This is a genomic window from Streptomyces sp. NPDC039480 (assembly GCF_055597165.1).
Genome location: NZ_JBVITX010000004.1, coordinates 368,026 through 425,696, shown reverse-complemented (window position 1 = coordinate 425,696; position 57,671 = coordinate 368,026). Strand labels below are relative to the sequence as shown.

44 protein-coding genes and 1 pseudogene (2 of these 45 only partly in view) are annotated in these 57,671 nt (G+C 73.3%); 24 read left to right on the top strand and 21 right to left on the bottom strand.

Going from position 1 to position 57,671, the window contains the following annotated elements:
• A protein-coding gene (cyc2, locus tag ACZ56E_RS15800) for a germacradienol/geosmin synthase Cyc2 (RefSeq protein ID WP_471214513.1) crosses the window boundary here: on the bottom strand, window positions 1-1,718 show its 5' portion. 517 nt of this gene lie to the left of the window's left edge; 1,718 of the gene's 2,235 nt are visible here — the first part of the coding sequence; the start codon lies at window positions 1,716-1,718; its stop codon lies off the left edge, out of view.
• Between the two features lie 271 nt (window positions 1,719-1,989).
• Between cyc2 and ACZ56E_RS15795 the strand changes: the two genes are divergently transcribed.
• Entirely contained in the window at window positions 1,990-2,550 is a 561-nt protein-coding gene (locus ACZ56E_RS15795) for a hypothetical protein (RefSeq protein WP_471214511.1), read from the top strand.
• A 796-nt stretch (window positions 2,551-3,346) separates the two neighbouring features.
• Here the strand turns inward: ACZ56E_RS15795 and ACZ56E_RS15790 are convergent.
• Window positions 3,347-4,900, bottom strand: a complete 1,554-nt coding sequence (locus tag ACZ56E_RS15790; protein WP_471214509.1) for a hypothetical protein — start codon at window positions 4,898-4,900, stop codon at window positions 3,347-3,349.
• Between the two features lie 819 nt (window positions 4,901-5,719).
• On the opposite strand from ACZ56E_RS15790, the gene ACZ56E_RS15785 reads away from it, so the two are divergent.
• The 9 genes from ACZ56E_RS15785 (at window position 5,720) to ACZ56E_RS15745 (ending at window position 21,702) form a co-directional block, all read left to right on the top strand.
• Window positions 5,720-6,421 carry a hypothetical protein gene (locus ACZ56E_RS15785; RefSeq protein ID WP_471214508.1) on the top strand — a complete coding sequence of 234 codons (702 nt, stop codon included), beginning with the start codon at window positions 5,720-5,722 and terminating at the stop codon, window positions 6,419-6,421.
• Complete coding sequence (locus ACZ56E_RS15780; RefSeq protein ID WP_471214506.1) at window positions 6,418-12,186, top strand: CHAT domain-containing protein; 5,769 nt, start codon at window positions 6,418-6,420, stop codon at window positions 12,184-12,186. The genes ACZ56E_RS15785 and ACZ56E_RS15780 overlap by 4 nt, the downstream gene beginning before the upstream one ends.
• The gene (locus ACZ56E_RS15775) at window positions 12,183-12,530 is read left to right on the top strand and encodes a hypothetical protein (RefSeq protein WP_471214504.1); all 348 of its coding nucleotides are present in this window, start codon (window positions 12,183-12,185) and stop codon (window positions 12,528-12,530) included. Before ACZ56E_RS15780 ends, ACZ56E_RS15775 begins: the two co-directional genes overlap by 4 nt.
• Window positions 12,523-12,954, top strand: a complete 432-nt coding sequence (locus tag ACZ56E_RS15770) for a nucleotide exchange factor GrpE (RefSeq protein WP_471214502.1) — start codon at window positions 12,523-12,525, stop codon at window positions 12,952-12,954. Before ACZ56E_RS15775 ends, ACZ56E_RS15770 begins: the two co-directional genes overlap by 8 nt.
• The gene (locus tag ACZ56E_RS15765; RefSeq protein ID WP_471214500.1) at window positions 12,951-15,092 is read left to right on the top strand and encodes an Hsp70 family protein; all 2,142 of its coding nucleotides are present in this window, start codon (window positions 12,951-12,953) and stop codon (window positions 15,090-15,092) included. Before ACZ56E_RS15770 ends, ACZ56E_RS15765 begins: the two co-directional genes overlap by 4 nt.
• The gene (locus tag ACZ56E_RS15760) at window positions 15,089-17,578 is read left to right on the top strand and encodes an Hsp70 family protein (protein ID WP_471214499.1); all 2,490 of its coding nucleotides are present in this window, start codon (window positions 15,089-15,091) and stop codon (window positions 17,576-17,578) included. Before ACZ56E_RS15765 ends, ACZ56E_RS15760 begins: the two co-directional genes overlap by 4 nt.
• 75 nt (window positions 17,579-17,653) lie before the next feature.
• A complete protein-coding gene (locus ACZ56E_RS15755) occupies window positions 17,654-19,090 on the top strand; it encodes a hypothetical protein (RefSeq protein ID WP_471214498.1) in 1,437 nt (478 codons plus the stop codon).
• Entirely contained in the window at window positions 19,087-19,581 is a 495-nt protein-coding gene (locus ACZ56E_RS15750) for a hypothetical protein (protein WP_471214496.1), read from the top strand. Before ACZ56E_RS15755 ends, ACZ56E_RS15750 begins: the two co-directional genes overlap by 4 nt.
• Window positions 19,582-19,584: 3 nt before the next feature.
• Window positions 19,585-21,702, top strand: coding sequence for a hypothetical protein (locus ACZ56E_RS15745; RefSeq protein WP_471214495.1), 2,118 nt, complete (start codon window positions 19,585-19,587; stop codon window positions 21,700-21,702).
• Window positions 21,703-21,740: 38 nt separating this feature from the next.
• Here the strand turns inward: ACZ56E_RS15745 and ACZ56E_RS15740 are convergent, their stop codons facing one another.
• The 4 genes from ACZ56E_RS15740 to ACZ56E_RS15725 form a co-directional block, all read right to left on the bottom strand.
• A complete protein-coding gene (locus ACZ56E_RS15740; RefSeq protein ID WP_471214494.1) occupies window positions 21,741-23,090 on the bottom strand; it encodes a protein kinase domain-containing protein in 1,350 nt (449 codons plus the stop codon).
• 23 nt (window positions 23,091-23,113) lie between these two features.
• Entirely contained in the window at window positions 23,114-24,025 is a 912-nt protein-coding gene (locus ACZ56E_RS15735; protein WP_471214493.1) for a protein phosphatase 2C domain-containing protein, read from the bottom strand.
• Complete coding sequence (locus ACZ56E_RS15730; RefSeq protein WP_398306065.1) at window positions 24,022-24,681, bottom strand: tellurium resistance protein; 660 nt, start codon at window positions 24,679-24,681, stop codon at window positions 24,022-24,024. The genes ACZ56E_RS15735 and ACZ56E_RS15730 overlap by 4 nt, the downstream gene beginning before the upstream one ends.
• Before the next feature lie 131 nt (window positions 24,682-24,812).
• Entirely contained in the window at window positions 24,813-27,224 is a 2,412-nt protein-coding gene (locus ACZ56E_RS15725) for a GTPase-associated protein 1-related protein (protein ID WP_471214492.1), read from the bottom strand.
• A gap of 203 nt (window positions 27,225-27,427) precedes the next feature.
• Between ACZ56E_RS15725 and ACZ56E_RS15720 the strand changes: the two are divergent.
• From ACZ56E_RS15720 to ACZ56E_RS15710, 3 genes and pseudogenes are all read left to right on the top strand, one after another.
• Window positions 27,428-28,195: pseudogene (locus ACZ56E_RS15720) on the top strand (alpha/beta fold hydrolase); the annotation flags it as partial.
• Window positions 28,196-28,971: 776 nt separating this feature from the next.
• The gene (locus tag ACZ56E_RS15715) at window positions 28,972-30,237 is read left to right on the top strand and encodes a cytochrome P450 (protein WP_471214491.1); all 1,266 of its coding nucleotides are present in this window, start codon (window positions 28,972-28,974) and stop codon (window positions 30,235-30,237) included.
• A gap of 49 nt (window positions 30,238-30,286) precedes the next feature.
• The gene (locus tag ACZ56E_RS15710) at window positions 30,287-31,564 is read left to right on the top strand and encodes a DUF1266 domain-containing protein (protein ID WP_471214490.1); all 1,278 of its coding nucleotides are present in this window, start codon (window positions 30,287-30,289) and stop codon (window positions 31,562-31,564) included.
• A gap of 35 nt (window positions 31,565-31,599) precedes the next feature.
• Here ACZ56E_RS15710 and ACZ56E_RS15705 read toward each other — a convergent pair whose 3' ends face one another.
• Window positions 31,600-31,986 carry an SH3 domain-containing protein gene (locus tag ACZ56E_RS15705; RefSeq protein WP_471214489.1) on the bottom strand — a complete coding sequence of 129 codons (387 nt, stop codon included), beginning with the start codon at window positions 31,984-31,986 and terminating at the stop codon, window positions 31,600-31,602.
• A gap of 342 nt (window positions 31,987-32,328) precedes the next feature.
• On the opposite strand from ACZ56E_RS15705, the gene ACZ56E_RS15700 reads away from it, so the two are divergent.
• The 6 genes from ACZ56E_RS15700 (at window position 32,329) to ACZ56E_RS15675 (ending at window position 39,745) form a co-directional block, all read left to right on the top strand.
• On the top strand, window positions 32,329-33,399 hold the full coding sequence (locus ACZ56E_RS15700; RefSeq protein ID WP_471214487.1) for a LacI family DNA-binding transcriptional regulator: 1,071 nt from the start codon (window positions 32,329-32,331) through the stop codon (window positions 33,397-33,399).
• Window positions 33,396-34,928, top strand: a complete 1,533-nt coding sequence (locus tag ACZ56E_RS15695; protein WP_471214486.1) for a sugar ABC transporter ATP-binding protein — start codon at window positions 33,396-33,398, stop codon at window positions 34,926-34,928. Before ACZ56E_RS15700 ends, ACZ56E_RS15695 begins: the two co-directional genes overlap by 4 nt.
• Window positions 34,918-36,864 (top strand): ABC transporter permease/substrate-binding protein, encoded by a 1,947-nt coding sequence (locus ACZ56E_RS15690; protein ID WP_471214484.1) that lies wholly within the window; start codon window positions 34,918-34,920, stop codon window positions 36,862-36,864. Before ACZ56E_RS15695 ends, ACZ56E_RS15690 begins: the two co-directional genes overlap by 11 nt.
• Window positions 36,865-36,919: 55 nt before the next feature.
• Window positions 36,920-37,861 carry a ribokinase gene (locus ACZ56E_RS15685; RefSeq protein ID WP_471214483.1) on the top strand — a complete coding sequence of 314 codons (942 nt, stop codon included), beginning with the start codon at window positions 36,920-36,922 and terminating at the stop codon, window positions 37,859-37,861.
• On the top strand, window positions 37,858-38,247 hold the full coding sequence (gene rbsD / locus ACZ56E_RS15680; RefSeq protein ID WP_471214482.1) for a D-ribose pyranase: 390 nt from the start codon (window positions 37,858-37,860) through the stop codon (window positions 38,245-38,247). Before ACZ56E_RS15685 ends, rbsD begins: the two co-directional genes overlap by 4 nt.
• Before the next feature lie 196 nt (window positions 38,248-38,443).
• Window positions 38,444-39,745 (top strand): M28 family metallopeptidase, encoded by a 1,302-nt coding sequence (locus ACZ56E_RS15675; protein WP_471214481.1) that lies wholly within the window; start codon window positions 38,444-38,446, stop codon window positions 39,743-39,745.
• An 18-nt stretch (window positions 39,746-39,763) separates the two neighbouring features.
• Here ACZ56E_RS15675 and msrB read toward each other — a convergent pair whose 3' ends face one another.
• The 4 genes from msrB to ACZ56E_RS15655 all read right to left on the bottom strand — a co-directional run bounded on the left by msrB (window position 39,764) and on the right by ACZ56E_RS15655 (window position 43,191).
• Window positions 39,764-40,171, bottom strand: a complete 408-nt coding sequence (gene msrB, locus ACZ56E_RS15670) for a peptide-methionine (R)-S-oxide reductase MsrB (RefSeq protein ID WP_471214480.1) — start codon at window positions 40,169-40,171, stop codon at window positions 39,764-39,766.
• 13 nt (window positions 40,172-40,184) lie between these two features.
• Window positions 40,185-41,597: a UDP-N-acetylmuramate--L-alanine ligase gene (gene murC / locus ACZ56E_RS15665; RefSeq protein WP_471214479.1), complete on the bottom strand. Its 1,413-nt coding sequence runs from the start codon at window positions 41,595-41,597 to the stop codon at window positions 40,185-40,187.
• Window positions 41,598-41,687: 90 nt separating this feature from the next.
• Window positions 41,688-42,170: an indole-3-glycerol phosphate synthase gene (locus ACZ56E_RS15660; protein WP_468085305.1), complete on the bottom strand. Its 483-nt coding sequence runs from the start codon at window positions 42,168-42,170 to the stop codon at window positions 41,688-41,690.
• Window positions 42,171-42,306: 136 nt separating this feature from the next.
• Entirely contained in the window at window positions 42,307-43,191 is an 885-nt protein-coding gene (locus ACZ56E_RS15655) for a pyrimidine reductase family protein (RefSeq protein WP_471214478.1), read from the bottom strand.
• Between the two features lie 36 nt (window positions 43,192-43,227).
• On the opposite strand from ACZ56E_RS15655, the gene zapE reads away from it, so the two are divergent.
• The 3 genes from zapE to ACZ56E_RS15640 all read left to right on the top strand — a co-directional run bounded on the left by zapE (window position 43,228) and on the right by ACZ56E_RS15640 (window position 46,551).
• Window positions 43,228-44,319 (top strand): cell division protein ZapE, encoded by a 1,092-nt coding sequence (zapE, locus tag ACZ56E_RS15650; RefSeq protein ID WP_471214476.1) that lies wholly within the window; start codon window positions 43,228-43,230, stop codon window positions 44,317-44,319.
• A 170-nt stretch (window positions 44,320-44,489) separates the two neighbouring features.
• Window positions 44,490-45,851 (top strand): PhoX family protein, encoded by a 1,362-nt coding sequence (locus ACZ56E_RS15645; RefSeq protein ID WP_471214474.1) that lies wholly within the window; start codon window positions 44,490-44,492, stop codon window positions 45,849-45,851.
• Between the two features lie 94 nt (window positions 45,852-45,945).
• Complete coding sequence (locus tag ACZ56E_RS15640; RefSeq protein ID WP_471214473.1) at window positions 45,946-46,551, top strand: DinB family protein; 606 nt, start codon at window positions 45,946-45,948, stop codon at window positions 46,549-46,551.
• A gap of 25 nt (window positions 46,552-46,576) precedes the next feature.
• Here ACZ56E_RS15640 and ACZ56E_RS15635 read toward each other — a convergent pair whose 3' ends face one another.
• The 3 genes from ACZ56E_RS15635 to sph are packed head-to-tail and all read right to left on the bottom strand — an operon-like array spanning window position 46,577 to window position 50,418.
• Window positions 46,577-48,196, bottom strand: a complete 1,620-nt coding sequence (locus ACZ56E_RS15635) for a vWA domain-containing protein (protein ID WP_471214472.1) — start codon at window positions 48,194-48,196, stop codon at window positions 46,577-46,579.
• Window positions 48,189-49,406 carry an AAA family ATPase gene (locus ACZ56E_RS15630; protein ID WP_471214470.1) on the bottom strand — a complete coding sequence of 406 codons (1,218 nt, stop codon included), beginning with the start codon at window positions 49,404-49,406 and terminating at the stop codon, window positions 48,189-48,191. The genes ACZ56E_RS15635 and ACZ56E_RS15630 overlap by 8 nt, the downstream gene beginning before the upstream one ends.
• Window positions 49,407-49,431: 25 nt before the next feature.
• Window positions 49,432-50,418 carry a sphingomyelin phosphodiesterase gene (sph, locus tag ACZ56E_RS15625; RefSeq protein WP_471214469.1) on the bottom strand — a complete coding sequence of 329 codons (987 nt, stop codon included), beginning with the start codon at window positions 50,416-50,418 and terminating at the stop codon, window positions 49,432-49,434.
• A gap of 342 nt (window positions 50,419-50,760) precedes the next feature.
• On the opposite strand from sph, the gene ACZ56E_RS15620 reads away from it, so the two are divergent.
• Window positions 50,761-51,504: a class I SAM-dependent methyltransferase gene (locus ACZ56E_RS15620; protein WP_471214468.1), complete on the top strand. Its 744-nt coding sequence runs from the start codon at window positions 50,761-50,763 to the stop codon at window positions 51,502-51,504.
• A gap of 34 nt (window positions 51,505-51,538) precedes the next feature.
• On the opposite strand, the gene ACZ56E_RS15615 is transcribed toward ACZ56E_RS15620, so the two are convergent.
• The 7 genes from ACZ56E_RS15615 to ACZ56E_RS15585 form a co-directional block, all read right to left on the bottom strand.
• On the bottom strand, window positions 51,539-52,591 hold the full coding sequence (locus ACZ56E_RS15615) for a cytochrome P450 (RefSeq protein WP_471214466.1): 1,053 nt from the start codon (window positions 52,589-52,591) through the stop codon (window positions 51,539-51,541).
• A 137-nt stretch (window positions 52,592-52,728) separates the two neighbouring features.
• Entirely contained in the window at window positions 52,729-52,842 is a 114-nt protein-coding gene (locus ACZ56E_RS15610; RefSeq protein ID WP_398305779.1) for a tryptorubin family RiPP precursor, read from the bottom strand.
• A gap of 135 nt (window positions 52,843-52,977) precedes the next feature.
• The gene (locus ACZ56E_RS15605) at window positions 52,978-53,568 is read right to left on the bottom strand and encodes a TetR/AcrR family transcriptional regulator (RefSeq protein WP_471214464.1); all 591 of its coding nucleotides are present in this window, start codon (window positions 53,566-53,568) and stop codon (window positions 52,978-52,980) included.
• 45 nt (window positions 53,569-53,613) lie between these two features.
• The gene (locus ACZ56E_RS15600; protein WP_471214463.1) at window positions 53,614-54,039 is read right to left on the bottom strand and encodes a RidA family protein; all 426 of its coding nucleotides are present in this window, start codon (window positions 54,037-54,039) and stop codon (window positions 53,614-53,616) included.
• A complete protein-coding gene (locus tag ACZ56E_RS15595; protein ID WP_471214460.1) occupies window positions 54,036-55,262 on the bottom strand; it encodes a Cmx/CmrA family chloramphenicol efflux MFS transporter in 1,227 nt (408 codons plus the stop codon). Before ACZ56E_RS15595 ends, ACZ56E_RS15600 begins: the two co-directional genes overlap by 4 nt.
• Before the next feature lie 113 nt (window positions 55,263-55,375).
• Complete coding sequence (locus tag ACZ56E_RS15590) at window positions 55,376-56,620, bottom strand: methyltransferase (protein ID WP_471214458.1); 1,245 nt, start codon at window positions 56,618-56,620, stop codon at window positions 55,376-55,378.
• Window positions 56,621-56,772: 152 nt separating this feature from the next.
• Entirely contained in the window at window positions 56,773-57,291 is a 519-nt protein-coding gene (locus ACZ56E_RS15585; RefSeq protein ID WP_471214457.1) for a hypothetical protein, read from the bottom strand.
• A gap of 231 nt (window positions 57,292-57,522) precedes the next feature.
• On the opposite strand from ACZ56E_RS15585, the gene ACZ56E_RS15580 reads away from it, so the two are divergent.
• Window positions 57,523-57,671, top strand: partial view of an alpha/beta fold hydrolase gene (locus tag ACZ56E_RS15580; protein ID WP_471214456.1) — the start only. It continues 544 nt past the right edge of the window; only the first 149 of its 693 coding nucleotides appear in the window; the start codon lies at window positions 57,523-57,525; its stop codon lies beyond the right edge, outside the window.

Here is a 57,671-nt window from a genome sequence, read left to right as displayed (position 1 = left end):
GGCACGGACGGGCCGTGGCCCATGCGGCACAGGCTCATGGTGAGCTCGGAGCCGAAGGTGGCGCGGCGCATCTCCAGGTAGTCGACCGGGTCGGGGATACGGCCGTACAGCTGGTTGAAAACCTCCCACACCCAGCTCTCCGTCATCACTCCCACGGCGTCCCGCAGCCCTCGGCGCTGCCCGTCGGTCATGTCGCGGGTCGTGCGCCGCCACAGGTCGAGCAGGCCGCGCTCCATGGCGTTCGCGAGCGTCGGCACGGGGTCGCCCGCGAGGGGCATGCAGGCGGTGAGGCGCTCCGTGCAGAGCTTCGCGGCGGCGAGGTCGCGGCGGTGGCCGAAGACGAGGGGGTAGTAGTCGTCTCCGTAGGTGCCCCAGGCCAGCCACTGCGAGCTGAGGTCGAGGGCCTCCTGGGTGCCGTCGGGGTCGAGTCCCGCGGCGCACAGCGGCAGGTCGTACGCGTCGAGCTTGTCCTCGTCCCAGACGCCCTCCGCCAGGATGCCCGTCTCGTGCGCCCATCCGGTGAGCCGCTGCCGCGCGGCGTCCAGGCCCGCGTTGAGCCGCAGGGGGAACGGCATGTAGAGGTCGGGCACTTGGGAGGGGCCCACCTTCTGGAAGGGCACGTGGGTGAAGGACCGCAGCCGGTCCGCCCCGGCGGCCGCGAGCAGTGCGCCCACGTCGGCCGCCGAGGTCCCGAGGCCGGTGGGCCCGGCGAGCGGCGAGCCATCGAGGGCGCCCTCGTTCATGTACCTGCTGGAGCGCAGGTGCCACTCGTGCCCGCCCGACTGCCAGTCCTGAAGTCCGCGCGTGTAAGCGGCCACCGCGGCGAGTTCGGGCGGGGTGAGGCCCTTCTCCAGGGCGAGGGCGGGCACTTCGGTGGCGGCCGTGTGCTCGAACTGGTGCAGCCGTGAGGTCAGGATGTCGTTGACGATGTCGGCGGCTTCCTGGGTGGAGCAGTCGAAGAAGGTCTCCAGGACGAGCACTCCATTGCTGAGCTCGCCCTCGTCCTGGACCTCCCGCTGGTACGAGAAGAGGTCGTTCCGCAGGTGGACGCCGTCGCTGAAGGTCTCCATGAGCACCCGCAGCGGCCTCGACCGGGCGACCGCCGCGGGCACTTCGGCGGTCGCGTACTCGATCAGACCCGCCGACCAGGGGGCGCCGCCCACCTTGCGGCGCATCTCGATGTACTCGACGGGGTTGGCGATCCGCCCTTCGTTGATGTTGGAGAGCTCCCACATCGACTCGTTCAGGAGGTGTTCCGTCGCTTCGGCGAAGCGGCGGCGCCAGTCCTTGGACATCGAGGGCACCGTGCGGGCCCACAGGTCGGCCAGGCCCGCCTCGACGGGGTTCCGCGGCTCGGGCACCGGGATCGACAGGTCCATGGGCATGAAGAGGGGCAGCCGGTCCAGGTGGGCCTTGCCGGCCGCGCGGTCCTGGGTGCGTTTGTACATGTCCAGGAAGTGGTCGTCGAAGAAGAACACCCACACGTACCAGTCGGTGATCAGCGACAGCGCGGGCCCGTCGCAGTCCGGGTGGGTGTAGGCGCACAACAGGCCGTAGTCGTGCGCGTCGAGGTCGCTCTGCTCCCAGATGCCGGAACCTTCCAGCATGCCCATCTCGCGCGCCCACTTCGCGGAGTGCGCGCGCGCCTCTTCCAGGTGGGGGTTGAGGCGTGCGGTGTACGGCATGTAGAAGTGCGGCAGTTCGAACGGCTGCGTCATGAGCCCCGCCCTACCCGAGCCCTCCGGTCGGCATCCGCGCGGGGACAGATGATCGCACCATCGCGTGAATCGGGGGCGTGGTGGGGCGTTTTGGGGGCGCGGGGCGGTATGGGGGGGGGTGGGGTGCGGGTCGGTGGGGGTGAGGGTGGCGGTGGGGCGGTTCTGGGGTGGGGCCGGGTCGGGGCCGGGCCCACCGAATCACCGGTTTCGCCGCGTGCGCACGGTTCACGCCTCTAGGCTGCCGTCCACGTCCCCGGAAGGAATCACGTCCATGACCGATGCGCCGGACGCACCGGATGCGCCGGATATGCCCGATAGATCTGCTACATCTGCCACATCCGATACGCCGGAGGCCCCGCTGCGAGCGGAGCTGCTCCTGGACCGGGAAGTCCCCGAAGAGCTGCGCCAGGAACTGGTCGCAGCGTTCGACCGGCTCGGCGCCCCGCCTGCCCGGGTCCGGCGCACCCTCGACCACCGCGGAGCGGCCGACATCCCGTGGATCGTCCTGGCGTCGCTGCCCCTCCAGGCGTTCCTCAGCGGCCTCGGCGCGGAGGCGGTCAGGGACGCGTACGACGCGTTCAAGGGGGTCGTACGACGGGCTGCGCGCGCCGAGTCGCCCGCCCCGGGCACGCTGGGCGAGGCCCGTGAGGCGCGGCCGATGGTGCTGCGGGACGCGGTCACCGGCCTCGACGTCGTCCTGGAGCCCGATCTTCCCTCCGAGGCGTACGAGACGCTCACCACGCTGGACCTGACGGAGTTTGCGGTGGGGCCGCTGCACTATGACCGCGCCCAGGGGCGCTGGCGTTCCGTCCTTGACGAGGCCGCCGGCTGACCCGCCGGCCGGAGAACGCGGCGGTTCCGCTGCCGCGGATCGGGGGCTGACTGTGACTGCGCGGATCGCGCCTACGGACTTGACCCGGGCCGAACAGGCTTGCGTCGACGGGGAGTCGGCGCTGACGCGGGGCGCCACCACGGCTGCGGAACGCCACTTTTGGCATGCGCTGGCGCTGGTTGGGGTGGAGGGCTTGGGGGGCGGCGACGACGCGGATGGGGGCGGCGCCGCAGCCGGGGGCGGCGGGGGTCGGGGTGGTGAGGGCGGTGTCATCGGGGGTGGCGCCAGTGGGGATGGCGTCTTCGGAGACGGTCCGCCCGGGGGTGGCACCTCCGGGGGCGGTGCCTGCGGGAGCGGTGCCTGCGGAGAAGGTGATTTCAGGGGTGGGCCCTCCGGGGACAGGACCTCCGGGGACGGCGTCTCCGGAGAAGGCGCCTTCCGAGAAGGTCCCCCCTGGGACGGTGGCTTGGGGGGCGGTGCCTCCGAGGGCGATGCCTCCGGAAAAGGTGACTTCGGGGGCAGGCCCCACGGGCGCAGTGCCTCCGGGGAGGGCGCTTCTGGAAAAGGTGTCCTTCGAGGCGGTCCCCCCAGGGACGGTGGCTTCGGGGGTGAGCCCTCCGCGGACAGTGCCTCCGGGGAGGGTGCCTCCGGAGAAGGCGCCGTACTAGACGGTCCCCTCAGGGACGGTGGCTTCGGGGGCGAGCCCTCCGCGGACAGTGCCTCCGGAGAAGGCGCCGTACGAGACGGTCCCCCCAGGGACGGTGGCTCCGGAGTCGCCCCCTCCAGGGGTGATGCCTCAGAGAGCGGTGCCTCCAGAGAAGGCGACTTCGGGGGCGGGCCCCCCGGGAGCCGTGCCTCCGGGAACGGTGCCCTCCGGGACGGTCTCCCCGGGGACGGTGCCTTCGAGGGCAGTGCCTCGGAGGAGGGTGCCTTCGGGGACGACGCCTCCAGGGGTGGCGCCGCCCGGGGTGACGCCGTCGGGGATGGCGCCGCCCCGGATGACGTCGTCGGGCGTGCGCGGCTCGCTGCGCGGGCGTGGACGGGGGTGGGGCGGGTGCGGCTCGCCCGTGGGGAGGTCGAGGCCGCAGAGGCGGAGTTCGAACGGGCGCACCGACTGCGTCCTGCGGCCGCCGGGCCGCTGCACTGGCTGGGCTGCGCGGCCGCGCACCGCGGGGACCTCGCCGCGGCGGAGCGCCACCTCACCGCGTCCCTCGCCTGCGCCGTTCCCCACAGCCGCAGCCTCGTCCAGCGTGCCTACGTCCACGCCCGCGCGGGCCGCCCGGACGCCGCACTGAGCGACCTGCGCGCCGCCGCCCTGGCCGGGCCGCTCGACGACGAGGCCCGCTGGGTCGAGGCAGCCCTGTCGGGCCGCTCGGCGCGCGAGGTGGCGCTGCGGCTGCGCAGGGCGGCCCTTACCTCCCTGACGGGCCTCACTTCGCGGACGGGTGTCGGTGACGGGCCCCGAGGGCAGGAAGGAACACCCGTCGACGAACGTCACGGAGAACGGGACAGAGACCGAGGCCGGGCGCAGGACGGGGCACGTGCCGAGGAACGTCGCGGAGGCCGGGACAGCGGGCGGGGTGAGGGGGCAGGCAGGGGGCTGGGCGAAGGTCCCGTGGGTAGCGAGCGGGAGCCCGTACCGGGAGGGGTGTGGGGGCGGGGCGGGGAGTTGATCGAGGCCGCGTGGGGGATCGATCGCACGCCCTGGTCCTTCGCCCCGCTGTACGCCGTGGCGCTGGTACGGAGTGGGCGCCGCGCGTCCGCCCTCGCGCTGCTCGGCGACGCCGTCCAGCACGACCCCGCCGACCATCGGGTCACCCACACCCTTGCCGTCGCTCTCCTCAACTCCCCCGCCCCGGCGCGTGACTCCGCGTGGGAGCGGTGCGTCGCCGCCTGGGCCGCCCTGCTGCACGACGCCGGGTTCTGGGAACACGTCCTGAGCACAGCCGGCCGCCGGTACGGCGTCCCCGTCGAGCCCTCCCTCGTACCCGTCCTGCGCGCCGGGTTGCGCGAGGTGCTCGAACGGCGCATGCCCGACGACACCGCCGCCACCCGCGTCGCGCCCGGCCCGCTTCTCCAGCGCGAGGCCGACGCCGCGAAGCTCCTTGCGGCCGTCGGCGGCTTTCCGTCCGCCCTGGGCGGCGGGGCACCGCTGTTCTGCGGGCCGCTGCGCATCGCGGAGCTCGGCAGGACAGCGGAGTTCGGCGCCTTCGCCGTGGCGCAGGGCGCGGCGGTCGTGGCGCAGCACGCGGGAGCCGCGGCGCAGCCTCCGACAGCTGCGGTGCAGGGTGCGCGGGCAGAGGCGTACGGCACGGGAGCAGGGACGCAGGACGCCGGGGCCGCGACCCAACACCCGACAGCTGCGGCGCAGAGCACGGGAACCAAGGCGTACGGCACGGCGGCTGAGACACAAGGCACAGGGGCCGTACCGCAGGACGTGACAGCTGCGGCGCAGAGTGCGGGGGTTGAGGCGTACGGCGCGGGGGCTGGGGCGCAAGACACCGGGGCTGGAGCGCAAGGCGCCCGGGTCGCCGCGCAAGACACCACAGCCGTAGCCCCCGGCGCAGGCGTCCCAGCGCAACACGCCGGAACCGCAGCCCACGGTGCAGGAGCCGGAGCACAAGGCACCGAGCCCACAGCCCACAGTGTAGGCACCCCAGCGCAACACACCGGAGCCACAGCCCACAGTGCACACGGCGCAGCGCAAGACACCGAGCCCACAGCCCACAACCCAGGCGCCCCAGCCCGACACACCGGAACCGCAGCCCCCACCGCAGGCACCCCAGCCCAACACACCGGAGCCACAGCCCCCACCGCAGGCGCCCCAGCCCAACACACCGAACCCGCAGCCCCCGGTGCACGCAGCGCAGCGCCAAGCTCCCAGCCCCTGCCCTCGAGCGCCAAGGCCCCCGCCTCACCGTCACCAGCGCCGACGCCTACGCCTACGCCTACGCCTACGCCTACGCCTACGCCTACGCCAGCATCAACATCGACGCCAGCGTCGCCCCACCCCAGCCCCCTCACCTACGCCTTCTCCGAACTCGGCTTCGCCCAGCTCCTGCTGGGGCAGGACAAAGCTGCCGACGCCCTCGCCGCGCTCAGCGAGCTGCGGTGTCCCGACTGTCGGGCCGCGCGGAGCGGACCCGGAGCCGGGCCCGGAGCCGGGGCCGTGTGTGAGCCGGAGTGTGTGCGCTTCGACGAGTTGAACCCGGGGTACGCCGGGTTTCCGGACAAGCACCGCAGGCTTGCCCTCGACGCGCGCGGGCTGGCCCTGGAGGCGCGGCTCAGCATGGGGCGCGCCGAACTGCGGGCGCCCCGGCCCGACTTCGGGGCGGCCGCCGCGTGCTGGCAGCGAGCCCTCGTGCACAGCCGGGAGCTGGACCGGTACCGCGAGACGCAGACCGCCATCGTCGACATGGCGCTCGGCGCGGCGCGCGACGCACACCGCGCGGGGCGGCTGACCCTCGCCGTGGACACGTTGGACATGACCCGGTCGGTCATCGGGGCCAATGAACGGGGGCGGTTGGAGGGGCAGTTGGCGCGGGTGCTTGCCGACCGGGGGATCTCCGTCGCCAACGACGACGAGGCGTTGCTCGACCAGCCCGCAGCCGACCTGCGCCGCTCCGTCGCCTTCAATCCGCATCTGCTGCGCGCGCAGGTCAGCCTCGGTGTCGTGCTGCGCGGGCTCGCCCTGGCCCGCTGGAGTTCGGGCAGTCTGTCGGGGGCGCGGGCGACCCTGCGGGAGGCCATCGACCAGCTCACCGCCGCGCTCACGCACTTTCCGGACGATCCCTATCTCGAAGAGCAGCGGGAAGCCGCGGTCGCCGACCTCGACCACGTCATGTGGCAGCCCGACGAGAGTGAGCAGTGACGGCCGTGCTCACCTACGAGGAACTCCGCATCCGGGTCCGCCGCGTCGGCGCGGCCCGCTACCTCGTGACCGCCAACGGACCGGCGTGCGCGGCCGAGGTCATCGCGGTCGGCGGGGAGCCCGCGGCGTTCCGCGAGCAGTGGGACCGGCTGATCTCGGCCGAGCTCGGCCTCGCGCCGATGGGCGAGCAGCACACCGTGGCGCAGCTGCGGGCGCTCGGCCGGGGCGTCTTCCGGTTGCTGTTCGGCGACGCGGTCCCGGCCCCCGAGGAGGACGGCGCGGACGAGGCCTGTGAGGAGATCGGGGCGCACGTCGGGGCGTGCGTCGACGCGGCGCTCGACCGCGCCCAGCGGATGCGTCCGGCACGCGGGCTGCGGCTCCGCTTCGATCTGCCGCCCGAACTGCGCGACCTGCCCCTGGAGTCGCTCTGCGCACCGCCCGGCAGCCCCCAGCAGTCGCTCGCCCTCAGCCACGGCTACTCCCTGGTGCGTTCGCTGGCGGGCGGGCCGCTGGGGCAGCGGCTGCCGGAACCCGCGGACGAGCCGAGCCTGATCCGGCTCCTCGTCGCCTGCGCCTCGCCCCGCGGGCTCGCCCCGCTGCGGGCCGCCGCGGAGGTGGCCGCGCTCCGCCAGGACCTGCCCGAAGTCGCCGTACAAACCACGGTGTTGGAGCGGGCGACGCGCGCGGGCCTGGAGTCTGCGCTCGGCGCGCACTCCGAACTCCCCACGGCCGTGCTGCTGATCGCGCACGGTTCGTACGACCAGGAGATCGGCCAGGGTGTGGTGGCCCTGGAGACGGAGACCGGCGGCGTCGATCGGGTGCCCGCTGATCTGCTCAGTGCGATGCTGCTCAAGGCGCGACGGCTGAGGCTCGTCGCCCTCAACCTCTGCTCGGGAGCGGACAGTTCGCACCTCGAACCCTTCTCCGGGCTCGCCCAGGCTTTGATCGGCGGCGGTGTGCCCGCCGTGGTGGCGATGCGGGGGCGGGTCAGCGACGTGTCGGCGGGCGTGTTCGGCCCCGAGTTGCTGAAGGGCATCGCGGCCAACAAGACCGTCGACGAGGCCGTGACCGCCGCGCGGCTGCGCATCTCGCACCAGCCGGAGCACACGGCGGTGGAGTGGGCGACGCCCGCGCTGTTCCTGCACGAGGGGTGCCGGCAGGGCTGGCTCTTCAAGGCGCGTGAGGTGCGGGACGACGAGTTCGGCGCCGGGGCGGTCGCGGACCCGCTGCGCGAGGGCGAGGACGCGCTGCGGACCTTCCAGAGCCCGGTCGGCCATGTCGGCTCGACGGTCCTGATCGGTGCCGCCCGCTTCCAGCGCGACCTCGGGCACTGGGGGCAGGTGCTGCGGATCCTGCGGACGGCGACGCGGAGTTACGCCGACGAGCAGCGCCGGATGCGGGCGGAGGCCGCCTTCGAACTGGCCTGGCCCGAGCTGGAGAAGCTGTGCGCGCTGCTCGCCGGGGAGCGGGACGCGGCGGGCGCGGAGGCGCAGCTCGACGTGGTGCGTGAGCTGCTGCCGGGGCCGGTGCCCGGCGCGCTCGCCACGGAGGTCGCCGGGTTGCGGCGGCTCGCCTCCCTCATCGACGAGGCGCGCGCCGCGGAGGCGGCCGGCGACTGGACGACGGCCATCGGCCGGTACGAGGAGGTGCTCGCCGCCCGGCCGGGCGGGCTGCGCGATGTGCCGGAGCGGCTCGCTGCGGCGCGGGACGAACTGCACGTGGCCCGCACCTGCGAGGCCGCCGAGCAGGCGCGGCTGGCGGGCGACTGGGGCGCCGCGGCCCACGGCTACGCCGCCGTCCTCGCGCTCCGCCCGGCCCACGGCACCGCCACGGCGTGGTCCTCCTATGTGGCGGGCCGGGCCGCCGAGGCGCGCGCCGACTGGCGTACGGCCGAAGCCGCGTACGCGGCGTGCGCGGGGCTCGACGACGCGGCGCCTCGGGCGGCGTACGTGCGGGGGCGGGCGGCGGCGGAGTCCGGGGACTGGCCCGCGGCGCGGGAGGCCTTCGCGCAGGCGGGGCCCGAGTGCGGCGCGTGGGAGGCGTACGCCGCGGGCAGAGCGGCGGAGTTGACCGGCTCGTGGGCCGCGGCAGCCGAGCGCTTCGCGGCCGCGGACGGCTTCCTGGACGGTGGCGTGCGGCTGCTGTACGCGCGCGGCTGCGATGCGGCGGAACAGGGTCACTTCGGTGCGGCCCTGGCGGACCTGGAGGCGGCGGCCGCGCAGGGGTGGCCTGCCGCGGAACCGTTCCTCGGCGACCTGCGCGCGCACGTGTACGAGGCGGCGCTTGCCTGCGTGGACGCCGCGGACTGGCCGACCGTGCTCTCCCACCTCGCCGCCCTGCCGGACGACTTCCGCGCCACCCGCCCCCTGCGGCACTACGCGCGGGGCCGGTCGGCGGCGGCCGAGGGTGACTGGCCGACCGCCGCAGAGGCCTTCGCGGGGTGCGGGGGCCCGGGGGCGACGGAGCACGTCCCCGCCGACGCGCAGAACCTCTATGCCTACGCCCAGGGACGCCTCCGGCAGGCGGAGGGGCGGTGGGACGAGGCGCTCGCGCTGTTCGGGGGGCTGCCGTCCGAGATGGGGGACGTACCCGACCGGGTGTTGTACGCGCGTGGGCGGGCCGCCGACGCGCGGGGAGAGTGGAACGGCGTCATCGACGGGTTCGGGCGACTGCCCGACGGTTACGCGGACGGTGAGGTGGGCGTCCGCCGTCTCTACGCACGCGCACGCGTGGCCGCCGATCTGCGCGGCGACTGGGCGGCGGTGCTCAGCCTCCTCACCGGCGTACCGGACGCGGCACGGGAGGGCGCGGTGGGCGCCCTGCGACGGAAGGCGGAGGGCCGCCGCGCAGAGGAGAACGACGACTGGGCAACGGCATGCACAATTCACGCCAGAGCCTTCCCGGACGGCGTCCCGAAGCCCTCCGGGGCCACCGCTCCCGAAGCTGCCCCAGAGTCTCCGAAGGCCACCGGTCACGAAGCCGCCCCGGGGTCTGCCGGAGCCGCCGGTCACGAAGCCGCCCCGGAATCCCCCGAGGTCGCCACCTCCAATCCCCCCGAACCCCCCACCCACGAAGCCCTCCACCTCTACCTCTACGCCCTCGCCCGTACCCACGAGCTCGGGGAGCGGTGGCAGGACGCCTACGACGTCTATCGGGAGATGGACGACGCCTGGGCCGATGTCGTCGTGCGGCGGCGGTATGTGCGGGTGCGTGTCGAGGAGGCGGGGGCCGTCGGGGGTGAGGACTGGCGGGGGGTCGTCGAGGCGTATGCGGGGTTGGAGCGGGACGGCGTCCAAGGCGTGGATGTCGCCGCGCGCAGCCGGTACGCGCGTGTGCGGGCCGCCGAGGCCGAGGGGGACTGGGCCGGTGTGGCCGCCGAGGCCGACGCGCTGGGGACCCATCGGGACGCGCCCGCCGTCGCCGCCTACGCCCGCGGCCGCCTCGCCGACGCGCACCAGGAGTGGCAGCGGGCCGCCGACGCCTTCCGGGAGTGCCCGGGGCACCGGGACGCCGACGCCCATCTTGCTTACGCGGAGGGGCGGTTGCTGGAGGCGGCGGGGCGGTGGAGCGCCGCCGTCGCCGCGTACGAGCGGGCGGGCGGCGCCCTCGACCGGGCGGACGTGCGGTGCCGCAGGCTGCGGCGGCTCGTCGGGCTGCTGCCCTGGGCGGACGGGCTGACCGGCGCTCCCCTGGTCGCCGACCCGTTCGCGGTGCGGGACCAGGCCTTCCCGTATCTGGCGCTGCGGGACGCGGGCGTCGACCCCGGCGCCTCCATGGACGTCGTGAAGAACGCCTCGTACGCCCTCCTGGAGCGTGGCTCCATGTCGTGGCACGAGCGGGTCGCCCTGGAGCGGCTGCGGCTGCCGGGGCGGCGCCTTCAGCTCGACGCGCTGCTCTACCGGTGGCACTCCCCCGCCGCGCTGCGGGACGCGCTGGCCGGGCTCTCGCCGGACGACGGGCCCGGCCTCCTCGACGCCCTGTGCGAGCGGTCCCCGCAGGACGCCCCGCTGCTGCTCCTGCTGGCCAGGGACCGGGAGGCGGCCGTCGCCGAGTGGGAGCGGCGGCTGACGGCGGCGCCCGGCGACATGGCCGTTCTGCACGGGCTCGCCGCGGCCCGGCTGTGGCAGGCGCAGGAGCTGGAGCAGAGCGGGGCGTGGGAGCACGCGGTGCGGACCTGGGAGTCGGCGCTCGCGTACTGGGCGACGCTGCTCAGCGACGACGAGTACTGGGACGGCTGGCGTGCCGAGCGCGCCGCCGCCTACGAACGCGACGTGACGCACGACGACATGGCGTCGCTGCGCTGGGAGCTCAGCCAGCACCTCTTCGGGCAGCTGTCGGCGTACGAACAGCGGCACACCGAGCAGGATCGCCCCCAACAGGCCGAGTCCTATCAGGCTTTGGCAGCGCTTTTGGAGTCCGAGCTGGGCGGCGCGCGGGTCCTCAAGGACGTGGGCGGGCTGCCTGCCGTGCCGGGCGCGGGCGCCACGCTGGCCTGCGGGCCGCGCTATCTGCGGCTGCTGCGCCTCCAGGAGCCGCTCGCGGAGCTCGCCGCAGGTCTCGACGCGGCTGCCCAGCAGGGCAAGGACCCGGGCGAGTACGCGGTGCGCGAACTGCGTTGGGCGTTCTCGGAGTTGGCGCCGAGCTTCACGCTGTCGGAGGTGCGGAAGTTCGAGGCCGCGCTGCGGTCGCTGCCCGCCTTCCGCACCCTGACCACCCTGCCGGAGGACTGCGCAGGGCCCGCGTCGCAGTCCGCGCACACCGACGCGTGCGAGCACTGCCAGGACTTCCTGCGGCGCAACCCCGCGTACGTACGGCTGCCGCGGCGGCACGCCCGGCTCCTCCAGGACGGCGTCGAGCTCGCCGTGCACGTCCGGCTCGCCCTCGCGAGGACGGCCCTGACGCGCGGCGACGGTGGACTGGACGAGGCGTTGGCGCACTGGGGCGAGCTGGTGAAGGTGTCCCGCAACGCCGGGATGCAGGCCCGCTCCAAGAAGGCCGTGATCCGTACGGTGCTCGGCCGGGTCGAGGCGCTCACCGACGAGGAGGGCGTGCAGCTCGGCGGCTGCCTCGACGAGGCCGTCACGCTCGTCGAGTCGGCCCTCACCGTCCTGCACCCGCTCGACCGCGACCTGCTCAGCCAACTGCACGCGAAACTCTCCGCGTTGCTGTCCATGCGCGGCGTGTGGCGCGGCTACACCCGCACCAAGCACGGCATGCGCTCCGACATGCACGGCGCGGAGGCCGACCTGCGCCGCGCCCTCGCCCTCAACCCGGAGTCGAGCCACGCCCGCGACAACCTCGCGCGGGCCTTCGTCTTCACACTCGACGAGCGGACGTACGAGGTGCCCGCGCGCCTGAAGCTGCTGCACGAGGCGCTCGGCCTCCTCGACGTGGGCCTCGGCCAGGCGCTGACGCACCGGTACCGCGAGACGCTCGGCGAGGCACTCGACGAGATGGAGAAGCTGCTCACCCGGCACCTCGGCGTCGCCGGCATGGGCGCCCTGATCCGCAGCGACGGCCAGGAGGCGCCGCCCGACGACAACGACCTGGCGTCGTGGGCGGCCGAGCTGACCGACCGGGCGGAGCGGGCGCTGCGCGGCGGCGACATCCTGTGGGCCCTGCACCACCTGATCCGCGCCACCCGCGCGGAGCCCACCGACAGCCGGATCAGACGGGCCCTGCTCGACGCCGTGCACCGCTGGCTCGCCGAACTCGCCCCGGAGACCAAGCCGCTTGAGAGCAAAGAAGGAGGCAGCGTCGCGTGATCGAGGACCCTTCCGCCGACGGGGGCGGACCCTCGCCCTACGAACTGCTCGCCCCGGCGGGCGTGACTCCCTGGACGACCCACAAGGACATGCAGGACGTCTCCTTCGAGCTGCTGGCCCGGCATCTGATGACGCCGGTCACCCAGCAGGCGTGGGACGAGCTGCGCGGCGTACGCCGCAGACTCCTCGTCGACCTGTTCCTGTACGACGTGGACCCGGCCGCCGAACTCCCCCTGGCCCTGGGCGACATCGACCGGGCGCTCGCCGCCGAACCGGCCGCGCCGCCGAGGGACGCGGTGCGCCTCCCGGACGAGCTGATCGACCTGATCCGGTTCGATGTCTGACCCGACGGCCCGGCTCGCCTACGAGCACGCCCGCGACCTCGCCGCCCGAGACGCCGCTCACCGCGCGCTCACCGAGCGGCTGTTGCTGCGCTGTGCCGACGCCCTCGACTCCTTCGACCGGCTCCTCGCCGACGGCGCGGCGAGCGATGTGGAGACGTACCGCGGAAGCCTGGCGCTGATCGCCGGACAACTGGAGAGGGACCTGGCGGAGGAGGGGCTCGAACGCGTCGGGCACGTCGGTGAGCCGGCCGAACCGGCCACGCACCACATCGTCGAGGTGCGCGCCGCGCCGCCCGGCGCGGCCGGCGACGAGGTCCTGGAAGTGGTGCGGCGCGGATATCGGTACCGGGGGCACGTGCTGCGCGCCGCCCGGGTGGTGGTCGCCGTCGACGGCGGCACTGAGCAAGGGACGGAGCGGGAATGAAGGCCATCGGTATCGATCTCGGCACCACGAACAGCGCGGTCGCCGCCCACGATCCGCACCGCGCGGCCATCGCGGTGCTCACCAACAGCAAGGGCGAGCGGCTGACGCCGTCCGTGGTCGGCGTCATGCACCGCGACGGCAAGGACCAGCCGCTGGTCGGCGAGGACGCGCTGAACTGGGCGGTCAGGCAGCCCAAGGAGACCATCGTCTCCGTCAAGCGCCTGATGGGCAGGGACTTCGCCGACGGCTCGGTGGCGCGGGCGCGGGACCGGATGAGTTACGACATCGTGGCGGGCCCCGACGACGACCCGCGGGCGTACGTGCTGCTCGGCGGGCGTGCCCGCACCCCCGCGGAGATCTCCAGCGTGATCCTGGACAAGCTGGTCAGGGACGCCTCGCGGGTCCTCGGCGAGCCCGTTACGCACGCCGTGATCACCGTGCCCGCCTACTTCCGGGACGCGCAGCGTGCGGCGACGCGCGAGGCCGCGGAGAAGGCGGGCCTGGTGGTGAAGAAGATCGTCGACGAGCCGACGGCGGCCGCGGTCGCCTTCGGTCTGCACAAGCCGGGCGGGGCGCGCAGCCGGGTGCTCGTCTACGACCTGGGCGGCGGCACCTTCGACATCTCGATCCTCAACACGGTCAAGGACCAGGAGGGCCGCAGCCAGTTCCAGGTCCTGCGGGCGGCCGGCGACATCTGGCTGGGCGGCGACGACTTCGACCTGGCGATCGTGGAGCGGATCATCGCGTGGATGCGGGAGGAGCACCACGTGGACCCGGCCGGGGACAAGGGCTTCCTGTTCCAGGCGAAGAAGGCCGCCGAGCGCGCCAAGCGCGAGCTGAACGACATGCCCGAGGCGTACATCGTGATCCCGGCGGCGTACCGCAGCGAGAACGGCGTCCTCGACGTCGAGATGAAGCTGACGCGCGGCGAGTTCCAGTCGATGATCGCGCCGCTGGTGGCCCGCACCATGGATCTGGTCCAGGAGTCCCTGGCCCGCTACGAACTCTCCACCGACGAGATCTCCGACGTGCTGCTGGTCGGCGGCGGCACGCTCACCCGCCCGGTGTACGAGGCGGTCGAGGCGTTCTTCGGCGCGGACAAGGTCCGCAGGAACATCAACCCCATGGAGTGCGTCGCCTTCGGCGCGGGCGTGCTCGCCGAGACGCTGCGCGGCGTCGAGTGCTCGGACCCGGAGTGCGCCAAGGTCAACGAGTACGGGGCGGACGCCTGCGAATCCTGCGGCCGCGGCCTCGCCGACGGGCGCTCCAAGGGCGACACGGGGCTGTACGAGTCGACGCCGATGGCGATGGGCATCGCCGCGATCAAGGGCGGCCAGCGCGATGTCTTCGTCGAGATCATCGAGGCCGGCTCGCCCTATCCGCTGTCCGAGCCGCGCCGGCGCACCTTCCACGCGACGGACAGCCGCCGCATCCGCGTGCCGGTCTACGAGGGCGACAGCAAGGTGGCGAGCGAGAACCACGAGCAGGGCGTCGTCGAGTTCGAGCTGCCGCAGGAGATCGAGGTCAACCGCCAGGTGGACGTCTCCTTCAACTACTCGGCGGACCGCATCATCACGGTGAAGATCTCCGTGCGCGGCACCGACATGGTCCACGAGGCGACGCCGAGCCGGGAGAAGCCGCGCACCCCGCCGCCCGAGCCCGTCGAGGAGCTGGACAGCGCGGTGCTGCGCGAGCAGCTGGGGTACGCCGAGCGGGAGGCCGACCACTTCCTGAAGCGGTACGGGCCCTACATCGAGCCGGTGCAGGCGATGAAGGTGCGCCGCGACATCGAGCAGGCGCAGCGGGCGGTCGCGATGGGCGACAGCGGCGAGTACAAACGGCTCACCGAGCTGCTGCTCGACGACATGTACCGGCAGTGCGGTCTGGCCAGCCAGTTCCGGCAGGCCGAGCTCGCCTCCGAGGGCGCCCCGCCGGAGACGGTCCGGCAGATCAACGAAGCGGTCGAGTACGTCAAACAGGCACACCGGCAGGGCAACAGCGTGGGGACCGCCCAGCAGGCCCGCAACCTCGTCAACCTCGTCGCGGTCGCCCAGTCCGAACGGGCCGTGCCGACGCTCCCCGACAAGCCGGACTACGAGGGCATCCTGCGGTTCGCCGAAGAGACGGCGGGCGGATGACACAGGCGCGGCCCGGGGCGGGGGCGGCGGCCGCCCCCGTCAGCCTCGGCATCGACTTCGGCGCCACGGGCATCCGCGCGCTCCACGCGCTGCCGAACGGGCCGGGGCGGCGGCTCGACGCGGAGTGGGGCGACGGGCCGTGGCTGCTGTGCGAGCCGGCCGACATGGGCGAACTGCCCGTGACCTTCCCGAGCCTCAAGAGCCGCCTGGGCAGCGGGCGTCCGGTGCACGTCGGGGGCAAGCAGGTCGACGCGGACCGGGTCGTGGTGCGCCTGCTGCGGTCGGTACGGGAGCGGGTGGAGGCGGCCGCTCCGGGGCGCGTGGCACAGACGGTGATCAGTGTGCCCGCGCGCTTCGGCTCGGCGCAGCGGGCGGCGCTGCGGGACGCGGCGCGCGAGGCGGGCCTCGACCCGGCGCGGCTGGTCAGCGACTCCATGGCCGCGGTGATCGGCCACATGACGGACCGGGACAGCGGCACGTGCCTGGTCTACGGCATGGGGTACGAGGGGTACGAGCTCGGTCTGATCCGCAGTGTCCGCGGCCACTTCCGCTCCCTCGGCTACGAGGGCGGGGCGACGTCGGGAGGACGCGCCTTCGACGCGGAGACACTGTCGTCGGCGGTGCGGCTACTGCGCAGGCACCGTGGCGCTGCCTCGGTCACCGGGGTCGACGCGGCCGTCTGGCAGGGTCTTCGCGCGCGCGGGCAGGAGGCGCGGGAGGCGCTCGGCGCGCCGGGCGGCCCGGAGGCGGCCGTGCTCGACCTGGAGCTGGGCGCGGGGCCCGCGCTCTGGGTGCGGTTCGCGCGGCCCGACCTCGACGCGTATCTGGACCGGCACGTGGGACGCACCCTCGACCGGGCCCAGGCCCTGCTCGACCAGTCGGGGATGACGTCGTCGGACGTGGACACGCTGCTGCTCGTGGGCGGCAACACCCGTATGGAGCAGGTGCGTTCGCGGGTCGCGGGACTCGGCGGCCGCAGCGTGCAGGCGCCGCCCGAGCTCCTCGCCCTCGGCGCCCTGAAACACGCGGTGCGCCTCGCGGGCGGCGCGGCGTCCTCCGGCCCCGCAGCCTTGGAGGAGGGCCCCCTGGAACCCTCCGGCTCCTCCCCCGACACCCTCTCCGACGCCCCACCGCTCACGGCGACGCTGGTGGGGTTGGAGGAGCGGGGGGCCGCGCGCGGGGGCGACGCTTCGGGGGGTTCGCGGGGCGGGGCGGGGGCGGGGGCGGGGGCTGGTGAGGTACGGGAATCGGGTGACGTACGGGGTTGGGGTGCCCTGCGCGAGTCGGGTGCCGGACGGGGCGGGGGTGCCGTACGTGAGCCAGATGCCGGACGGGACACGGGCGCCGGACGCGACGCAGGTACCGGACGTGATCGAGGTGTCGGACGTGACGCAGGTGCCGGACACGGCCCGGGTGCCGGATGGGACGCAGGTGCCGGACACGGCCCGGGTGCCGGATCGGACGCAGGTGCCGGACACGGCCCAGGTGCCGGACGGGACGCAGGTGCCGTACACGGTCCGGATGCCGTGGGTGAGGGGCGTGTCGGGCGGGATGTGCGGCAGGCGCGGATGTTGGTTCGCCAGGGGCGGGAGGGTGAGGCGGTCGCGTTGTTGCGGGAGATCATCGCGGAGGCGCGGGAGTTGCTGGACGACCTGAACCGGCGTCCCCCACCGCCGCCGCCCGATCCCGCACCACCCGCCGCCCCCGACACCGCACCGATCACCGGGACTGACCCGTTCCCAACGGCTGGCCCTCCCTCCGCGACCGACCCGTACCCCGCGACCGGCCGTCCCCTCGCGACCGACCCGTACCCCGCGACCGGCCCTTCCCCCGCGACCGACCCCTTCCCCGCGGCCGGCCCTTCCCCCGCGACCGACCCCTTCCCCGCGGCCGGCCCTTCCCCCGCGACCGACCCGTTCTCCGGGACCGATCCGTTCCCCGCGACCGGCCCACCCGCGTCGCCACCCACCGGGCACACCTCCGGGCCCACCGCCGGGCCCACCCCCGGGCCCGCCCTCGACCACATCTCGCGGCGTCGGCTCGCCCGGGCCCGGGCCCTGCTGTCGGCCGGGCGGTACGACCACGCCGTGCAGGCCGCGCACCTCGCGTGGCAGGACGCGGCGACCAGGCCGACCGGCGCCGACATGCTGGACGCGATGATCGACGTGCACTGCGCGGCCGCGATGGCGGACATGGCGCCCGAGCACTTCGCCGACGCCGAGCGGTGGCTCAACTGCGCGTACAACCACGATCCGACGAACGTACGCGTACGCGGCCTGCTCGCCGAGCGCACCTTCCGGCACGCCGTCGAACTGGACCGGCGCGGTGCGCGGGATGAGGCGATAGAGGCCCTCGGGAAGTGCCTTACGTGGGATCCTGAACACGCCGAAGCGGACGCGCTGTTGCGGCGGTTGAACCGTGACGGCAGGAACCGGCGCGGCAGGGGGGGCGTCCTCGGGCAGAGACCCCTCGATCCGCCCACGTGAAGCACCGCACAAGCACCCCAGAAGCACCCCACAAGCACGCCGTAAGCCAGGCCCGTATGCCAGGGAGGGTTCCGTTTGACGCCCGCACAACTGCTCGACAAAGCCTTGATCGTCAAGGAGTTGCGGCGGCTGGCGGTCCTGCCCGCGCTCGCGCCGCGTTCGGACGAACTGACCGTGCTGCACCAGGACTTGAGCTCCGCCAACCAGCTCGACCGGTGGGCGGAGATCGACCTCGTCCAGGCGTACGTACGCCCGGAGAGCGTCCGGGTCTCCCCCGACCGGCGGCCGGGGCGGCACGACCGCCTCCTGGAGGCGGCCCTCGGGGTGCTCGTCTTCGTACCGCTGCTGATCACCTGGTTCGGCCTCCGGGAGGCCGTGCGGGCGTACGGGGAACTCGCGAAGGAGGACCCCGAGCAGTCCACGCGCCCCTTCCTCCAGCTGTGGCAGTCCGGCTTCGGCGGGCACCTCTCGTCGCTCGGACGCTTCGAGAACGTGGCGCTGATGGCGGTCCTCCTGATCGCCCTGCTCGTGGGCCTCTCCGTGTGGCACGCGCGCGTGCGGGTGCGCTCCGAGCGCGCCGAGGACGCGCGGGAGGCGGCGGAGGACCGGCTGCTCGCGGAACTGGCGTCGGTGCTCACGCGCACGCAGATGCTGCTCGCGTCGCACCGCAGCGCGTCGCCGCAGCAGTTCACCGCGGAGCTCACCAAGGCCGCCCTGAAGATGCAGCAGCTGACGAACAAGGCGGAGCGCAGCCACAACGCGCTCACCGGCGCCACGACCTCCGTCAGCCAAGCCACCGACGCGCTGAAGCAGGCGGCGCAGTCCCTGACGAAGGAGGTGCCGAAGCTCGGCGACGCGGCGGACCGCATCAACACCACGCTGCGCACCGGCACGGAGGAGACCGCCAAGGCGGGCCGCGCCAACGCCCTCGCGGCCCGTGGGATCGCCGACCACGTCAAAACGGCGGGCGACACGGTCGAGGCGTCCCTCAAGGCGCTCGTCGCGGCCCAGCAGTCGCTCGTCGCGAAGTCCGAGTCGGTGGCGAAGGCGACCGAGCTGGCCTCGCAGGCCCTGGTGACGAGCACCGGGCGCACGGGCGACGCGGTGGACGGCATGCGGGAGGCCACGGAGCGCTGGGACGCGGCGGCAGCCCACTGGCAGGACGCGGCCGCCCGCCTCGACGCCCGCATGGACACGCTGGCGGGCGCCCTGCCGCCGCAAAGCGGGGCGTACGGCGGGGGCAGTGCGGCTTACGACGGGACCTACGCGGCGCACGGGGCCTACGGCGTGGGTGAAGGGGCCGCCCCCAGTAGCAACGGCGGCTCCATGAACGGTGGGGGCGGCCGCCCGCCCCACGCCGCACCCGCCAACCACCGTTCGACCGAGGGGAGTCCGGCGCCCGCGCCGAGCCCGTCCGTCGACACGCCGCTGGACCCGGCGTCGGACACACCGCTCGATCCCCCGACGACCCGCCTGCCGCCGCCCCGGCCGCGGGACGGAGGCGCCGCGTGAGCCGAGGCGGCCGGAGCCGGCCGCGGCGCGGCGGCCGGCCCGGGGTCGTCGTGCTCGCGGGATGGCTCTTCGCCGATCTGCTGCTCGTGCTCGCGCTGGTGTCGATGGCCGACCGGCCCGACCCCCAGGCCGACGACCGGCCCGAGCCCCGCCCGTCGAAGAGCGGTTCGGCCACCCCCACCCCGACGGGACCGCGTGCGGTGGACCGCCACCCCCAGGAGTTCGAGGTCGCGGGCCGGAACAAGGGCGACCTCGTCGAGCAGATCAGGAAGGACACCCGCAAGTGGTCGGGACGCGAGGCCGCGCTCGTCCTCACCTTCGGCGGCAGTTCGAACGGCACGGCCTACGCCCACCGCGTCAACGGCCTGCTCGGCAGGGCACGCCCGGAGATGTTCACCAAGAAGACGGCGACGGACGACTACCACAGCCTCGGCAAGCGCGCGGAGACCGCGGTGGTCCGCGTCTACTTCTACACCGCGCCGGGCGGCTGAGCCATGGCGGTCCTGCGTCCCGGCGAGCACCCGAAGGCGAGCGGCGCCCGCCCGCCGCTGCCCGTCCTGCCCCGCTGCCCCGGCCTACGCGGCTACGTACAACTTCACGAAGCCATCCGGCAGTTGAACTTCCGGCACGCGGCCGATGCCTTGCGCGCACCCACGCCGACCCCCGCGCACGACGCCGTCTTCGGCACGCTCCCGAAGGCCCGCACGGATGACGGTTTCCGCGTCCTCGACGGGCTCTGGTTCCCGGGCCGCGGCGGCCTCTGGCACCGCGTCGACCTGCCCTTCGTGCGGCGGGCGCGCGGGCAGTGGCTGTCCTCGTCGGATCCGCGCGCCGACACCGCGGCGGCCGTGGTGGACACCCTGGAGACCCTGGTGCGGGACGACGCGATGGGGCTGCGGCGCCTGGTCCTGTGGGAGGTGTGCTGCCTCCTCAGGGACGGCGGCGAGCGGCCCGGTGAGGCCGAGGCCGTCGCCCTCGGCGTGCACCGCAGCGAGGCGGGGCTGCTCGCCGCGGCCGTCGCCGCCGGGTTCCCCGCGACCGGTCCCGCCCGGCACGCCGCCGAGACCCTCAACGACGTGTGGCCCGGTGTGCGGCTGCGCGCGGCGGAACGACTCGTGGCGCGGCTCCCGCGCGCGTCCGAGTACCCCGACGGACCGGCCGACCACCGCCTCGCCGCCCTCGTCGACGGCATCCGCGCGCGAGCCGACGAGGTGGAGCGGCTCGCCGCCGACGCCGCCGCCGCGGAGGCCACCGGCGCGTCGCGCACGGCCGCCGCCGCCTGGCTCGGCGCGCTGCGCCTGGCCCGGGACGACCCGCGGGCCCAGACGGGCCTGCTGCGCGTCGCCGCGCTCCTCGCCGACGACCCCTTCACCCCGGCGGATGCGCGGGTGACGGCCGTGACCGACGACCGTGCCGTCCGCCTGTCCTGGTGCGCGCCCGAGCAAGGCAGCCGCCTCAGCGACGTCTCGTACCGCGTGCTCCGCTTTCCCGACGGCGCCCCGCACCTGGCCGTCGAGACGGCGGCGGGCGAGACGGGTCTCGCCTCCGTCGACGCGGACGCGCCCGTCGGCCGGCCCCTCCGGTACGCCGTCGTCCCGCTGCGCGGGGACCGCCTCGCAGGGGTGCCGCGCGTGACCGCCCCGGTGCTGCTCACCCCGGTGGTGACGGAGGCGCGCGCCGCCGTCGTGCCGGGCGGGCTGCGGCTGCGGTGGCGGCCCGACCCGGCGGCGGCCGAGGTGCGGGTGACGCGGTCGGGGTTTGGGGCGGACGCCGCCGGCTGGGGCGGGTCGTCGTTGGTGCGGGTGCCGTGCGCTCACGACCGGGTGCTGGACGTGCCGCTCGCCCCGGGCACGTACACGTACGAAGTGCGGTGCGGCTACCGCGATCCGGACGGCGACCTCGTCTGGTCCCGCGGGGTGACCGTCACCGCCCGCGCCGAGCAGTGGCCGTCGCCGGTGGAGGAGCTGACCGTGCGACGGCACGCGGACGGCGAGCGGGTGACCATCGCCTGGCGGCCGCCCGCGCTCGGCGACGGAGTGCTCCTGCCGTGGACGGCGGGTCCCGTCGAACCGGGCACGGATGTCTCCGATGTCGTGGGGCTCGTGGACCGGATCCCGGCGACCGCGGTGGGCGCCGAGTCCCATGTCGAGCTGGCGCCCGCGCCCGAGCAGCGGGTCCGGGTCACGGCGGTGAGCATTCTCGGCGAGCGGGCGGTGTCGGGCCCCAGCGTCATCATCGAACACCCCGCGCGCGTCAGTGGGTTGAGGGCTCGCAGGGTCGCCGCCGACCGTGCCGAGCTGTACTTCGACTGGCCGGAACCGGTGGTCGTGGTGCGCGCCGCGTGGACCGACGGGCGGCGAGGCGGAGAACAGCGCGTCGCGCGCAGCACACACCGCGCCGGACACCCCGTCGTCATCCCCGTCCCCGCGACGGAGTGCACGATCACGGTGACGCCGCTCCCCCGCCCCGACGCGGTGGCGATCACCCCCGCCCCGGCCGTCACCACCCTGCCCGCGGCACCCCCGCCGCCACCGCCCCCTCCGCCGCCACCACCGGCCCTGTCCCGCTGGACCACCTGGTGGCGCAGGCACTGGCGCCGCCGACGCCCCTGAGCGGCGGGCGGGGCCGCCTCACAGGGCGAAACGCCCGGTCACTCCTTCACCACCGCCTCCGTCCCGCCGCCGAACTCGATGAGGAGGCCCGAGCGGAGGGCGATGGTCTTGCCGGGGTCGACGTCCCGCACCGTGCCGTCGTCCTTGCGGGCCGTCCAGACGGACTTGGTGCGGTTGGTGAGGCCGAACCGGCCGCGCTGCTGGGGGTGTTCGGTGACCTCGCCGACCACGGCGGAGAAGTCGTGGCGGTCGGGGTCGTCGCGCAGGTGGTGGGCGTAGACGCGGGCGCTCGGGGCGAGGCGGATGCCGCGCCGGGTGCGGAGCGAACCCGTGCCGGTGACCAGTTCGAGGCGGGGCGGCAGCGTCAGGGTGGTGCGGCACTTCCAGCAGTTGGGGGGCGCGCCGTCGGGCTGGGTCAGGTTCTGCTTGCCGCAGGTGCCGCACTGGGTGATGGCGTCGAGGACCTGGCTGAGCGCGTCGCGCCACACCGTCTCGCGGACCCGCTGTGTGGGGTTGCTGAGGCCCGTGGTGAACGTGTGGACGAACAGGTCGCGCAGGATCTGCGGCAGCGCGCCCCACGTCGCCACGACGGTCGGCTGCTCGCCGGGCACGGGGCGGTTGCGGGTGTCGGACGGGTCGTAGACGAAGACGGGGTCGGTGCCGTACAGCCTGCGTTTGGCGGCCTCGTCCATGCAGCGGATGTTGAGGGCGAGTGCGCCGTTGAACGGGTGGTCGTTCATCAGGAGCAGGAAGAGCAGCACGGCCAGGGAGTGCAGGTCGGTCTGGGTGCCCGGCTCCTTGCCCTTGTCGCCGCGGACCAGCTCCGGCGCCATGAAGTCCATGGTGCCGGCGACGGCTGCCTCGGCGCCCTCCACGACGGCGTTGTCGTTGTCGCAGATCAGGACGTCACCGGTGCGCGGGTCGAAGAAGATGTTGCCCCAGTTGATGTCGCGGTAGGCGATGCCGCGTGAGTGCAGGGCGCGGTAGGCCTCGACGGTGTGCAGCGCCACCGTCACCAGGGTCCGCATCGTCGCGGACGCCACCGAGGGGTCGCGGCGGAAGAGCGCGGGCAGATCGCAGAAGCGCGCGGGCCGTACGTCCATGAGGTAGCCGAAGCCGGGCTGCTTGCCCTCGGGGTCCATGACGATGGAGCGGGGCCACAGGAAGCGGGGGTCGTCCCAGCCCTTGGCGATGAGCCCTTCGAGGATCTCCCGCTGGCGGGCGTCCGCCAGCTGCGGGTAGTACCACTTGACCGCGCGGTCCCCGGTGGCCGTCTGGACGCGGTACACCTCGCCCTGGCCGCCCGAGCCGAAGAGGTCGGCGACCTTCAGCTTCTCCCCCGACTCGGCCACCAGGGTCTTCCCGGCGGCGAGCATGCCGTTCACCATTCTGTTTCTGTTCCTCTCTGCGCTCAGGGCTGCTGCCCTCGCGGTTCGTCGCTGCGCTGTGGGGGCACCGCTATGGCGCCCACGAGGGTCGTGTCGTCCCCGGAGTACTTGGCGGCCCGCGCCAGCCAGTCCGGGAGCTGGGCCTGCACCGCCGCCACGCCCTGCCCCGCGGCGCGGTCGCCGAGGCCGGTGGCGAAGTCCAGGAACCCCTGGTGGTCGGCGAAGCTCTTGGAGAGCCCGTCGGTGGAGAGCAGCACGCACGGCGGCGCGCCGCCGGTGAAGGGCTGCCAGTGCGACCGCATCTTGCGCCAGGGCTCCGGCTCGCAGAGCGAGTCGGTCTCGTCGCCCATGTCGGGTCCGGTGGAGAGCGGGGTGTGCGGGACACCGCGGTCGTCGACGAGCACGATGTCGCCGTCACCCAACTGCCAGCAGAACAGGGTGTGTTCGGTCAGTACGGCACCGATGAGGGTGCTGCCGTACGCGGCGAGGTCCGCGGTCTGCGGGCGATCGCCGTGACCGGTCCTGCCCTTCGCCGTGAGCGGCCGGGCGCCGTGGGCGGGCGAGTTGCTGTCGTACAGGACGGCGCGCTCGCGCCAGTGGTGCCCGACCTGCTGCGGCAGCCGCCGGGCCTCCTCCCGCAGCGCGGACCACCCCGCCGCGTCGTCACCGACGCGGGCGGCCTCGCGCGCGAAGGCCGCCGCGCACCGGGTGAACTCCTCGACCGCCCAGTGCGCGCCGAGGTCGCTGCGGAAGTGCGCGGCGCTGCCGTGCCCGTCGGCGACCGCGAGGACGGCCGCGCGGCCCCCGGCCACGGGCAGGGCGGCACCGCGGTCCTGGCTGTACTTCTTCGCCACTCCCTTGACCGCGCCGCTGAGCAGCGCCCAGGGCCCGGCCGCCGCGGGACCCGGCCCGGTCGTCGTCTCCGGCCCGGTCACCAGATGTCGTCTTCGCCCTTGGTCATCGACGGCACGTCGAGCGGCGTCGCGGGCTTCGCGCCGTCGTCGACCTTGGGGGTGGAGGCGTCCTTGACGACCGCGGTGGACATCCAGCGGATGGCGGCGGCGAGCTGGCGCGGGTTCTTCGCCTGCAGGGGCTCCAGTTCGGGGTTGCCGAGGAACTCCTTGAGCATGCTCTTGTCGGCGTCGTCGCCGATGGCCACCGCGACCCGGACGGCCCGCTTGCCCCACGGTGTGCCGTCGATGGCGCGCAGTCCGGCCCGCCAGTCGTCGGTGGGCTGTCCGTCGGAGGCGAGCGCGAGCACGGGCGGCAGGGCGCGCTGCGGCATCGGCGGGGTCTGGAGCGCGCCGGCCGCCAGCTTGAAGGCGGCTCCCATGTCGGTGCCGCCGTAGATGTGGACGTCCTCCCAGGTGAACCGGTCGACCGGGGTGGCATCGCCGACGTGCCAGCTGGCGCCGCTCGCGAAGGTGATGGCGCGTACGAGGAGGGACGCGGCGGGGTTGGACTGGGCGGCCTGCTGCATCTCGGGGATGGCTTCGCGGATGGCGAAGTTCAGTTCGCCGATCTTGCCGTTCACCCCCATGGAGCCCGAGCAGTCCAGCATCCAGATGAAGTGCACGGGGCGGCTCGCCATACTGCCGCCCGGGAAGTTGTCGACGACGGTCTCGCTGGTGTCGCTCACACTGGTCCTTTCGTGGGGTGTCGGTACTCGGTCAGCTCTGTTTACGGGCGCCGGTCATCTCCGCCGTCCGCCGCCGGGGGAGGTCAGCGCTGCTCCTGGGCGACCCGGTGACGCCATGCCGTCCACTCCTGGACGTCCTGCCCCTCCCGCTGGAGCACGGTGGCCACCTGCCCGAGGTGGTGGTCGTCGAGGTGCGCGAGGACGGGTGCGAGGGTCCGGTCGAGCAGTTCGGCGGCGACCTCGCGCCAGTCCGCGCTGACGCCGTGCCGCCGCCGGGGCCGCCAGATGTGGTAGTACGCGGCCAACTCGGCGGGCCTGCCGGGCAGTTCGCGTACGAGACGGTCGCGGGTCCGCTCGTCGGTGAGGTACGTACGGTAGGGCCGCAGCAGGTCGGGGCCCGCGGCGAAGAGGATCTGCAGCCCGTGCGACTCGCACACGTCGAGCGGGTTCGCCCCGGCGAGTGCGCGGCCCACCCGCTCGTCGACCCCCTGCCGCAGGACCGTGCCGAGCGGCGGCACCTTCCGGTTGAGGTCCCGGAGGCGGCCGACGGACGCCCTGGTCACGGCGAGCCGCCCGTCGGCGAGGTCCTGTGCGGTGACGAGCAGGTCGGCCGTGTCGCGGTCCTGGGCGCCCAGCTTGCCGTCCTTGCGCATCTCCCGTGCGAACTCGACCAGTTCGAGGTCGCAGCGGTCGGGTTCCTTGAGCCAGCCCATGACGCGGCGGCCGAGGTCCGCCTCGATGATCAGGCGTGGGGTGCAGGTGCGGGCCACCCAGGGCTGTTCGGCGCGGTCCGGCGGGTCGTTGCGCCACACGATGCGCCAGAGCAGGAGCAGGGTCTTCGTGTCCTCGACCCGCTGGGCGGCGAGGAGTTCGGTGAGCCGCTCGAAGAGTGCGGCGCCGCGCAGCCGGTCCGGGGGGCCGCTCCAGTGGGCGGCGGCCGCGGCGAGGCGGACGGTGAGCGGCGCGTCGTCGATGTGGCGGCGCAGCCAGTCGCCCTGGGGGGAGTCGGCGAGGGCCCGCAGGCGGTCCAGTTTGCGCTCGGTGAAGTCCGCGATGAGCAGCCGGAGCACGCGGCGGGTGAGGGCGGCGCTGTCGAGTTCGGTCAGGACCTGGACGGCCTGCGCGCAGTCGCGCCGCTCGGGGTGGAGCAGGGCGTCCGCGAGGCGGTCCATGGCCTTGGCGAGGCCGGGGCCGCCGTCGGCTCCCACGGCGAGGGCGAGCCGCAGCGGCTCCGTCCAGGTGGACATGGGGTCGCGGAGCCGGGCGCGCAGGGCGTCGTCGGCGCGGTCGCCGTACTCCTCGCGCAGTTCCCGCCAGGCCTCCTGGCCGAGCGGCAGTCCCTCGAAGGCGGCCAGGTCGGGCAGGGTGCCGAGGCCGCGGGTCGCGTCGAGGCGGTGCTTGACGAGGGCGAGGGCGAGGGGGCGGGCCGCGAGGGCGTGGTCGCCGTCGAGTCCCCGGCAGAGCCTGTCGAGTTCGTCGAGGGTGCGCGGGTCGGCCTCTCCTCTGGTCACACTTTGGGTGAAGGCGTCGATGACGGCGCGCAGGGAGTCGCCGCCGAGCCCGGCGAGTTCGGCGCCGGTGAGGGTTCCGGGAGAGGTGCCGGTGTCCGCCCCGGCGTTTCCTCCGGAGATCAGCGGGAGCAGCGCGAAGGGGCCCTCCGGGCGGGCGGCCGCGCCGGGGGCGGGGCACGGCGGGTTTCCGGCGAGCCACCGCTCGGCGGTCAGCCGGGCCCAGGCGTCGGGCTCGGCGGGCGGGCTCTCCGGCCCGCCCGTGCCGTCGTGCACGCGGTACAGGTACTCGACCGTGGCGTCGTCGGACCGGTCGAACGCCGTGTCCGGGCCGGTGCCGATGATCTGCTGCGGGGCCCGGCGCGGGTCGCTGGTCCAGGTGGTGAACGTCAGTGCGGCGACGTACTCCTCGGGCAGCGAGGCACAGGCGAGCGCGATCCAGCGGGCGACGGTCTCGGAGTCGTCCTCCACGAGGACGATCTGCCGCCCGGCGGGGTCCTCGAACAGCCGGCGCACGTCGGCGAGGAAGGGCGCGACGCGGTCGGCGCGCGCCCGGGCGAACGCGACGAGGAGCTCCCGGTCGAAGTGCGCCTCGGGCACCGGCAGTTCGGACTCGACGAAGCCGGCGCCGAGCGTGTCGTCGGCGTCCGTCTCCCAGCCCGCGGAGCGCCAGGTGTCGATCGGCCACACGGGCCCGGGACCCGGGGTGTCGGCGCTCAGGTGCAGCGCTTCCACGCGCCGGCCGGGAAGCGCGGCGCACAGCAGCCGGCCGCCGTCCGGGAGCAGGCTGTAGCTCAACTCGGTGCCGGCGCCCAGGACGCGCGCGACGACAGCACGCAGCGCGCTCGCGTCATAGGGCGCGCTCGCGTCATCGGGCGTGTTCTCGTGCGGTTGCTGCCCACGCCCGTCCTGGTCCGCGGGGACCAGGAGGAGGGTTCCGGTGTCCGGCTCGCGACCGAGCCGGTAGCTGAGGCGACGGATGGCCATGCCACATTCTGACCAACCGCGGCACCGGCCCGCAGGCCGTCCGCCAAGTTCACCCCCGCCCCTCGGGCAGGCCACTCGCACCTGGTCGAACACCGGCCGCACCGGCGCGGGCACCCTTGCGCGGCGTCGCGGTTGGGGACACCGTGGTCACGGTCCCGCACCGACCGGTGCCGCCCGGGACCTCCCCGGCGATCGGAGTGGCTGTGCCTCCTTTCCTGCTCCCCCACACCCTGCTCGGCGAAGGCCCGCACAAGGTGATCGCGGTCCACGGCTGGTTCGCCGACCGGTCGGCGTACGGGCCGGTGCTCGCGGACCTGGACAGCGAGGCGTTCCAGTACGCGGTGGTGGATCTGCGTGGGTACGGGGAGGCGAAGGACGCCGTCGGCGCGTACACGACGAGTGAGGGCGCGGCCGACGTCCTCGACCTGGCCGACGGGCTCGGCTGGGAGCGGTTCTCGCTGATCGGGCACTCCATGGGCGGCAGCGTCGCCCAGCGCGTCCTGGCCGCGGCCCCGCACCGGGTGCGCCGCCTCGTAGGGGTATCACCAGTCCCCGCGAACGGCCTTCAACTCCCTCCAGAACGACGGGAGTTGTTCGCCTCCGCCGCGCACACCCCGGAGCACCGCCGCGCCATCCTCGACATCACCACGGGTGGCGTACGTCCACGGGCCTGGCTCGACCGGATGGTGCGGCGCTCCCTGGAGGTCAGCGACGCGAAGGCGTTCCGCGCCTGGCTGGACTCGTGGGCGAACGACGACTTCCACACGGAGATCGACGGTTCCCCCGTCCCCGCACTCGCCATCACCGGGACACTCGACCCCGCCCTGTCATCGGACCTCATGCGCCACACCTGGCTCCACTCATACCCACACGGCGAACTGGCGGAGCTGCCCGGGGCAGGGCACTACGCGATGGACGAGGTACCCCTAGAACTGATCCGCACGGTGGAGGACTTTATGCGTGCGGACGGGGAGGGGGGCGGGGGTGGGGCTGCGGGCGAGGCCACCCGCGCGGGCGGGACCGCGGGCACGGGCGCGGGCGCGCGCGAGGCCGTCGGCGCGGGCGGGCCCGCCGACACGGGCGAGGTCACCCGCATGGGCGGGGCCGCGAGCAGGGGCGCGGGCGAGGCCGCGAGCACGGGCGCGGGCGAGGCCGCGGGCACGGGCGCGGGCGAGGCCGCGAGCACGGGCGCGGGCGAGGCCGCGAGCACGGGCGCGGGTGAGGCCGCGAGCACGGGCGCGGGTGAGGCCGCGAGCACGGGCGAAGCCGCGGGTACGGGCACGAGCGGGACTGCGGGCGCGCGCGAGGCCGTCGGCACGGGCAGGACCGCCGACACGGGCGAGGTCACCCGCACGGGCGGGGCCGCGGGCACGGGCGCGGGCGGGGCCGCGGGCACAGGCGAGGCCACCCGCACGGGCGAAGCCGCGGGCACGGGCACGAGCGGGACTGCGGGCGCGCGCGAGGCCGTCGGCACGGGCAGGACCGCCGACACGGGCAAGGCCCCCGGCACAGGCGAGGCCACGAGCACGGGCGGGACCGCGGGCGCGGGCGGGGCTACCGGCACGGGCGAGCCCGCGAGCAGGGGCGCAGGCGAGGCCGCGGACGCTGGCGAGACCGCCGGCACGGGCGAAGCCACTGGCACGGGCGAAGCCACCGGCGCCGGTGGGACCCCGGGCCTGGGCCGCTCCCGGGACGGCGGCGGTGGTGGTGCGTGAGTGGGGGTGATGCGCCTGCGGCTGCGCCCCCCGTGCCCGACGTCTTCGATCCGCGGCTCTACGCGGAGGGCGTCCCCCACGACCGCTACCGCGTGTTGCGCGACCACCACCCCGTGGCCCGGCAGGAGGAGCCCGCGGTGCTGGGCTGGCCCGCGGGGCCGGGGTTCTGGGCGGTCACCCGGCACGCGGATGTCGTACGCGTCCTGAAGGATCCGGCGACGTACTCCTCGTATCTGGGCGCCACCCAGATCCGCGATCCCGCCCCCGACGACCTGCCGTTCATCCGGCGCATGATGCTCAATCAGGATCCCGCCACGCGGCGGAGCGCGGGCGCCAACGATCACGGGCGGCTGCGCAGGCTGGTCAGCCGCGCGTTCACACCGCGCCGGATCGAGCGCTTCGAGGCGCGGGTGCGGGAGCGGGCCCGGACGCTCCTCGCGGCCGCCCTCGCCGACGCGCGTGACGGCGACGGCACCTTCGACGTCGTCACCGCCGTCACCGACGAGTTCGCCCTGCTCAACCTCGCCGACCTGCTCGGCGTCCCCGCGTCCGACCGCGGCCTCCTCCTGCACTGGACCCAGCGCGTCATCGGCTACCAGGACCCCGACGAGGCGCCGCCACCCGTCCTCGGCCCGGACGGCGAGCCGGTCAACCCCCGCTCGCCCGCGATGCTGCGCGACATGTTCGCGTACGCCCGGACGCTGGCCGCGCACAAGCGCAGACATCCCGGCGACGACGTCCTGACGACGCTCGCCCACGATCCCGAACTCACCGTCGCCGAACTGGAGATGTTCTTCTTCCTGCTCACCGTCGCGGGCAACGACACCGTACGCAGCGCGGCACCCGGCGGGCTGCTGGCGCTCGCCGAGAGCCCCGGTGAGTACGCGCGGCTGCGGGCCGGCGCGGTCACCACCGCCACTGCCGTGGACGAACTGCTGCGCCGGCACCCGCCGGTGCTCAGCTTCCGGCGCACGGCGGCCCACGACACCGAGCTGGCGGGGACGCGCATCGCGGCCGGGGACAAGGTCGTCGTCTTCCACGCCTCCGCCCACCACGACGAGCGCGTCTTCACCGACCCGCACCGCCTCGACCTGTCGCGCGCACCCAACCCGCACGTGGCGTTCGGCGACGGCCCGCACGTCTGCCTCGGCGCGCACTTCGCCCGGCTCCAACTGCGCGTGTTCCACGAGGAGTCGGCCCGCGCCCTGCCGTCCCTGCGGCTCGCCGCACCGCCGCGCCGGCTGGTCTCGCACTTCATCAACGGCCTGAAGTCGCTGCGCCTCGTGGCGCCCGCGTAAGGTGCAAGATCGCGAAACCAGCGCAGCGCCCGAGCGGAGAAGCACGCCCATGCACGACGACGAGCTCCACGACGACGAGTTCCACGACGAGGTCTTCCCCGACTTCCCCGCACCGGCGGACCGCAGCCCCTGGCAGGCCCCCGCCGACCTGGAGCAGCACCTGTACGAGCTGTGCCAGGCGGACGACGCCTACGGCTACTTGCGGGCGATAGCCGTCGAGGGCCTGTACCGCCCGGTCTCGGCCACCGGGACGGAACGCGACGCCACCGAGAGCCCGCTGCTCACCGTCGACCTGCCGGACGGCAGGAAGGCCGCGCAGGTCTACACGGCGGGTGTGCTGCCCCGGCCGCACCCCGCCGTCGTCTACGAATACGTCACGCTGGACTCGCTCGCCGCCGGCTGCCCGGACGACGTCGACTTCCTCGTCGTGAACGCGGCGACGCCGTGCCAGCAGTTCTATCTGACCACCGACGACGAGCGGGAGGTCTGGTCGGACCTGCACGCCAAGTACCACCGCTCCGACGGTCTCGCGAACCGCATCGACACCCGGCGCACGAGGACACCCGAGCCCGGCAGCGCCCTCCTGCACGGTCTGGCGTGCGGCGCGCACCTGTGCTTCACCAACGGTGACGCCTGGAACACCGTCGACTGGCACGGCGCGGGCCACCACAACGAAATCGGCCGCCTGGCGGAGTGGTGGGGCGTGCAGGACCGCGACGACTGGCTGTCCCTCCAGGAGCGGCTGCTCACCCGGGACGTCAGCCCCTGGTACTGGGACTTCGTCCTCGACGCCCGCACCGCCCTGATCCGGCGGCACGGGCCCCGCGTCGACCCGGAGCTGTGGCGCGACGAGGTGGAGACGGCACTGCGCCGCCGCGTGGTGGAGACCGGCGGCCCCGCCGAACCGCACCGTCCGGGCGAGGACGCCGAACTCGACCAGTTCGTCGCGCACTTGCGGGGCCTGGCCGGCAAGGTGCTGCGCTACGAGGCCCGTTTCCGCGCCGACGGGCTCCTGCCGCCCGACGGTCACGTCGCCACCGTCGCGGCCTGGGACATCGGCCGCGCCTCGAAGATGGCCCGCTGGGGCCGCGGCGCCCGGTACGCCACCCACGCGGAACTGATCAAGGCGTTGGAACGCGCCTCCGACGCCGCGCGCGCCGCGTACCCCTCCTGGGAGACGTTCTCCGCGGGCTACGTCCTGGGCCGCTGCCTCCACTTCGACGAGGAGTCGTTCGGCTCCTGGTACACGGACGTGCTGCGCGCCCACCGCGCCCTGACGACGGACCCGGACAGCCCCTGGCTCACGGTGCCGTTCCAGCAGGCCTGACCCGAAGCCTTCGGCCTTGCCCCGCGGCCGCCGCGTCAGAAGCCGCAGTGCACGTTGCTGCCGAAGTCACTCATGGTGTCCGTGCGCAGCCAGCCCTGGACGCCCGTACGGGTGTTGCGCGCGTACGTCCACGCGGTCCGCGTCTCACCGATCCAGGGGCCCCAGGTGTAGCAGTGGTAGTCCAGCTTGTCGCCGCGCGAGGCCAGGCCGTTGGACCGGCATCCCGTGCTGGAGCCCGACCGCATGTTGGCTCCGTTGGCGGTGGCGCGCCAGGTGCTGTTGTCCCGGTCGGGGGCCGTCTTGCCGCACGGGGCGGTGGCGTGGGCGGGCGCCGCCGTGACGACGGGCGTGAGCACGGCCGCCGCGACGGCGAGTGTGGTGGCAAACGTGGTGGCACATATGCGTGGCTTGGAAACGCGCATGACTGACTCCCCCGGTTCATGGACTCGTCGACGGCCCGACAAGACGGCCCGCTGACGATCCAACGGTCTGACACGACAGGACCCTACGGACGCCTCGCCGAGGACACGTCAACCCAGCGGTGCAAGTCCGCGTAAACCTTTGCGGTACGCAGGCACACCCCCGACGATCTCTGCGGTACGCAGGCACACCCCCGGTCACCCCTGCGGTACGCAGGCTCACTCCCAGCAAGCATCACGATCAGGTCTCACTCGCCCCCCACCGCCCCCTCCCCCCTTGTCACAGCCCCGTGTAATCGTTTCCAATCCTCCGTGTAATCGATTCCACGAGGAGGTGGACCGACGATGACCCCGAGTTCGGTGAGCATCAAGGACGTCGCGGCCGAGGCCGGTGTGTCCGTTGCCACCGTGTCGCGCGTCCTGAACAGTCACCCCTCCGTCAGCCCCGCGTCCCGCGCCCGGGTCGTCACCGCCGTCGAGGCGCTCGGGTACCGGCCCAACGCCGTCGCCCGGTCCCTGCGCACCGACCAGACCCGCACCCTCGGCCTGGTCATCAGCGACGTGCTCAACCCGTACTTCACCGAGCTGGCCAGGTCCGTCGAGGAGGCGGCCCGCGCGCTCGGCTACAGCGTGATCATCGGCAACGCCGACGAACGGCCCGAGCTCCAGGACCACCACGTACGGACCCTGCTGGACCGGCGCATCGACGGGCTGCTCGTCTCCCCCACCGACGGCGGCTCGCCGCTGATGCTCGACGCCGTGCGGGCCGGCACCCCGATGGTCTTCGTGGACCGGTGGATCCCCGGCGTGGGCGACGACGTCCCTGTCGTCCGCTCCGACGGGCGGCAGGCCGTCCGCGACCTCGTCGCCCATCTGCACGGGCTCGGCCACCGCAGGCTCGCCATCATCGCGGGCCCTGCCGCCACCACCACCGGCAGCGAGCGCGTCGAGGCCTTCCGGGACGCGCTGCGCGAGCACGGCACCGCGCTGCCCGACGCGTACATCGGCCAGGGCGACTTCCAGGCCGCCAGCGGGCGGCGCGCCACCGAGCGCTTCCTCGCCCTGCCCGAGCCGCCCGACGTCGTCTTCGCCGCCGACAACCTGATGGCGCTCGGCGCACTCGACGCGATCCGCGCGCGCGGCCTGCGCGTCCCGGACGACATCGGGCTCGCGGCCTTCGACGACATCCCGTGGTTCGTGCACACCGACCCGCCGGTCACCGCGATCGGCCAGCCGACCGCCGACCTCGGCCGGGCCGCCGTGCGCGCCCTTGTCGACCGGATCGAGGGCAGGAGCCCGCGCTCCGTGACCCTGCCCGCCCGCCTCGTCGTCCGCCGTTCCTGCGGCGAGGACACCGGCGCCCTCACCGGTACCGGTGAGGACACCTCCGTACCACTCCGAAGGAGCAACACGTGAGTGAGCAAAGCGAGTTGCTGCGCATCGAAGGCATCCGCAAGACGTTCCCCGGCGTCGTCGCCCTGGACTCCGTCGACTTCGATCTGCGCCGCGGCGAGGTGCACGTCCTGCTCGGCGAGAACGGCGCGGGCAAGAGCACCCTCATCAAGATGCTCTCCGGCGCCTACCGGCCCGACAGCGGACGCATCTTCGCCGAGGGGCGCGAGGTGCGTATCAACGGCGCGCAGGACGCCGAACGGCTCGGCATCGCCACCATCTACCAGGAGTTCAACCTCGTCCCCGACCTGACGGTCGCCGAGAACATCTTCCTCGGGCGGCAGCCGCGCCGCTTCGGCCTCGTCGACCGGAAGAAGATGGAGGCCGACGCCGAGGTGCTCCTCGCGCGGGTCGGCGTCCAGGTGTCGCCGCGCGCCAAGGTCCGCGAACTGGGCATCGCCCGGCTGCAGATGGTCGAGATCGCCAAGGCGCTGAGCCTGGACGCGCGCGTGCTCATCATGGACGAGCCCACCGCCGTCCTCACCTCCGAGGAGGTCGACAAGCTCTTCCGGATCGTGCGCACGCTGCGCGAGGACGGCGTCGGCATCGTCTTCATCACCCACCACCTGGAGGAGATCGCGGCACTCGGCGACCGCGTCACCGTCCTGCGCGACGGCCGCAGCGTCGACCAGGTGCCCGCGTCGACCGACGAGGACGAGCTCGTACGCCTCATGGTGGGCCGCAGCATCGAGCAGCAGTATCCGCGCGAACGCCCGGACACGGGCGCCCCGTTGCTGCGCGTGGACGGCCTCACCCGGGACGGCGTCTTCCACGACGTCAGCTTCGAGGTGCGGGCCGGTGAGGTCGTCGGCCTCGCGGGCCTGGTGGGCGCGGGCCGCACCGAGGTGGCGCGCGCCGTCTTCGGCGCCGATCCGTACGACGCCGGATCCGTCGACGTGCATGGCGAGCGGCTGCCCCGGCACGACGTGAACGCGGCGATGGGAGCGGGCATCGGCCTGGTCCCCGAGGACCGCAAGGGCCAGGGGCTCCTCCTCGACGCGTCGGTGCGGGAGAACCTCGGTCTGGTGACGCTGCGTTCGGCGACGCGCGCCGGGCTCGTGGACCTCAAGGGGCAGCAGCGGGCGGCCGCGCGGATCGCCGAACAGCTCGGGGTGCGCATGGCCGGGCTCGGCCAGCACGTCCGCACCCTGTCCGGCGGCAACCAGCAGAAGGTCGTCATCGGCAAGTGGCTGCTCGCCGACATCAAGGTCCTCATCCTCGACGAGCCGACCCGCGGCATCGACGTGGGCGCGAAGGTCGAGATCTACCAGCTCATCAACGAACTGACGGCCGCCGGGCACGCGGTCCTGATGATCTCCAGCGATCTGCCCGAGGTGCTCGGCATGAGCGACCGGGTCCTCGTCATGGCGCAGGGCCGGATCGCCGGCGAGCTCACGGCCGAAGAGGCCACCCAGGACGCGGTGATGGCGCTCGCCGTCGGCACCGCGGCGGTACGGAACGAAGAAGAAGCGGAGGGCTCCCGTGGCCACTGAAACCCTGAAGCGCGACGCGGGTGGCGCGGCCTCGCTCCGCCGCGTCCTGCTCGACAACGGCGCGCTCAGCGCCCTGATCGTCCTGGTCGTGGCGATGTCGCTGCTGTCCGGCGACTTCCTCACCACCCAGAACCTGCTCAACGTGGGCGTGCAGGCCGCGGTGACCGCGATCCTGGCGTTCGGCGTCACGTTCGTGATCGTCTCGGCGGGCATCGACCTGTCGGTCGGCTCGGTGGCCGCGCTGTCGGCCACGGTCCTCGCCTGGACGGCGACCTCGGAGGGGCTGCCGGTCTGGCTCGCGGTGGTCCTCGCCGTGGCGACCGGCATGGCCTGCGGATTCGTCAACGGCCTGCTCGTCTCGTACGGGAAGCTCCCGCCGTTCATCGCGACGCTGGCGATGCTGTCGGTGGCCCGCGGCCTCTCGCTGGTGATCTCGCAGGGCAGCCCGATCGCGTTCCCCGACTCGGTCTCGCACCTCGGTGACACAGTGGGCGGCTGGCTGCCTGTCCCGGTGATCGTGATGGTCGTGATGGGGCTGGTGACGGCCGTCGTCCTCGGCCGTACGTTCATCGGCCGCTCCATGTACGCGATCGGCGGCAACGAAGAGGCCGCGCGTCTGTCCGGCCTGCGCGTCAAGAGGCAGAAGCTCGTCATCTACGCCCTCTCCGGTCTGTTCGCGGCCGTCGCGGGCATCGTCCTCGCGTCCCGCCTCGTCTCCGCGCAGCCGCAGGCCGCGCAGGGTTACGAGCTCGACGCGATCGCCGCGGTCGTCATCGGCGGCGCGAGCCTCGCGGGCGGCGTCGGCAAGGCGTCAGGGACGCTGATCGGCGCGCTGATCCTGGCGGTGCTGCGCAACGGGCTCAACCTCCTCTCCGTGTCGGCGTTCTGGCAGCAGGTCGTCATCGGTGTCGTCATCGCGCTCGCGGTCCTCCTGGACACGCTGCGGCGGCGGGCCGGGGCGACGCCGGGCGCCTCCTCCGGTGCTTCCGGAGGCATCCGCGGGAAGGGGCCGCAGGCGGTGAAGTACGCGGTCGCCGCCGTGGTCGTGGCGGCCGTCGTCGGCGCGGTCTCCTTCTTCAACTCGGGCTCCTCGGGCACGACCACGAAGATCGGCATGTCGCTGTCCACCCTGAACAACCCCTTCTTCGTCCAGATGAAGGAGGGCGCGCAGGCCGAGGCCGAGAAGGCGGGCATCGACCTGACGGTCACCGACGCGCAGAACGACGCCTCCCAGCAGACCAACCAGCTGCAGAACTTCACCGGCGAGGGCGTGAAGTCGATCATCGTCAACCCGGTGGACTCCGACGCGGCGGGCCCCGCCGTGCGCGGCGCCAACAAGCAGGACATCCCGGTGGTCGCGGCCGACCGCGGCGTGAACAAGGCGAAGACCGCAACGCTCGTCGCCTCCGACAACGTCGCGGGCGGCAGGCTGGCGGCGAAGACGCTCGCCGAGAAGCTCGGCGGCAAGGGCAAGGCCGTCGTCCTCCAGGGCACGCCCGGCACCTCCGCGAGCCGCGAGCGCGGCCAGGGCTTCGCCGAGGGCATCAAGGCCTACCCCGGCATCGACGTCGTCGCCAAGCAGCCCGCGGACTTCGACCGCACCAAGGGCCTGGACGTCATGACCAACCTCCTCCAGTCCAACAAGGGCGTGAACGGCGTCTTCGCCGAGAACGACGAGATGGCGCTCGGCGCGGTCAAGGCACTCGGCGACAAGGCGGGCGACTCCGTTCCCGTCGTCGGCTTCGACGGCACGCCCGACGGCCTCAAGGCGGTCGAGGCGGGCACGCTGTACGCGTCGGTGGCGCAGCAGCCCAAGGAGCTCGGGAAGATCGCGGTGCGCAACGCGGTGCGGGCCACGCAGGGCAAGAAGGTCCAGGAGACGGTGAAGGTACCGGTGAAGGTCGTCACGGCGAAGAACGTGCACAATTTCTCGTGACCCACGACGTCTCGTGACCCTCGCCTCCACACCGTACGAAAGCAGGAATCAGCACATGAACGCCGACAACACCGACTACGAGCTGCTGGTCGTGGGCTCCGCCAACGCCGACCTGGTGATCGGCGTGGAGCGGCGCCCCGCGCCCGGCGAGACGGTGCTCGGCTCCGACCTGGCCGTCCACCCCGGCGGCAAGGGCGGCAACCAGGCGGTGGCCGCGGCCCGCCTCGGCGCCCGCACCGCGCTGCTCGCCCGGGTCGGCGACGACGCCCACGGCACGCTCCTCCTGGACGCGCAGCGGGCCGCCGGCGTGGACACCGCAGGCGTCCTGGTGGGCGGCGCGCCCACCGGCGTCGCGCTGATCACGGTCGACCCGTCGGGCGACAACAGCATCGTGGTCTCCCCCGGTGCCAACGGACGCCTCACCCCCGACGACATCCGCGCGGCGAGCGGCCTGCTGGCGGCGGCCCGGGTGGTCTCCAGCCAGCTGGAGATCCCCCTGGACACGGTCGCCGAGGTCGCCCGCACGCTGCGCCCCGGCACCCGCTTCGTCCTGAACCCCTCCCCTCCGGCCCCGCTGCCCGCCGAAGTCCTCGCCGCCTGCGACCCGCTGGTGGTGAACGAGCACGAGGCGCGCGTCATCCTCGGCGAAGAGGCGGGCGAGACCCCGGAGGAGTGGGCGCGCGGGCTGCTCGCCCTCGGCCCCCGCTCGGTGGTGATCACGCTGGGCGCCGAGGGCGCGCTGACCGCGGGCGGCTCCGACGGTTCCGAGGCCGTGCGGGTGGCGAGCCCGAAGGTCGACGCGGTGGACACGACGGGCGCGGGCGACGCCTTCACCGCGGCGCTCGGCTGGCGCCTGGGCCTCGGCGAGGACCTGCCGACGGCGGCGGCTTACGCGGTACGGGTGGGTGCGGCGGCGGTCACCCGCAAGGGGGCGCAGGGCTCGTACCCGACGGCTTCGGAGCTTCCCGACGCCGCGGGAGAGGCCTCGTCCCGGTGAAGAAGTCGGGCATACTCAATCGTCATCTCGCGGGCGCGCTGGCCGAGTTGGGGCACGGCGACACCGTGCTCGTCTGCGACGCGGGCATGCCGATCCCGGCGGGCCCGCGCGTGGTGGACCTGGCGTTCCGGGCCGGGGTCCCGTCGTTCGCGGAGGTCCTCGACGGCCTCCTCGCCGAGCTGGTGGTGGAGGGCGGGACGGCGGCACAGGAGGTGCGGGAGGCGAATCCGGCGGCGGCGCGGCTGCTGCGGGAGTGCCTTCCGGCGCTCGACCTCGTCCCGCACGAGGACCTCAAGCGCCGCTCGGCCGCGGCCCGCCTGGTGGTCCGCACCGGCGAGGCACGGCCGTACGCGAATGTGCTGCTGAGGTGCGGTGTCTTCTTCTGAGCCCGACGGCCTACCGAGGAGCCGTCCGCTATACGAACACAACTGACCGCAATGTGACCGGTTTCCGCTCTTGACGGTGGGTCGTCGCGCCCTCAACATCAGGCAACGCACAGCTCCAAAGGCGCCCCGCGGCACCCGCGTCGCGGGGCGCCTCGCACGTTCCGTCCCTCTCGCTGTTCGGAATACGGAGCCCCACATGAAACTCTTCAGACGTGCGGCCGTCGGTGCCGCCACCCTGGCCATCGGCGGCCTGCTCGCCACCGCCGCCCCCGCCATCGCCGCCCCCTCACCCACGCTCGCGGCGCCGGACATACCGCTCGCCAACGTCAAGGCGCACCTCTCCCAGTTCCAGTCCATAGCCTCGGCCAACGGCGGCAACCGCGCCCACGGCCGCCCCGGCTACAAGGCATCGCTCGACTACGTGAAGGCGAAGCTGGACGCGGCCGGATACACCACCCGCATCCAGCAGTTCACCGCGAGCGGCGGCACCGGCTACAACCTGATCGCCGACTGGCCGGGCGGCGACGCGAACCAGGTCCTGATGGCGGGCGCGCACCTCGACAGCGTCTCGTCCGGCCCCGGCATCAACGACAACGGCTCCGGCTCGGCCGGGGTCCTGGAGACCGCGCTCGCCGTCTCGCGCGCACAGCTCAAGCCGACGAAGCATCTGCGGTTCGCCTGGTGGGGCGCCGAGGAGCTGGGCATGGTCGGCTCGCGCTACTACGTCAACAACCTGCCGACGGCGGACCGTTCGAAGGTCAGCGGCTATCTGAACTTCGACATGATCGGGTCGCCGAACCCGGGCTACTTCGTCTACGACGACGACCCCACGATCGAGAAGACGTTCAAGGACTTCTACGCGGGCCTGAACGTCCCCACGGAGATCGAGACGGACGGCGACGGCCGCTCCGACCACGCGCCGTTCAAGAACGTCGGCATCCCGGTCGGCGGTCTCTTCACCGGCGCCGAACGCGCCAAGTCCAGCGCGCAGGCGCAGAAGTGGGGCGGCACGGCGGGCCAGGCCTTCGACCGCTGCTACCACTCGTCCTGCGACACCACGTCGAACGTCAACGACACGGCCCTGGACCGCAACAGCGACGCCATCGCCCACGCGGTCTGGACCCTCGGCGCCGGCACCACGGTCCCGCCCGGCGACGCGTACGAGAACACGACGGACGTCGCCGTTCCGGACAACGGCCCCGCGGTGACGTCCACGGTGGACGTCACCGGCCGCACCGGCAACGCCCCCGCCACCCTCAAGGTCGACGTCGACATCCGGCACACCTGGCGCGGCGACGTGGTCGTCGACCTGCTCGCCCCCGACGGCACGGCGTACCGCCTGAAGAACTCGAGCGGCAACGACTCGGCGGACAACGTCATCGCGACGTACACGGTCGACGCGTCCAGCGAGCCGGCCAACGGCGCGTGGAAACTGCGCGTGCAGGATGTCGCCGCGCAGGACACGGGCTATATCAACAGCTGGAAGCTGACGTTCTAGCTTCCGGCCGCGAAAGGCTCAGCTCTCGTCCGGCGTCAGCCGCAGCGAGATGCTGTTGATGCAGTACCGCTGATCCGTCGGAGTGGGATACCCCTCCCCTTCGAACACGTGCCCGAGGTGCGATCCGCAGCGTGCGCATCGCACCTCGGTGCGGACCATGCCGTGCGAGGTGTCCTGGACGAGCTCGACCGCGTCCGTGTCCTTGGGGTCGAAGAAGCTCGGCCAGCCGCAGTGCGACTCGAACTTCTCCGACGAGGTGAACAGCTCCGCGCCGCACGCGCGACAGGAGTACACGCCCTTCGTCTTCGTGTCGGTGTACTCACCGACGAACGCGGGCTCCGTGCCGGCCTGGCGCAGGACCGCGTACTCCGACGGGGTCAGCTCCGCGCGCCACTGCTCGTCCGGCTTCTCGACGTCGTACGACATGACTCTGAACCCCTTACTTCGACAGCTCGGCCAGGATCTGCGGGCCGAGGTCCGTGACGTCGCCCGCTCCCATCGTGAGAACGAGATCACCGGGCTTCGCCATTCCCGCGATCATCCGCACGGCCTCCGCCTTGTCGTGCGCGGCGGCGACCTCGGCACCCGCCTCGCGGGCGGCGTCGATGATCAGGGCGCTGGTGATGCCGGGGATCGGGTCCTCGCGGGCCGGGTAGATGTCGAGGACCACGGAGGAGTCGGCGAGGGCGAGGGCCTGGCCCATCTCCGTGCCCAGTTCCTGGGTGCGCGAGAAGAGGTGGGGCTGGAAGAGGACGAGGATGCGGGAGTCGCCCTCGGTGCCCGCGGCGGAGCGCATCGCCTCCAGGTCGGCCGTCATCTCCGTCGGGTGGTGGGCGTAGGAGTCGACGACCTGGACGCCCGCCTCCTCGCCCTTGAGCTGGAGGCGGCGCTTGACTCCGGTGTACGACTTCAGGGCGCCCGCGAGGTTCCGGGACGGGATGCCGAGCGCGATGCCCGCCGCGAGGGCGGCGACCGCGTTGTTCGCGTAGTGGCGGCCGGGGACCGAGACCGTGAAGGTCAGCAGCTTGCCGTCGAGGAGAACGGTGACCTCGCTGGTCAGGCCGCGCGCGGTGATCTTGTGGATGCGCAGGTCGGCGCCCTCGGACTCGCCGTACGTGACGACCTTGAGCCCGCCGAGGTCCCGGACGCGCTTGGTCAGCTCGACCGCGCCCGCCTGGTCCGCCGAGATGACCAGCGTGCCGCCGGGGACGATCTTGCCGGCGAAGATCTCGAAGGATTCGTAGATCTCGTCCATCGACGCGTAGTTGGCGTGGTGGTCCAGCTCCACGTTGAGGACGATGGCGACCTCGGGCGCGTACTTGTGGAAGCTGCGGTCGCTTTCGTCGGCCTCGGCGACGAAGATGTCGCCCTCGCCGTGCAGCGCGTTCGACCCCGGCACGTCCAGGTCGCCGCCGATCGCGTACGACGGGGCGAGGCCGAGGGTGGCGAGGGTGACGGCCAGCATCGACGTCGTGGTCGTCTTGCCGTGCGTGCCCGCCACCGCGATCGGGCGCCGGCCGTTCATCAGCGACGCCAGGGCGTCCGAGCGGTGCACGACCGGGATGTCGAGCTCGGCGGCGCGGGCCAGCTCGGGGTTGTCCGCGCGGATGGCGGAGGAGACGACGACGCAGGTCGCATCGGACGCGAGGTGCGCGGCGTCGTGGCCGATGTGGACCGTGACGCCGAGCGCGCGCAGCGCCTCCGCGGTGGCGGACTCGCGGGCGTCGCTGCCCGCGACCTCGGCGCCGCGCTGGGCCAGGATCTTCGCGATGCCCGACATTCCGGCGCCGCCGATGCCGATGAAGTGCGGTCGGTCCATGTCGGCCATGGACTGGGGCAGGCCGGGTGCCATGCGTGTGTCTCCCCTGGTGTTACGACGACTGAGCAGGCCCCAGCCTATGGCCTCCCGCGGCCCACGACGCCCGAGGCACCCGGCTGCCGCCTACGCCTCGTCGGCCAGGCTGTGCGAGAACAGCTTCAGGACCGGGACACCCACCTTGTGGCGCGCCCGCGAGGCCCAGTCCCGGTGGAAGAACTCCTCCACGTAGTGCGGGTCGGTCAGGACGATCACCTCGTCGGCGTCGGCGTCCTCGACCAGGGTCTTGAGCGCGTCCAGCGGGTGGTCCTCGATCAGCCGCCCCTGCGCCGCGCAGCCCGCCGCGCGCAGCGCGGTCAGCGAGACCCGGAGCGCCTGCTCACCGGGGCCCGTCGCCTCCTCGCCCTCCGGGGTCTCGCCCTCGCGCGCCGCCTCGTCCAGCTCGCCGAGGGCGACGTCGTCGATGGCCCGCAGCAGCCGGTCCGCCTGATCCCCCCTGGGCTGGAGCAGTACGTGGAAGGCGACCGGCTCGTCCCCGTGCAAGGTGGTGACGAACTCCACGTCGGCGGAGGTCAGGGCTTTCTCGATCATCAATACGCTTGTGAACACGCCAGGCGCCCTTCTCATCCGTGGGCCCCGCGTCCTGAGGCCCTTGCGGAAACCATCCTGCCCCGTGGCCGCACGGGGTCTGCGAGATCTAGTGTGCCCAGCCGAAGCCAAACGGAACGGCTGATTCCGCTGATTGTCAGGTTCGACGGTATCGGGTGAAGAGGAACCCGGCCTCCTCCAGTACGGACGCCAGTGCGAAGCGTGCCGGGACCTGGAGAGCGGACCCGCCCGCGATCCGCTGGGCGTCCCCCGCCGTGAGCATCGGCGACACCGTCAGACAGAGCTCGTCCAGCGCCCCGGCGGCCACGAACTGTCCGAGCAGGCGGGGCCCGCCCTCCGTGAGGAGCCGGGTGAGACCCCGCTCGGCCAGGGCGGGCGCCACCCGCTCCGGCTCCACGGTCGCGCCCTCGCCGGCGATCACCACGACGGCGCCGGCCTTCTCCGCCGCGGCGATCCGGTCGGCGGGCGCGGCGGCCCCGGTCACCAGGAGCGTGGGCGTCACCGGCGAGGTGAAGAGCGGAAGCGAGAAGTCCAGGTCGAGACCGGCGCTGACGACCGCGATGGCGGGCGCCGCCGTCTGCCCGGCCGCCGCCCTGTGCCGCTCGAAGACCGCACGTGCTTTCGCCGGGCGATATCCCTCCTTGCGGACAGTCTCGGCGCCGACGACCACGGCATCGGCGAGGCTGCGCAGGGTGCCGAAGATCCGCATGTCGGTGTCGCCGGAGATGGGGTGGGCGCGGCCGTCGTGGTGGGCCGCACCGTCGAGCGTGGACACCATGTTGGCGCGCAGCCAGGTCGCCTCGCCCTCGGGATAGGCGTAGGCGTCGGCCAGCTCGTCGAGGCTCCACTCCCGGTCGGCCGTCTCATCCGCCCGAGGGGGCGTCGGGCCTGCCGTCCGGTCCGCAGTCTGCTCTGCTCTCCGGTCCGCGATCCGGTCTGCTGTCCGGTCCGCAGTCTGATCTGCTGTCCGATCTGCCGTCTGGTCTGCTGTCTGGTCGGTCACAGGGAACAGGCGTCGCATATCCGCAGTCTTGCACGCCCCTTAAACTGGGGAACCGTGTCGTCCTCCTCCGCCGCCTCCGGGCACCGCCCCATAGCCGAAGTGGCTCCGCTGTCCCTGTGCGCCCGTGAGCCCCACGTCCCGGCCGACCGCCTGGTCGCCGAGATGGTGCCGCCGCCGCGCTTCGACTCGGTCCGCTTCGATACGTACATTCCGGACCCGAAGCAGCCGAGCCAGACCGAGGCGGTCCGCGTCCTCAGCGGCTTCGCGGCGGGGCTCGGCGGGGCGCACGCCTCCGGCTCCGGCCGGAAGCGTTGGTTCCAGAGGAAGGCCGCCGCCCCCGCCGGCCCGCGCGGCGTCTACCTCGACGGTGGCTACGGCGTCGGCAAGACCCACCTCCTCGCCTCCCTCTGGCACGCGGCGCCCGCCGCGCCCGGCCAGAAGGCCTTCGGCACCTTCGTCGAGCTCACGAACCTGGTCGGCGCGCTCGGCTTCCAGCAGACCGTGCGCACCCTCAGCGGTCACCGGCTGCTCTGCATCGACGAATTCGAGCTCGACGACCCGGGCGACACGGTCCTGGTCTCCTCGCTGCTCTCCAAGCTCGTCGAGCAGGGCGTGGCGCTCGCCGCGACGTCGAACACGCTGCCGGGCAAGCTCGGCGAGGGCCGGTTCGCGGCCACGGACTTCATGCGCGAGATCCAGGGCCTGTCGTCCCACTTCAAGGCGTTGCGGATCGACGGTGAGGACTACCGCCACCGCGGCCTGCCCGAGGCGCCCGCTCCGTACTCGGAGGAGCAGGTCACCAAGGCGGCGTACGCGACGGACGGCGCCTCGCTCGACGACTTCCCGCACCTCCTCGCGCACCTGGCCAAGGTCCACCCGAGCCGGTACGGCGCGCTGACCGACCGGCTCGCCGCCGTCTGCCTCACCGACGTGACGCCGGTGCCCGACCAGTCGACCGCCCTGCGCCTTGTGGTGCTCGCCGACCGGCTGTACGACCGAGAGGTACCGGTACTCGCCTCCGGCGTGCCCTTCGACCGGCTCTTCAGCGAGGACATGCTGAACGGCGGATACCGGAAGAAGTACTTCCGGGCCATCTCACGGCTCACGGCGCTCGCGCGGGACGCGAAGGGCCTCGTGGGCGAGTAGCCCCGCCCCGGCGGGGCCCCTGGCGGAGGCAGCGGCCCACCGGCGGGGGCAAGGGACGGCGCGCGAAGTCGGCACGTGAAACGGAAGCTACGCGCGTGGTTCCCGCGAACTAGTGCGCGTGGTACACACATCCGGTCACATTCCTGTCCGCCAGCAGGAGGTTGCCCATCATGTCCGCCACTCGACGTCAGGTTCTCGCCCGTACCGGTGCCCTGGGCGCCGGAATCGCCTTCACCGGCGCCCTCTCGGAACTCTTCGCGGGCACCGCGGCCGCGCACGGGAAGGCCGGTTACGGCCCTCTCGTCCCCGATCCCAAGGGTCTGCTCGATCTGCCGAAAGGTTTCCGCTACCAGGTCCTCTCGCGTGAGGGCGAGCCCCTGCGGTCGGGTGAGGGCAGAGTGCCCAGCAATCACGACGGCATGGCCGCCTTCCGGGGCAGGAACGGCGGCGTCCACCTCGTGCGCAACCACGAGAACCGCGTCACCGCCAAGATCGGCGTGCCGACCGTCAAGGAGCTGACCTACGACCCGGCGGCCAAGGGCGGGTGTACGGCGCTCGCGCTCGACCGGCGGGACAAGGTCCTTGACGAGCGCGTCGCGATCGCCGGGACCGCCGTCAACTGCGCGGGCGGGCCGACGCCTTGGGGCACCTGGCTCACCTGCGAGGAGACCGAGGACAAGGCCGGCACGAACGGCTACACGAAGGACCACGGCTTCATCTTCGAGGTCGACCCGGTGGACCCGCGGCGCACCGGCGCCGTGCCGCTGACGGCGATGGGCCGCTTCCAGCACGAGGCCGTCGCCGTCGACCCGAAGCGCGGCGTGGTCTACGAGACCGAGGACGCCTTCGAGAAGCCCTTCGGCCTCTTCTACCGCTTCCTGCCCAAGAAGCCGGGGGGCGGCCGCGGTTCGCTGCGCGCGGGCGGCAGACTGCAGGCCATGCGGGTGCCCGACGTGCCCGACCTGTCCTCGATCCAGGAGACGGGCACGAGCTTCGACGGCATCGAGTGGGTCGACGTCCCGGACCCGCTGGCCGCCCAAACACCCATCCGCCACCAGGACTTCGGCAAGAAGGGCGTCACCCACGCGCAGAAGCTGGAGGGCTGCTACTGGGGCGGCTCGTCCGTCTACTTCGTGTCGTCCTTCGCGCGCAGCGGCGACGGCTCGGCGGCCGACCACTTCGGCCAGATCTGGCGGTACGACCCGTCCCACCGCCGGCTCACCCTCGTCGTCGTGTTCGGCCCGAGCACCGACATCCAGCTGCCGGGCGAGTCCCCCGACAACATCTGCCTCGCGCCCAGCGGCGGCCTGATGGTGTGCGAGGACGGCGACGGCGCCCAGCACGTGTACGGCGTGACCCGGCGCGGCGAGGTCTACGCGACGGCCCGCAACCGCCAGAACATCGGCACACCCGAGAAGCCCGAGTGGGGAGAGTTCGCGGGCGTCACCTTCTCGCCCGACCACGAGACGATGTACGTGAACTGCTATACGCCCGGCACGACGTTCGCGGTGACGGGGCCCTGGCACAAGTAGGCCCTGCTACAAGTAGGCCCTCGCGCAAGGAGCGGCCGGCCCCCCGGTGACAAATCACTGGCGGGCCGGGCCCGCACGGTCGACCATGACCTGCATGAGCGACCAGAGCAGCGAGAACGGCGAGAGCGGCGAGAGCGACCGGGGCGAGCACCCCACGCGGTGGACCCGGGCGACCACCTACCCCGACATGTGGGCCGACCCGGACCAGGACCCCCGCAACAGCGAGGGAGGCAGCCCCGACGGTGAACTCCCCACGTTGCTCGACTTCCTGACGAGCTACCGCATGACCCTGCGGATGAAGTGCGAGGGCCTGGACCCGGAGCAGCTGGCCCGCCGGTCGGTGCCGCCCTCGACGATGTCGCTCCTCGGTCTGGTCCGGCACCTCGTCGAGGTGGAGCGTGACTGGCGCAACTGGATCAGCGACGGCGACCCGGTGCCGAAGCTGTACGGCGAGCACGACGCGGACTTCGACGGAGCCGTCGCCGACCAGGCCGTGGTCGACGCCGCCTTCGCCGACCTCGAACGCGAGCAGGCGGCCACCGATGCGGTGCTCGCCGGCCACCCCGACCTCGGTGAGCGGCTGGGGAAGGACAGGACCTCGATCCGGGAGCTGCTGGTGCACCGCATCGAGGAGTACGCCAGGCACTGCGGCCATGCCGACCTGCTGCGGGAGTGCGTCGACGGCAGGGTCGGCCAGTGACGGGCGACGAAACGGCCGCGGCGCGTCAGATCACGCGGAAGAGGTCGGCGGCGGCGTGGACGTCGGTGAAGTCCTCGACGGAGCGCAGGTTGTCGCAGAGGGCGTCCAGGACCGAGCCCTCCGCGGCAGCGGGCGGGGCGCCGATGGCCACGCCGAAGACGCGGAAGCCCAGCCGGCGCTTGGCGTCGTTCCAGCCGCGCGTCCACTCCTCGGTGACGCCGCATTCGTCGTCGGTGAGCAGCACGATGTCGCCGCGCCTGCGGGCGGCGTCGTCGAACTCCTCCGCCAGCAGGTCGCCCGCCGCCGACAGGGGCGTCTGGTAGCTGGTGCCGCCGCCGAGGAACGTCTCCGCGAAGTCGAGCACCCGGGCGATGCCGGCGGGCCGGTCGGCCGGGAAGCGGAAGACCTGGATCCGGTCGGCGGCGGAGAAGAGGATGCCGACGAAGTCCCGCCCCGCGTGCCGGGCCTGGTCCAGCAGGGCAAGGGCGCACGCCTTGGCCCAGGCCTCCCGGGTGGTCCCGCCTGGCCCTTCCATGTACATGGAGTGCGAGGTGTCGACGCACGCGACGATCGCGCCCTGGCCGGTGGCCTGCTCTCCCCGGCTGTCGTACAGCATCAGCTCCCCTGCGGCGTAGCGCGCGGCGAACACGGCACGCAACTCGGGCAGGCCGAGGTTGGCCAGCTCTGAGGGGATGACGCGGGAGAGGTCGTCGCCGAGCGTGACGCCGACGAGTTCGCCGGTGGCGTTCTCCACCTTGCGGGCGCGTTCGCCGTCGGCCATCTGCCGGAAGCGGCCGATGAGTTCGGCCCACCGGGCGAGACGGCTGGTGCGCAGCCGCTCGGCGAGCCGGGCGCGCTCCTCGTACGGCATCCGCTCCAGCTCGCCGGGGCCGACGCCCCAGGCTCGCGTCAGCGTGGCCTCCTGCCGCGCGGCCCGTGCCGCTTTCGCCACCGCGTTCCGCGCGGCGGCATGGCTGCCGGGGACCGCAGCTGCGAGGGCCTGCGCGGCGCCCCGGGCGGCCCGCCGGGCGGCGGCCTCCGCGCTCTCGGCGGCCGCGATCGCCCGTTGTACGGCGTCGGCGGCCGGGGAGGGCACGGTGCCGTCCTCCGCGGCCTGTTCGGCGGCCTGCCGGAGTGCTTCGGCGGTGGCGGTCGCCGCGGCTTCGGCGGCCTGCCGGGCGTTCTTCGCCTGTTCGGCCTGGCGCCAGGCGTCCCGGGAGCGCTCGAGGATCTGGCGCAGCGCGGTGGCCTGGGCGAGCACGGCCATGGCGGCGGCGTAGGGATCGCCTGCCGTCTCCCGGCGCAGGTCGGCGAAGTCGGGTGACTCCATCAGCGCGGTGATGATCTGGTGGTTGACCAGTCGGCAGGGGTCCATTTCCGCGGGCTCGCGCAGCCGCGGGGCGGCTTTGTAGGCGGCCAGGAACGCGTCGGCCAGCAGGTCGGCGGTGTGGTCGTGGCGCTGGTGCAACTCCTCGGCCAGCTCGCGCAGTCCGGCCGACTGCTCGTAGGTGTCGCGCCAGGTCATCCTGTCGAACAGGTCCGCGACCACGGCCGTGGTGTGCCGCTCGGGAGCGGTGGCGGCCGGGCTCAGCCACGTCCCGGCGCGGCGCGCGAGCTCGTCGAGCGTGTCCGGTGTCTCAGGCACGCCCCTGCTCCCCCGGCCCGTGGAGCTGGTCCCGCACCGTGCTCGCGTCCAGCCCCAGGGCCTCGGTGAGGACGCGTGCGCGGACGGCCCGCTGGCGTCCCGCGACCCGTTCGACGGTGGCGGTGGAGCGGCCTGCGACGGCCGCCTCCTCGCGCAGCCTCTCCAGCCGCTTGCCCGCCATGGCGAGTTTGTTGTGGGCCTTCGTGATGACCCACTCGCTCAGCGCCTCGCGGGACTGCCCGGCCATGGCGTCGAGCTGGGCCTCCAGCTCGTCGATGGTGTCGGCCAGGTCGAGCGCCTCCTTGGCGTCGGGGTTGACCAGGTGCAGCACCTCGCGCTCGACGGTCGGGCGCTGGGCGGGTGAGTCCCACAGCACATGGGTCAGCACCGACAGATCGGTCTCGGCGACCGCCTGGCGTCCTGCCAGGTACGCGGAGGCCTGGAGCAGGCCCACCGACTGCCGCCAGCGCCGGTCGGAGGCGACGAGTTCCTTGCGGCGCAGGGCGGCCCGGAGCGTGCACACCGCGTCCACGATTCCGTCGGGGACCTCCACGGCAGGGACGGCCTCGGTCACGGCGTGCCGCAGCGCGGCCAGTTCGACCGTGGTCCGGGCCGGTGCCCGCGGGCGGTGGACGGCGGAGCGGACCAGCGCGGCGAAGTTCGAAGGGTCCTCCAGATATCCGACCTCGATCCGGACGAGGAGCCGGTCGTAGATCGCGGCCGTACCGTCCCCCTCGGGCAGTTCATTGCTCGCCGTGATGGCCCCGATGAGAGGGCAGCGGATGGGCTCGCCGCCGCTCTCGGGGTGGTAGATCCGCTCGTTGAGGTAGCCCAGCGTCTCGTTCAGCGCCGCTGTGGAGCACTTGAATATCTCGTCGATGAACGCGATGTGCGCGGTCGTGGCGCGGCCCTCGTAGACCTGGCGGTACTCGCCGCGAGCCAGCGCGGCGACGTCGACGGGCCCGAACATCCTGGTGGGCGCGGTGAACTTGGAGAGGAGTATCTCCCAGTAGGACGCGCCCACGACCCTGCTCGTGAGCTCCCGGGCCAGCTCGGACTTGGCTGTTCCCGGCGGGCCGAGGACCAGAGAGTGCTGACCGGCCAGCAGCGTCGCCAGCAGGGTCCGCACCACGTCGTCCCGCTCGTAGAAGCGGTCCGACAACTCGTCGCCGATCGCCCGCAGTGTCGTGGCGGTGTCCTCCGCGCCCATCCAGGTCGTGCCTCCCCTCGTACCCCTAGTACGCCGTCACAGGGTAATGGTCCGACAGGTTCGTGTACGTGTACTCCTTGCCCCAGCTGGAGACCGTCCAGGGCGCGCTCTGCTCCTTGATCACGTTGTTGTGCCAGGTGGCGGGCCGGGCGTGGCCCTTGCGGTGGAGGATGTGGTCCAGGTCCTCGCGCGGGTCGTCGGGGTAGCGCTCGGCGGCGATCGAGTTGTCGCGGGTGTCGAAGGAGTACGGGTGTCCGGTGCGGGTGTCGGCGGGGGCGAGGCCGCCGTCGGCGAGCATCGAGGCGTAATCGGAGCTGTGCGAGTCGACGTTGAAGTCGCCCGCCGCGATGACCTGTTCGCCCGCGGGGATGTTCTTGGCATCCAGGAAGGCGTCCATCTCCTTGAACTGCTTCGCGCGGGTGGCCGCGGCCTCGCCGGCGGCGCAGCCGGGGTCGGTGGACTGGGCGTGTGTGCCGACGACGTGCGCCTTCGTGCCGTTCACGTCCAGGACGGCGTAGACGAAGCCCTTGTTGGAGTACGAGTCGGAGCCGCACGCGTCCTTGTAGACGTACTGCTCCTTGCGCACGATCGGCCACTTGCTCAGGACCGTCACACCGCCGTCCTCCGGCGTCACGGAGGAGTACGCGCCCCCGGTGGCGTCCCAACCGCTCTTGCCTCGGCCCATCACCGGGGTCTGGTGCGGGTAGCGGGCCGCCGCGTTGGCCATCAGCGCGTCGGACGAGGAGTTGTCGAACGCCTCCTGGAGTACGACGACGTCCTGGCCCCGGAAGAAGTCGGCGGCCGGTATCGCCTTGGCACGGTGGTCCTGGCCCCAGTTCGGGTAGAGCGACTTGCTGAACAGGAAGGCGTTGTACGTGAGCACCTTGAGCGAGGGAGGAGCGGCGGAGGCGTCGGCGGCGGTCGCGGCCGGGGCGACGGCGGCGAGCGTGGCGGCGGCGAGCACGGAGGTGATCGCGGCGGCGTGGGTCCTGCGCAGCGCGGTGTGCGGCACGGAAACTCCTGGGTGTGTGGGGGCGGTTGCTGCTGTGACGGCTGATGCAAGAGGTGCGGGAGGTGCCCCTGTTCGGGCGCTCGAACATCCAAGCAGCTGTGATTACTTCTGGGGATACTTCGCGTGAACACGTGGCCCCGTCCTGGCGCCGGAAGGCCCCTTGGCGGCCGTCCAGGGGTGCGCGGACGCCATTTGGGGCGGCGGACGGGGGCAGGGCCCGACGCGGGCGCAGCGGACCCGCGGACACTCTCACGACGCCTCCCCGCGACCACCACGAGCAGCCTCTGACCTGCGGTTTCCGCCATCCGCGCCATACAATTGCCCCTCAGGAAAGGGGACTTGATGGATCGCAGTATTCGTACGGTCGACGACGTGATGAGACTCCTGGACGGCCTGTTCGAGCCGGCGGCCGACCGCTGGACGGCCGACGGGGCCGGGTGGTGGGACGGCTTCTACGCGGACCGCGACAAGCCGGTGCCGTTCTTCGTGGCCAAGCCGGACGAGAATCTCGTCTCGTACGCCGAGCGGGGCCTCCTCACCCCGGGCCGTGCCCTCGACCTGGGCTGTGGCCCGGGGCGCAACGCGCTGCACCTCGCCGCCCTGGGCCACGAGGTGGATGCCGTCGACCTGTCGCCGGCCGCCCTCGACTGGGCCGCGGAGCGTGCCCGCGAGGCGGGGGCCGACATCCGGTTCCACCACGGTGACGCCTTCGCGCTCGCGGAGAGCGAGCTGGCGGGGCCGTACGACCTGATCTACGACTCGGGGTGCTTCCACCACCTGCCGCCGCACCGCCGCGTCAGCTACCTCGCCCTTCTGGACCGCGCCCTGGCCCCCGGCGGCCATTTCGCCCTCACCTGCTTCGCGGCCGGTGAGGCGGGCATGGGGTCCGAGCTGCCCGACGCGGAGTTCTACCGCCGGGCGCGGCTGCAAGGCGGTCTCGCGTACACGCCGGATGCACTCCGCGGAATCTTCACCGGTGGCGGTCTGACGGAGGTCGAGCTGCGCAGGATGCGGGACGAGCCGTCCACATCGGAGCTCTTCGGTGAGCCCTTCCTCTGGACGGCCCTGTTCCGCCGCGACGCCTGAGCCGAAACCGGGCCGGGACCGGAACCGGGACGCGTCAGGGCCTGCCGCGGACGAGCCGCACCTTGTCGACGCCGAGCAGCCCCGCAAGCGGGACCTTCGCGGTGGTCTGGTGGGGGTCGACCGTCATTCCGTCGGCGCGCAGGATGTCGAGGAGCATTCCGGCCAGTGGCATCACCATGTGCCGCCCCCAGCAGCGTTCGGAGGCGTGGCCGAAGGGGAGGTAGCCGGGGTGGTCGTCGGGGTCGAGGTCGGCCCAGCGTTCGGGGCGGAACGCGTCGGGGTCGTCCCAGAGTTCCGGGTCCCGGTGGCTGAGCAGCGGCAGGAGCAGGACGTCGTCGCCGGTGCCGATGCGGGCGTCGAGGGCGGGGTACTCGGGGGACGCGTTCCGCAGGATGTTCCAGGAGGGCGGCAGCAGCCGCATGGACTCGTACAGGATGTGCTCGTTCGGCGTCGCGTCGTCGAAGGGCGCCCCGAGCCAGTACGCGTTGGCGACGAGTGTGGAGACGGTGAAGCAGACGGGGGCGGCGGCGCGCCGGTACAGGCCCATGGCGTAGCGGCGGTCGCGGTAGGTGGTGGCGTCCGCGGTCAGGCCCGCGATGCTCGTGACGGGCGCTCCCGGCCGGAGTCCGCGGGGCAGGGCGGCGCCGGTGGCGATGACCGTCCAGGTCAGTTTGGGCGTCAGCTCCAGGGTGCGGTCCATGAGGATGCGCAGGCGGTACGGGTCGGCGCCGAGGATCAGGTCGCGCAGGTGGACGTGGCCGGTGTGCGGCCACTCCCCGGTGAGGTCGATGTTTCCCGGCACCGGCTTCTTCAGCGCCGCCCGTACGTCGCGGCCGATGGCCCGCATGACGGTGGACGCCTCGGTGCGCGGGATGGAGCGCCCGTGGAGCGGCTTGAAGGTGGGGCGTTCGCGTTCGGTGGCGGGGCGCGCGGCGAGGATCTGGTCGGTGAGGGCGGGCCCGGCGACGCCGACGGTGTCGTCGTCCAGACGGAACACGTCCTCGCCGCGGTGGTCGCGCAGCAGGGCGTGGAGTCGCGGCGTGAAGACGGTGGTCCGCGCGAGCCGGTCGGTACCGGATATGGACATCGAGGATCTCCAAGAGCGGGAGGCCCGTGCCCGGCGGCCGGTTGGGGGTGGCACACCGGGCACGGGCCTCAACGGCGCATTACGTCCCTACGGGATGCGCATCCGCGCGGGATGCGCGCGGTGACTGGCTCGTCGGCCTAGTACCAGTGGTACCAGGCGTAGGCCTTGAGGCTCTTCTCGCCGGTGATCTTCTTCTTGAGGGAGCGGACAACCTTCATGTGCGTACCTCCGGTCGATTCCGTCGGGCCCATGCCCGAACAGGGGCGACATGGACTCGTGGAGCGTCGCGGCACCCGATCAACATCCGATAAACGGACGAGCCGGGCGCGTGAGCGGAGCGTCAGCGCGCCGCGAGGTCAGGCGTCACGACGTCGCGCGCCGCGAGGTCACAGGTCGGCGAGCGCCCCGTCCACCGTGGCGAGCAGCGTCTCGCGGTCGTCCTGGACGCGGCTGAGGACGCGCAGGCCGTAGTACGTGCTCTGCACCCGGCGTGCCACGGTCCTCGCGTCGCCGGTGGACCGGATCTCGCCCGCGCGCCGCCCCTCCTCCACGACGGCGCACAGCTCGCCCTCGACCCGGTCGAAGCTGCGCCGCACCGCCTCCCTCACCTCGGGGTCGGCCCCGGCGACCTCGATGGCCGCGTTGATCGCGAAGCAGCCGCGCGCGCCCGTCCCTTCGGGATCGGTGCCGAGGTCGGCGTCGACGGCGTGGATCATCATCGCGCGCAGCCGCTGCTTCGCCGGGCCTTCCCCGCGCAGGATCTCGACCTGCTCGGCGGTGGCGGTGTCGTAGTAGCACCGGAGGGAGCGGAGGTAGAGCTGCCGCTTGCCGCCGAAGGTGTTGTAGAGGCTGGAGGGGCCGAGACCCGTGCTGTCGCAGAGATCGCGCGTCGAGGTGCCCTCGTACCCGTGGCGCCAGAACGTCTCCATGGCCGCGGTGACGACCCGGTCCTCGTTGAACTCTCGTGGTCTGGCCATGCGCCCACGGTAAACGTTTTGGAACGCGCTTACAAAACCGAGGCGTCACCCTCCGACGGCACCGACTGCACCGACGGCCTCGATCTCGATCAGCCACTCGGGGTCGGCGAGCGCGGCGACCTGGACGAAGCTCTCCGCGGGCGGGGGCGTGCCGTAGAACTCCGCGCGGAGCGGGGCGAAGGCGTCCTGGTGGGCGACGTCCGTGACGAAGACCGTCAGTTTGACCATGCGGTCGAGGCCGGAGCCCGCGTGGTCGAGGACGGTGGACAGGTTGGCGAGCGCCCGGCGCGCCTGGGCCTCGAAGTTCCCGGCACCGACGGTGCGTCCGTGCCCGTCGACCGGGGCCTGCCCCGAGGTGAAGACGAGGTCGCCGACGCGGATGCCGAGCGAGATGCCCGCCGACTCGTACCAGTCGGGGTCGGCGGTGACGCGGACGCGCGCGGCGCGGTCCCGGTGTTCGGCGGCACTCATGCTTCGGCCCTCGCGGTGTCGTGAGCGGTGACGGACGTGCGCTGCGCGGGGAGCTGCGGCGTGCCCGTCGTCGCCCGCTCCGCCCGTTGCAGACGGGCCGCCCACAGCACGCCCACCGCTCCCGTGGCGGCCAGCGCGGCGCCGACCCAGGCCACCGACGCGTAGCCGTGCCCTGCGTCGATGGCCATGCCGCCGAGCAGCGGGGCGACGGTGTTGCCGACGTTGAACGCGGCCGTGTTGGCCGCGCCGACCAGCGTCGGCGCGCCCGGCGCGAGGCCGAACACCCGGGACTGGAGGGCCGGGTTGGTGACGTAGCCGACGAGGCCGAGCAGGAAGACCAGGACGATCACCACGGCCGTCACGTGCGCCGTCAGCGCGAGCAGCGCGGAGAAGACGGCGAGCGCGCCGAGCCCGAGACCGAGCGTGCCGAGGGGACGCGTCTGGCCGGTGCGTCCGCCGATCACGATGCCCGCCATGCCGCCGACGCCGAACAGCGCGAGGACCGCGGGCACCCACCCCTCGGAGACCCCGCTCACCTCGGTGAGCAGCGCCCCCAGATAGCTGAAGGTGACGATGACCGCCCCGAAGGTGAAGGCGGTGAGGGCGTACGAGAGCCACAGCTGCGGTCGTGCCATGGCCCGCAGTTCGGCGCGGACCGAGGGGCGGGCGTCCTCGCCACGGCCGCCGGGGACGAGGAGCAGCGTGCCGACCAGGCTCACCACGGTGGCCGCGGCCACCGCCCAGAACGCGGCCCGCCAGCTGGAGAACTGGCTCAGCACCGTGCCCGCGGGAACCCCCACGATGGTGGCGAGCGTGAGTCCGCCGGCGACCACGGCGACCGCCCGCGCCTTGGCGTCCGCCGGCACGAGCGCCACCGCGGTGGCCACGGCGACGCCCCAGTACCCGGCGTACGCGAGGGCGCTGACCACGCGCGTCACGAACAGGACGGTGTAGCCGGGCGCGAGGGCCCCGATGACGTGGGCCACGACGAAGGCCGCCTGCAGGGAGACGAGCGCCGTGCGGCGCGGCCAGCGGAGCGTGGCGACGGCGAGCAGGGGCGCGCCGACGACCATGCCGACCGCGAAGGCCGAGATGAGCAGTCCCGCATCGGGGACGGACACGCCCAAGTCGTCGGCCATGCCCGGCAGTAGGCCGGACAGCATGAACTCCGAGGTTCCCTGGGTGAAGATGCCCAGCCCGACGATGTACACCGCAAGCGGCATTGCAGCGGCCCTCCCGGTCGCAGGCAGCCGCCCCCGCTTTTGGAGCGACCGCTTCAGAACTGACGAGTGACGACGCTAGCATGTTCTGAAACGGTTGCTTCAAAAAGGGGTGTTCACGCCGGGGTCAGGCGCCACAGCGAGGTCACCTCGGCCGCGCGGGCGGCGTGCAGGGGGTCGGTGGCGTCCGCGGCGCGCGGATGGCGCGGCGCGATGTCGTGCCGGTCGACCACCCGAAGGCCGGCCGCGTCGAAGGCCGCCAACAGGTCTTCCCGCGTGCGCAGTTCGAGGTGTTCGGCCAGGTCGGACAGGATGAGCCAGCCCTCCCCCGCGGGTTCCAGATGCTCGGTGAGCCCGTCGAGGAAGCCGTGCAGCATCGCGCTGCCCGGGTCGTACACACCCTGCTCGACGGCGGAGGTCGGCCGGGCGGGCAGCCACGGCGGATTGCACACGACGAGCGTGGCGCGGCCCGCCGGGAAGAGGCCCGTTTCGACGACCTCCACTCGCTCCTGGAGCCCGAGCCGTTCGACGTTGTCCCGTGCGCAGGCGATGGCGCGCGGGTTGATGTCGGTGGCCACCACCCGGTCGACGCCCCTGCGGGCGAGGACGGCCGCGAGCACGCCGGTGCCGGTGCCGATGTCGAACGCCGTACGCCGCGGGGGCGCGCCCCGCTCGGCCGCGCCCGGCAGCGGCACCTGCGCCACCAGGTCGACGTACTCGCCCCTGACCGGGGAGAACACGCCGTAGTGCGGGTGGATCCGGTCGTCGAGAGCGGGCACGTGCACGCCCTTGGACCGCCACTCGTGGGCGCCGATCACGCCCAGGAGTTCGCGCAGGGAGACCACCATCGGCCCGTCGGGCGGTCCGTACGCCTCGCGGCAGGTGGCGCGCACGTCGGGCGCCCGGCGCAGCGCGAGGCCGTGGTCGTCGTCCAGCTGGACGAGCAGCATGCCGAGCACGCGGGCCCGGTGGCCGCGGGCGCGGCGGTGCAGGTGGAAGGAGTCGGCGACCGTGGCACCGGGCGCGGACGCCTCACCGGCATCGGCCGCCTTGCCCGCAGCAGTTCCCTTGCGCGCAGCAGCCCCCTTGCGTGGCGCGGCCGCCTTCCGGTCCACGCGGCGGCCCAGGGCGCTCAGCAGCTGCCGGGCGCCGTGGAAGTCGCCCCGCCACAGCAGAGCGGTGCCCTCGCAGACGAGCCGGTAGGCCACGTCGGCCTTCGTCCGGTCGTCGGCGACGACGACGCGGCGGGGCGCGGGGGCGCCGCTCTCGGAGTGCCAGCGGGCACTCTGCACGGGAGCGTCCGGGCCGGCGTCCGTGGCGGAGCCGTTGCGGTCGTTCTCGGTCCACTCGACGTGGGGCATCAAGGACTCCTTGTGGTCGCGGGGCGCTGGGGCACGTAGAGCGCTGCGACGCGGGAGGCCTCAGGGTCTACCGGGCGTACCGACGTACCGGATGTACTGGACGTACCCGGGACGAGGATATCCCGGGCCAGGACCGGACAGAGGCCGGCGAACTAGACCAGGCAGAGGCCCGCGTAGTTGTTCCACCCCTCCGGCACCCAGTCGTCGGGCGTGCGCGAGGGGTCGTAGTCGAGGAGCCGGGCCAGCAGCATCAGTTCGTGCCAGGCCGCGTCGGTCTCGCGGGCCCAGGCCGCGCCGGCGTTCTCCACCAGGTCCAGCGCCATGGCCACGCGCAGCTCGACGGTGGCGAGCTGGTCGCAGGCGCCCTCGGGCAGCAGTTCGCCGCGCCGGTCCATCATCGAGCGCAGCTGCCCGGCGCAGTCCGCGAGGTGCCTGCGCATGGCCCGGATGTTCGCCTCGGAGGGGCGGGGCGGCACGGACTGCTCAAGGAAGAGCCCGGACGCGAGCGTGTGCCAGTAGTGCGCCTCGCGGAACAGCGGGGCGCGCTGGTCGTCGGGCACGTCGCGGAACGCGGGGGGCGGCTCCTCGCCGTTCTTCAGCGCGTCGGCCCTGGCCTGGTCCACCCATCTCTTCGCTAACTGCCGTACGTCGTCGCGGAGCACCGGACGCATGGTCGTTCCTTCCGTCGCCTTGAGCCCCTCTCGGGGTCACCTTGAGCCCCTCGGGGTCGCCTTCGGGGCCGTTCCGAGACTGCCTCGATCCGTGCCCCGGTGCTGCATTGTGCGTGGCCGGAGCCCGTTGCGTGCGTCACATCGCGACCCCAGCCGCCGGAGCGGACGGGTCCGCCCCGGAAGATCCAGGTGTACCGCCCGCGACCCCCGCACCAGAAAGGCACCCTCACGATGAAGCTGCACACCCACGAGTGGGGCACCGGCGACCGCGTGGCCCTCTTGGTCCACGGGATCATGTCGGACCACCGGACGTGGCGTCGCGTGGGCCCCGCTCTCGCCGCCGAGGGCTATCGCGTCATCGGTGTGGACCTGCGCGGGCA

Coding starts and splice junctions, on each gene's coding strand:
- ACZ56E_RS15795 (WP_471214511.1), top strand. CDS start 1,990: ATGACCGATGCGCCGGACGCACCGGATGCGCCGGATATGCCCGATAGA.
- ACZ56E_RS15770 (WP_471214502.1), top strand. CDS start 12,523: ATGTCTGACCCGACGGCCCGGCTCGCCTACGAGCACGCCCGCGACCTC.
- ACZ56E_RS15765 (WP_471214500.1), top strand. CDS start 12,951: ATGAAGGCCATCGGTATCGATCTCGGCACCACGAACAGCGCGGTCGCC.
- ACZ56E_RS15760 (WP_471214499.1), top strand. CDS start 15,089: ATGACACAGGCGCGGCCCGGGGCGGGGGCGGCGGCCGCCCCCGTCAGC.
- ACZ56E_RS15745 (WP_471214495.1), top strand. CDS start 19,585: ATGGCGGTCCTGCGTCCCGGCGAGCACCCGAAGGCGAGCGGCGCCCGC.
- ACZ56E_RS15740 (WP_471214494.1), bottom strand. CDS start 23,090: ATGGTGAACGGCATGCTCGCCGCCGGGAAGACCCTGGTGGCCGAGTCG.
- ACZ56E_RS15730 (WP_398306065.1), bottom strand. CDS start 24,681: ATGGCGAGCCGCCCCGTGCACTTCATCTGGATGCTGGACTGCTCGGGC.
- ACZ56E_RS15725 (WP_471214492.1), bottom strand. CDS start 27,224: ATGGCCATCCGTCGCCTCAGCTACCGGCTCGGTCGCGAGCCGGACACC.
- ACZ56E_RS15710 (WP_471214490.1), top strand. CDS start 30,287: ATGCACGACGACGAGCTCCACGACGACGAGTTCCACGACGAGGTCTTC.
- ACZ56E_RS15705 (WP_471214489.1), bottom strand. CDS start 31,986: ATGCGCGTTTCCAAGCCACGCATATGTGCCACCACGTTTGCCACCACA.
- ACZ56E_RS15700 (WP_471214487.1), top strand. CDS start 32,329: ATGACCCCGAGTTCGGTGAGCATCAAGGACGTCGCGGCCGAGGCCGGT.
- ACZ56E_RS15685 (WP_471214483.1), top strand. CDS start 36,920: ATGAACGCCGACAACACCGACTACGAGCTGCTGGTCGTGGGCTCCGCC.
- ACZ56E_RS15675 (WP_471214481.1), top strand. CDS start 38,444: ATGAAACTCTTCAGACGTGCGGCCGTCGGTGCCGCCACCCTGGCCATC.
- msrB (WP_471214480.1), bottom strand. CDS start 40,171: ATGTCGTACGACGTCGAGAAGCCGGACGAGCAGTGGCGCGCGGAGCTG.
- murC (WP_471214479.1), bottom strand. CDS start 41,597: ATGGCACCCGGCCTGCCCCAGTCCATGGCCGACATGGACCGACCGCAC.
- ACZ56E_RS15655 (WP_471214478.1), bottom strand. CDS start 43,191: ATGCGACGCCTGTTCCCTGTGACCGACCAGACAGCAGACCAGACGGCA.
- ACZ56E_RS15645 (WP_471214474.1), top strand. CDS start 44,490: ATGTCCGCCACTCGACGTCAGGTTCTCGCCCGTACCGGTGCCCTGGGC.
- ACZ56E_RS15640 (WP_471214473.1), top strand. CDS start 45,946: ATGAGCGACCAGAGCAGCGAGAACGGCGAGAGCGGCGAGAGCGACCGG.
- ACZ56E_RS15630 (WP_471214470.1), bottom strand. CDS start 49,406: ATGGGCGCGGAGGACACCGCCACGACACTGCGGGCGATCGGCGACGAG.
- ACZ56E_RS15620 (WP_471214468.1), top strand. CDS start 50,761: ATGGATCGCAGTATTCGTACGGTCGACGACGTGATGAGACTCCTGGAC.
- ACZ56E_RS15615 (WP_471214466.1), bottom strand. CDS start 52,591: ATGTCCATATCCGGTACCGACCGGCTCGCGCGGACCACCGTCTTCACG.
- ACZ56E_RS15610 (WP_398305779.1), bottom strand. CDS start 52,842: ATGGGCCCGACGGAATCGACCGGAGGTACGCACATGAAGGTTGTCCGC.
- ACZ56E_RS15605 (WP_471214464.1), bottom strand. CDS start 53,568: ATGGCCAGACCACGAGAGTTCAACGAGGACCGGGTCGTCACCGCGGCC.
- ACZ56E_RS15600 (WP_471214463.1), bottom strand. CDS start 54,039: ATGAGTGCCGCCGAACACCGGGACCGCGCCGCGCGCGTCCGCGTCACC.
- ACZ56E_RS15595 (WP_471214460.1), bottom strand. CDS start 55,262: ATGCCGCTTGCGGTGTACATCGTCGGGCTGGGCATCTTCACCCAGGGA.
- ACZ56E_RS15590 (WP_471214458.1), bottom strand. CDS start 56,620: ATGCCCCACGTCGAGTGGACCGAGAACGACCGCAACGGCTCCGCCACG.
- ACZ56E_RS15585 (WP_471214457.1), bottom strand. CDS start 57,291: ATGCGTCCGGTGCTCCGCGACGACGTACGGCAGTTAGCGAAGAGATGG.